The following is a 57,671-nucleotide window of genomic DNA, read 5'->3' on the forward strand; positions in this document are numbered from 1 at the left end:
ACATCCCTCTAGCAAGGGACGAGCGTGCTTATACCCGTGGTTCCACCCAATTTCCCGCAAAAACTTTGCGGCTTATTGTGCTTTAACGCAGCATTGACGGCATTGGATACTATATTTCCCCAACACAGCTCAAAGGTGGTAAGATGTTAAAATCTGTTAGGAAGATTCCAGCTTGCACTTCCCTCTCTGTCAACTTTTTTAAACAACTCATGTCCTTATCTTCGCTTTAATAATTATTTAACATATTACCGTATATTCCCAAACGTTGCAATATCTATTTTATTTTTTCCAGCCCATTTTTTTTAATGACCAATATTTATTTCCATTTCATTCACATACACTGCTGTTCCTGTAACTTCTATGCCAAGTCCGTTATCTCTCTCTGACACCGTTACTAACACTGTGCCTGCACGGTTCATTTCCAAACCTTGCTCTATTATTAAATGCAATGGCTTTTTAGCCTGCTCTTTAATATAAGAAGCATAATAAGCACCCATCACTCCAGAGGCGGTGCCTGTGACAGGATCTTCCACTGTTTTAGAAAATGGCGAAGAAAAATGGCGGGCATGCATATCAGCGCCTTCCTGTTCTGTTTCGAGGCAAAAAGGATGCAAGGATGCCTTTGGATTCTCTGTCAAAATTTTCGGGAACAATTGATTGTCCGGCTTCATCTTCTTAAACGCAGATAAGCTCCTGATAGGGATAAGCAGTGTCCATATTCCTGTACTGCCGTACATAATTGGCAGCTCTTCCGATAAATCATCTTCTTTTAAACCAATTGCCAAGGCTAGCTCTTTCTGGGAACCTCGAAATTCCATAAACTTTGGCTGTGCTTGCTTCATCGTTATGTACATTCTTCCTGAATTATCTACCTTTAGTTTAATCGGTAGTATGCCAGCTTTGGTTTCTATTGTTAACTCCTCTTTCGGAGGCAATAATCTCTGTTCGTAAAGGCCGTATAAACAGGCGATCGTCCCATGTCCGCATAAATCCATTTCATGGCCAGGTGTGAAGTAATTTATCTTCAGGTCTGCTTTGTCAGAGCTGGCAATAAATGCTGTTTCATTAAATCCAACCTTAAAGGCAATCTCTTGCATTTCCGACTTACTGCATAAATCTCCTGTGAAAACCACTCCAGCAGGATTGCCTTTGTCCGGCATGGTGCTGAATGCATCATAATGAAAAACTTTAACTGATTTCACGCTGCTCATCCCCTTTGCAATATATTTAATCCTCTTCAAATACCTTCACTGTTTCATACTGAAAACTGACATATTCATAATTTTGCTTTTTATACATTTCCCTTGGTGTATCCTCACCATCTGCAAGCAGTATAACCGTCTTTTCGGGAAAGGACTCCATCACAAATTGCTGGAGATGTGCCGCGATTTGTTTTCGTTGAAATTCCGGCAGCACAAACAAACCATCAATCTCGACTGTTTGTTCTTTCAGGATTGCTACTAATCCCCAGCAGGCACTCCATTATAATAAGCGATAACCTGCCCAAAAGCAGAATCCTTAAAGTGACTCCGATTATTTTCCTGCTTCATTGACGCAAACGCACTCCCGAAGACAAGGTCTTGCTGATAGTTTAATGTTAAAAAATCCTCAAGCTGATTTGCTCCGACATGAGCAATTTCTATTTCTTTTTGCATCTCATATCCTGGAAAATCTCGCGGATTTATTTTATACAACTCCGTAAATCCAGTGTCATAGCCTTCACTAGAAAGATTAGTTAATAATGAATCATCTAGCTTTTCATTCGGCGGAAACACAAACTTTACATGTTTTTGCCCTCTTGCAACATGATATTCCTGTAGATATTTTTCTGTATCGCTGAATTCCTTCTTATTTGGCATTTCCTTAAATGCAATAAAATTACTGTCATAACGACTGAGCATCTTCGGATCATGATAATGGCGAAACCTAGCAGTATCAAGAACTACTTCTCCTTCTTTATGTATGTCCATATATGTTATTTCCTTCAAACTTCTGCACCTACCTCTAATATTCGCGCGATAAAATTATACAAATTCTGTAAAAAAATTAATATTTAAAATGCTATGTGTAATAATAAGAAACAGCGGCATTATGACAAGTTACTGTTTTTTCTATATACCAATTACCAATATACAAATAGGAAGCAGGCTGATCCTAAATTGAATAAAGTAACATTGGAAAGATTGTTATGGTCGATTGCTTTTCCTGGCTTTGGCCAGCTGTTAAATCACAAAATCTTAAAATCACTGCTTTTTATTTTGATGGAAATGGTCATTAACCGCCAATCCAATTTTAATCTTGCGATCATTTCCAGCTTCAATGGTCATTTTGATAAAGCAACGGAATATATTCACTTTCAATGGCTTATGTTTTATCCATGTCTGTATTTTTTTGCCATGTGGGATGCTGTAAGAGATACATATAAGGAAGGTTCTACTCCACCTTACGCCTTTCTTCCCTACGTATCATGTACGATTTTTGTAACCATCGGGCTGATTTATTCACAGAGATGGACCTTATTCGGCATCTTGATTGGACCGATATTTATGCCGATTCTCTGTGTCATACCCGGTTTAGCAGTTGGACTTGCTGCAAAAGCATGGCTGCTAAAAAACAGAAGCAATCATTAGGAAGAATGCTGCTGTCCAAGCTAAGCTGCATTCTTTTTTATTGAAAACTCCTGTAAGTTATTTCCTTACTGCTTTAGTTTATCATAAAATTAGCAATTATTACTCTATTAAAACATAAGAATAACCCTGTTAAAAATATAACAGGGCACAAGCTCACTATTATTTTGTTACATGTTGCTCTGTACTCGCTCTAGTATGACCCCAATACTTTCCACTCCAGCTGTTGACCTGGTTGAATATGTGACAGTAGCTCGAGATCCTCCTCGATAACCTGACCAATGACATTAACCCGTTCATCTGCAGGAAGATTTCGTAAGGCAATTTGAACTTCCCCTCGGTAGCGCCCATATAAGTCATTGTCCATTGTAATCATTCCCCGAAGCCGCTCCCCTGTATATTCAGGAGCTGCAGATTCATCATTCCTTGTATCCATTAAGCGCAGCACATCGCGGGCAAAATCGGGACGGATGCGATAAATTCCCCCTTGGAGAACGGAGGAATATATACGAAGTGGGAGGATGCGATCTGAATGAAATTTCATCAGCTTCGCTAAAAGTTCCTTACCTGATGCTGGATCTCCTATATACACATCATCTATTCCCACCTTCAACAGCTCAACTGCTGCTATAAAGGGATCTATATCACGATGGCTTTCCAGCGTTGGAAGCCCTTCAAAGATGGGGCCTCTTTTTTCCCCTACTCCTGGTATGAAGGCACATACTGGAATATTATATTGTTTAAATAAAGCGGTTTGCTTCTTGAAGAAGTTTTCATCTAAGCCAGTTTCACGGCGAGGATAAAAATTATGCCAAGCAATCAGCCTTTCACTCTCTAGTCCATTTGCAAGCAAACTTTTAAGCTCTATCCTTGAAATTGTACTTGCATTAAGGGCAATGTGGAATTGCTTTGACAGCTTAATAATCCTATGCGAATCAAAGTCGTCAAGTCGAATTCCTGCTATGCCAAGATCCCTTAATTGTTCTAAATTTGCTATTCCTATATGGCTGGGGGTTTTCAGAGACACATCTGCATAAACCTCGACTCCATTAGCTTTGGCTGTTGCAAGCAGTTTTTTTACCTTGCTAGCAAGATGCCCCTGTTCCTCAGGAAGATGCAATGAGGTGAATGCCTTTTTAACTCCTTGCATACTTGCTTCTATTAATCGTTGTTCAGCGAGAGGATCATTTAAATAAAAGGAAATCCCAATCATTCGAATTCACTCGCCATTTCATCCTTAAATCCAAATAAAAATGTGAAAGCAAACCCTGCTGCATAAGCAATGATTAACCCGGCCAAGTATAGTAAAATCTGTTCGGCATGAACTAGAAAGGAAAGCGGTAATCCGGAAACGCCGACAGCAATGGTAGCAACTTTAAAATAAGCTTGAAATGCGCCGCCTATTCCTGCTCCAAGGCAAGCTGTCAAAAATGGCCTGCCAAGGGGAAGTGTCACCCCGAAAATCAACGGCTCCCCGATACCGAGCAAACCGGACGGCAAGGAACCGCCAATCGCTCGTTTTAAGCGTGTTTTTTTCGTTTTTAAATAGATGGCAAATGCTGCACCTACCTGGCCTGCTCCGCCCATTGCTAAAATCGGCAGCAGAGGATCATCCCCAATTGCATTTATTAGTTCAAGATGAACAGGAGTTAACCCTTGGTGCAAGCCTGTTACAACTAACGGCAAAAATGCAGCTCCTAACACAAAGCCGGCTACAACTCCGCCCATATCCAAAACAGCGAGCAAGCCTTTTGTAATTCCATCTGAGATAATGCCCCCGATTGGCATGAACACGAGATAGGTGATAATTCCTGTTATTAATAAAGCTACTGTTGGAGTTATGATAATATCAAGGGACTGCGGCACAAAGCGGCGGACATGTTTTTCGACAATGGCAATGAAGATGGCTGCAAACAAAACACCAATTAATCCGCCCCGTCCAGGCAGCAGTTCTTCTCCAAAAAGAGTTATTCCAGCGACAGACGGATTAATGATTAAAATGCCGGCAACTCCCCCTAATGCAGGTGAACCGCCAAATTCCTTCGCTGCATTTATGCCGACTAAAATGCCTAGATAGGTAAATAAGCCGCCTCCGATCACTGTTAATATCAGCGCAAATTGCGACTCTGCCGCAAGCCAGCCGCCTTGTACAACAGCTTTCGTAATTCCTGTAATTAATCCTGATGCTACAAGGGCGGGGATTAGCGGAATGAAAATATTGGCGATTTTTCGTAAGAACAGTTTGACAGGAGTAGCGTTTTTCGCTTTTAACTCTGACTTTTTCTGTGCTGCTAGCTCTTCTAGATTTACTTCGCCTGATGAGGATAGAAGCTTTCCAAATGCTTCAGTAACCTTATTAACTTTCCCAGGTCCTATAATGATTTGCAGTGTCTCATCCTCAACCAGCCCTAATACACCAGCGATTTTTTTTATTGCTTCTTTATCTACAACAGCAAAATTAACAGGCGTTACACGCAGGCGAGTCATACAGTGTGTATAAGCTGCTATATTAGCAGGACCGCCCAGCTGTTCTAAGATTTTTTGCGCTAAAACATGATTTTCCCCGGACATTTTAGTTCCCCCTCTTTATTCTCATTTGAAACAACTAAAAATGAAACCGCTTTAATTTTCTCGTATAAGAAGACAGCCTTGTTGCCGTCTCAATATTATTCACTCGGTAGCGTAGTTGTGCTATTCTTCCTTGCCACCTGCTAAGTTAACCGCTTTTCTTACATAACCGCCCGCTGTGCCGAGAAGTTCCTTCGCTTCTTTGTATTCTTTATTCGTTTTTAGCATCACAATTGCCGTTTTCACTTCGTTTTGGGCGTTTTCCAGTGCCTCTTTAGCATGATCATAGCTTGCCCCTGTAGTTTTACAGATGATGTTAATTGCTCTTTCTTTTAATTTATAATTGCTCACATGCACATCTACCATTAAGTTTTCATAGGCTTTCCCAAGCTGAATCATTGTAGCTGTTGAAATCATATTCAATATCATCTTTTGTGCGGTTGCTGCTTTTAGTCTTGTCGAACCAGTGAGCACTTCCGGCCCTACGACCACTTCTATACTGTGGTCAGCAGCCTCGCTGATAACGGACTGATTATTGCATGAGAGCGCGATTGCTTTCGCTCCAACACTTCGCGCAAACAAGAGCGCACCTGTTACATATGGAGTACGTCCGCTCGCAGCAATTCCAATCACTGTATCATAGGCTGTTAAGCTAATATCTTTTAAATCTTGTGCTCCAAGCTCCTCTTTGTCCTCTGCTCCTTCAACAGCAGTGACAAATGCCTTTTCCCCTCCGGCTATTATCCCTTGAACTAACCCTGGGGCAGTACTGAAAGTCGGCGGGCATTCGACTGCATCCAAAACACCAAGTCGACCACTTGTGCCGGCCCCAATATAAATAAGGCGGCCGCCATTCTTAATAGACTCACAGGCAAATTGAACAGCCTTTTCAACATCTGGAAGCACTTGCTGTACTGCGAGGGCAACCTTTTGATCCTCTTCGTTCATAAGCTTCAAGATATCTATCGTCTTTGCTGTGTCTATATGCATTGTTTGATCATTTCGAGATTCTGTAGTTAGTAACTTGAGCTTCTGATCCATACGTTAGTCCTCCATTCTTGGTTACCATTTTATTATAGGATTATTGAAACTTAATTTCAATAATTAATTTAATTTTATAAAACATTAGTTCAATTTATGTCATAAAAAAAAGAAACTAGCATAGATGGCTAGTTTCTTATGTTCATTTGGAAAGTACCGTACAGCTAAATGAAGCATATGTTCGATTTTTATCGCACTTAAACGAAGAGATGAAGATTCTAAATTTTCATACTATTATTATAAAATAAATCAAAATATAAGTCTATATTTAATTTTTTTATTATTTTAGGATAAATATACCGGCCGGAAACTAAATAAAAGGAAAAGGTAATGAAATGAACATAACTGTATGGAATGCCAATTTAAAAATACGGCTTTTTGGAGAAGCTCTTTTCAACTTATTGTACTGGATGTATTTTCCCTTTATCGCTGTTTACTTCAGCAGCGCACTTGGCAGTCAGTTAGCAGGGTTGCTTATGACAGTTCCTCCCCTTACAGCAATTGCATTCAGCATGATTGGCGGTGATTTAGCCGACCGTTTTGGGAGAAAGCCTGTAATGCTTACAGGGTGCTGCTTAAAAGCGCTCATGTTTGCTGTTTTTGCCTTATCCTCCTCCCACTGGCTAGACTATCTTTGTTTTATTGGCATCGGAATCGGCGGGGCAATTTATAGTCCTGCAAGTGATGCCATGGTAGCGGATTTGACTACACAGAAGAATAGGCGTCAAGTATTTGCTGTCTTTATCACAGCTAACAATATTGGAGCTGTATTAGGACCTGCAATCGGGGCAACCCTTTTTTTCCAGTACAGAACAGAATTACTATGGGCCTGTATGCTCATTATGGCCATCTACAGTGTTGCCATCTTTTATGCCATAAAAGAAACTGTGCCGGCAGCTGCAAATAGTCATCAAGGTTCTCGAGGTATTTGGAATACATTCCTTAACCAGTGGAAAGCATACAGGACCTTACTCTCTGACAAAGTATTTGTGCTTTATATTGCAGCAGGAGTTTTTGCGATTATAGCTATTATGCAGCTTGATCTTTATTTAGCAATTTATGTGACAGAGTTTGTGCACCTCCAAACGGTGTTGTCAGTCAATGACTGGTCCTTTACACTGTCTGGCACAGAAGCCTTCGGCTGGATGCTCGGCTTAAACGGGCTGATGTTTGTACTCTTTGTTCTTCCATCTGCCAAATGGCTTAAAGATTGGAAAGACCGCGATATTTTTATGCTTTCCTCTTTTTTAGCAGGCATTGGAATGTTCGCCGTCGGGCTGACAACAAATATTTGGCTTTTAATGCTGTTTACCGTTATCTTTACCTTCGGAGAAATTATTCGCTCTCCTGTGATGAATAATTTTGTGAGTGAATATGCACCCCAAGAATCGCGCGGCTTATATATGGGAGCCTCTAAATTGCAATTTACCATTGGCAGGTTCTTAGCTCCCTTTGCTGTAATTGTTGCAGACTGGATGATGCCTATCCTTGTGTTCGGTTTAATCTTTCTCTCAGCACTTGTTAGTGTGTTCCTTTACTTCTATGTATTCAAGCTCATATCGAAAAAGCTGCCCGCTTAAAGCAATAAAAAGGGAGGCATATCCATGCCTCCCTTAAAAATTACCTATTAAACTAGTTCAGGCAGCTCCATTTCCAGCACAGCTGCTGTGTGAACATGGCGGAAATATTTACTGTTTCCTCTGCTGTCTCCTTGCAAATATCCATAAAAGAATCCTGATACCCATGCTGCATAATTGAAGCTAAGCTGGTCTGCTCTGCTGAAATTCTTCACCAGCTTCCACCACTGCTCCATTAATTGCATCACGTCAGGAGAATGTGTTTTTCGAAGGATTACACTGCTTTCAATCAAGCCGTTATGTTTAGGGTAATACTCCTCTTTATATTTCGCCAGCTGATCCCTGATAATTTCTTCATTGTCGCACCCTTGCTTTATACACTCGTTCGCTTCCTCATAAATGCAGTCTCTTAGTGGATGCTTAAAGGTATACAGCGGTCTGTCGCCTAGCAGAAAGTACTGCTCAATCAGCTCATCGATATCTCCAGTTATCTCCATACTCCCATCTACCCAAATACTGAATTCATATTCAGGCAAAAAGAAATGCGGCATGATTTTAACCTGCCGGCACTGCCTTTCAATATCCAAGTCGCTTGGAGGAAGAGGCCTTATTTGCCATGTAGATGAAATAAGTGCTGGATCATCTGTAAAGCATATATAGTCACACTGATTAGATTTAATTGCCGGCTCCTTTAATTCGTCATCGCCTTTCGTTATCGCTGTATAGATTACCACCCTTTTTTTCATTTGCCTTCTCCTTCCCTTTCTACTAAAAACAACGAAAAATTTCTCAATATTCAATTAATCACTTATTATAGCATAATTGATTTTTTTGCACTATTATGTAGCCTTTTTATTCCAGAATCTTTTTTTCATACTGATTCTAGTAATTAACCGTTTATTCACAGAGCGAAACTTCTTTTTTATTTTTCAAATTCCTCCAGTTTTTCACCCCTTACAAGTATTTATTCAAGAAGAAGGAACTCCATGCATGGACAATTGCCTTAAGGAAAAAAGAGGAAAAATTACACCTCTATATTTTAATTTAACTCTGTCGATATATGTATTAGCTTCAGGAATTTATCTTACTTAAAAGGAGAATATACATTGAAACTGCTTAAGAACTTATCTATTACAAAGAAGCTGTTCATTATCATCTTAGTAAGTGCTCTTGCACTCGGATCAGTCGGCTTTTTAGGATTAAATTATATCCGTGTCATGGCAAAGGACACAGAGATTATGTACAAGGAGAATTTACTGCCAGTAACAGACATGCTGCAGATCAGGATAAATACAAGGGCGAGCAGCGCATATACATTAGAATTGCTGCTGACGACTGACGAAAGCAAAAATAAAGAATTGCACGAGGAAATTACTTCTGCTTGGGAAGAAATTGATGCACTTGTTGCGGAAATTGAGAGCGGAAACTTAATGTCTGATGAACAAAAACTGCTCGAGCAGTTTAAAGAACAAGTCACTGCATTATCTGCCGCAAGAGATAAGGTTGTCGAATTGGCCCTTGCCAACAAAAATGAAGAAGGCTATGACCTTTACTTAAAAGAAGTAGAACCAAACAGAGCGAAGGTTAATAATACGCTTAAAGAACTTGCAAACACAAAAACACAGTATGCAGAAAATATTTACAGCAAAAGCAAAGATAGCTTAAAAACGGTTACGATTTTTGTTGCTGCAGTCATCATTGTCGGCTTACTGCTGCTAATCGGATTAAGTATTCTGATTGGACGAATGATTATCAATCCTGTGAAGGAAGTAAAAGAGCTTCTTTCTCTTGCTGAAAACGGAGATTTCACAGTAAAAGGCAGTTATCAATCACGTGATGAGATTGGTCAGCTGTCAGAGTCCTTTAATCATATGACATCAAAGCTGCAATCTGTATTCAGCACTGTATATGATTCTTCTCAGCAGGTTGCAGCCGCTTCAGAGGAATTAAGTGCTAGCGCGGAGGAAAACAGCAAAGCAAGCGAGCATATAACTCTTACTGTACAAGAGCTTTCCGCTGGAACAGACAAACAAGTAGATAAGGTGGAAGACAGTGCACATATTATCAGTGACATAACAGCTTATACGAAAACAATTGCTGATAACACGGAAAAAATAACAAAAGATGTTCTGCACGCATCTCAAGTGTCTACTGAAGGAAACGAAGCAATTGCAGAAGTTAACACACAAATGAATTCTATTTATGCAAATGTTAACAGCTTATCAGAAGCTGTCAGAAGCTTGAAGGAACGTTCAAATGAAATTGGAGAAATCACAAATGTTATCACTGGCATTTCAGCGCAAACAAATCTGTTGGCATTAAACGCTGCCATTGAGGCGGCTAGAGCTGGTGAGCACGGCAAAGGCTTCGCTGTTGTCGCAGATGAAGTCAGAAAGCTTGCAGAGGAATCAACTAATTCAACAGAACAAATTTCAAAATTGATTCAATTAATTCAAAAGGATACTGAGCATACATTGGAAACAATGGAAAGAGCATCTCACGAGGTTCATTCAGGACTGAATGTTGTTCATTCTGCCGGCACCTCTTTCCAAAAAATCGAAACTGCCGTAAATAGTGTTGTATCCCAAATTGAAGATATATCAGAAGCCTTGAATAAGCTTGCAAAAGGAACCGAAACTGTCCATGCATCGATATTTGATGTAAGTGGTGTCGCGAAAGATTCAGCTGCCATCACCCAAAATATCTCTGCTGCTACACAGGAACAGCTTGCTTCTATGGAAGAAATCACTTCTTCGTCCCAGGCACTTGCTCTTTTAGCAGATGATCTGCAAACAATCATTAAGCAGTTTAAAATATAAAAAACATGTCCCGAGCTTATTGCTTCGGGACATGTTTTTTATTTTCATGGTCAAGCAGCCATTCCTTCCTCCATAACCCACCTGCATATCCGGTTAAACTTCCGTTGCTGCCGATAATCCGGTGACAAGGGATAACAATACATAGCTTATTTCTGCCATTTGCACTGCCGACAGCCCTGATTGCTTTTTCATTGCCGATACTGACGGCAATTTCTTTATAGGAACCCGTATTTCCGTAGGAAATGTCCATTAATGCTGTCCACACATTTTTTTGAAAATTAGTTCCCTCTATAATGTAGGGAAAACTAAATGTTTCAAGCTCGCCATTAAAATACTGATCAAGCTGCTCATAGCAGTCTGTTAATGGTTTCGGTATGTCCTCTGTCAGCGGATATTGCAAGCTGTCTCTTTCTGTAAACAAAACAGAATATACTCCAGCCTTTGTACCTGTTATTTCGATAAGGCCGATTGGCGATTGATAGTCGATAATAAACCTTTCATTCATATAATTGCCTCCCAACAACTATTCTAGGAATTATTTTTTAAATCATGAAGTAAGTTTGGGATCTCACCTAAATCCGTCACTGTATAATCAGCAATTCCCCCGCTCCACTGCGCATTTTCTTTCCATACACTCACCATGCCAACATGACTAGCTGCAGCAATATCATTTTGCGGATGATCACCGACGAATATACTTTGATTAGGAACTGTATCCATTCTTTGCAGTGCACGCAAAAAAATGGCAGGATCAGGTTTTCTTACACCTTCCCATTCTGATATCAATATAGCATCAAAATAGCCTCTTATACGTAATGCCTCTATATTTCCCATTTGGAACTTACCAAATCCGTTTGTAATTATTCCAAGTCTATACCCTGCTGCTGCCAGCTCTTCCAGCATTTCTTTTACATTAGGAAAAGGAACACAGCTGTAGGAAAACTCATCTAAATAGTCTTGCAGCAGTTCCTGTGAGGTAATGCCAGTCAGGCAAAATTCTTCAACAAGCTGCCTGTATACTTTATCTTTCCACACATACCCTTTCGCATCCAATACGATGAATCTATTAATATACGTATCTTTCGGTATATGTCCTGTCCACTTTTTCAATCTTTCATATTGCCGGTCAGCAAAGCGAAGGACTGATTCGTCTCTATTCAATAAAGTTCCGTCTAAATCAAACAAAACAGCTTTTATCATGAAGCATTTAGCTCCTTCCTTTTCTTCCATTATAGACTACTGCTTTATCCTATTGTAAAACAATAAAAAACTGGCTGAATTAATTTCAACCAGTTTTTTTGTATTAACTATTACTTCCACACGTCTTTAGAAATTTCCACAACATGGCGCAGTTTGTCCCATTGCTGCTCTTCTGTAAGCAGGTTGCCTTCCTCTGTTGAAGCAAAGCCGCACTGCGGGCTTAAAGCTAATTGATTTAAGTCAACATATTGAGACGCTTCCTCAATTCGGCGCTTAATGACATCCTTGCTTTCTAGTTCGCCAAATTTAGATGTAATCAATCCTAATACAATGTTTAAGTCAGGTCTGTTCACATAGCGAAGCGGTTCAAATCCTCCAGAACGGTCATTGTCGTATTCAAGGAAGAATCCATCGATATTCAGATGGCCGAACAATTTTTCTGCAACCGGCTCATAGCCTCCAGAAGAAATCCATGTGGAACGGAAATTCCCGCGGCAAATATGCATAGTCACTTTAAAATCATCTGGACGGTCAGAAACTGCTGCATTTAATGTTTCTAAATATTTTCTGCTTAAATAGTCAGGATCCAATCCTTTTGCGCGAAGCTGTTCCTTCTGTTCTTCTGAGCATAGATAAGCCCATGATGTATCATCAAGCTGTATGTAACGGCAGCCGGCATCATAAAATGCTTGCAGTCCTTTTTTATAAGTTTGCGCAAGATCTGCAAAAAACTCATCCTGGTCCGGATAGACAGCACTGTCCACCTCACCGCGGAAATGCAGCATGCTTGGACTAGGGATTGTCATTTTTGCTGTATGATCACCTGCTGCTTGCTGCAAGAATTTAAAATCCTCCAAAAATGGATGTTTGTCAAACCCAAGCTTGCTAGTAACTTTAATAGAACGTGATTTTGTTTGTTTCTGTTTAAATTGAATGCCTGATCCTGCTTGATAGCCTGTCACGCCTTGAAGGTCCTCAAGGAAATCGAAATGCCACCATGCTCTGCGGAATTCACCGTCTGTTACAGCTTGCAAGCCAACTTCCTTTTGCTTTTCCACAATTCTTGCAATCTCTGTATCTTCTATTTCTCTTAATTGCTCAGCTGTAATTTCATCAGCAGCTCTTTGGAGACGAGCCTGCTTGATTGCCTCCGATCTAAGTAAGCTTCCTACTTGATCTGCACGAAATGGTGCTTTTTTCTGTGTTGATTTATCAATCGTTTGCATGTACTTTCCCTCTTTTCCCTTTGTCCTCATTATTGTCTGTATATTAGCATAATTAAAAGGGTATAGAGTAACTGATAAAAGTAATCGTCCGTTATAACTAAAAGCTATATCACTTATTCGCATAAAAATCTACGAATGTTTTAAGCTCCTCTAAATAAAGATTAGCAATCCGGCTAAGTCTCGTTTTTTTATGAACAATCCATCCGACAGAAATTGTTTCCTCCTCAGCAAGGGGAACCGATACAATATCAGATCCATTTAAATCAGAGCTTAATATACCAGTAGAAATCGTATATCCGTTTAAGCCAATCAGCAAGTTAAACAATGTCGCTCTGTCACTCACCTGTATCGATTTCTTTCTTGGAATCGTGCTGAATATTTCCTCCGCATAATAAAAGGAATTGAACTCTCCCTGTTCAAAGGACAGACGAGGAAATGCTTCTAAATCCCCGAGCGTTACAGATGACTTTTTCGCAAGAGGATTTTGGGCACTCACAAAAATATGGGGCCCTGCCTCAAAAAGAGAATGGAAATCAAGCCCTTCCTGTTCTAGCATTTGCAGCATGACCTTTTCATTAAAGGAGCTTACATACAGAATGCCAATTTCACTGCGGAAGTTTTTAACATCCTCAATAATTTCATATGTCCGCGTTTCTCTCAACGTAAATTGATATTCATCTGCACCATGTTTTTTAATCATTTCGACAAATGCATTGACAGCAAATGCATAATGCTGTGTGGAAACAGAGAACAGCTGCTGAGAAGGTGCGCTGTTAAAATATCTGCGCTCTAACAGCTCCGACTGCTCCACTACTTGACGGGCATAACCGAGAAACTCAGCCCCGTTTTTTGATAAGGTTATTCCTTTTGAGGTCCGCAGAAAAATCTCAAAACCGAGCTCCTTTTCCAGCTCCTTAACTGCCTTTGACAAACTCGGCTGTGACATGTATAAACGTCTTGCCGCTTCATTTATTGAACCGCACAGTACAATTTCCACCACATATTTCAATTGCTGGAGTGTCATGAAAAGTTCCTCCCTTTATGTCTTATCTAGAATTCTTTTTATACCATAACCAAGGCAAAAAGCATGCCAACGTCAGGCTCCATTTCCCGCGGTCCCCTTAAGTCCTTAAGCACTCGATCCTCCCTTGACTAATTTCTTAGAAATTAATTTTATACATAATATCATATTTTTATTGCTAGTATAAGAGGATTAAGATACTATCATATAGGGATTGGAAGTATATTAGAAAATAATAACTATTTTTCCCAATAAATACGCTAATTCTAATGTACCATTCAAAGGAGAATCTTTATGAAGTCAATCATGAAAGCTGCTATAGCAGCAGGTCTGCTTTTTACCTTCACACTTAGTACGGTTAACGAGGCAGAAGCTGCCACAAAAGTAGTTACCTATAAAAACTGCACAGAGCTCAACAAAAAATACAAGGGCGGAGTGGCCCGTGCTGCCAATGTGAAAAATAAAGGCGGGAAAACAAAATACAAGCCATACGTTTCTAAAGCTCTTTATGATGCCAACAAAAAAAGCGACAGAGATAAAGATTTGATTGCTTGCGAACGTTAAATGATAAAAACCAGAACTCTTTCGAATTGTTCTGGTTTTTTCCTGTGATCGCTTAAAGAGACTGTAAAAATCACGTTTCTAATAACATAACCTTTTCATTCCTTAATTGGTAAAATCATCTTTCCGTTTATATCTTTGTATGAGGGGAAAAGGATGGACATAGATGTTTATTCGATTTTTCAAGGAGGGAATAAAAATGGCAAAAAGTATTGTAGCTGTTTACGAGACTCCAGAAGAGACCATTAACGCAATTGAAAGACTGACGAATAAAGGATATGTTGCAGAGGATTTTTCTGTCGTGACGAACAGAACAGATACTGATTATTTGGAAGCTAATACTGACGCAAGCATTGCATCTGGTGATACAAATGAATCCGCTGGTTTTTTTGAGAAATTGAAAAGCTATTTTACAATGGAAGACCTTGGTTTCGGAACAAATGAAAATACGAAAGCAGCAAACTTGGATATTCCGGCAGCAGAGCTTGATCAATTTTCCACTGAACTGGAACAAGGAAAATTCTTGCTGGCAGTTGAAAAAGAGGCAAAAGAGTTTAATGCTAATATCTCTACCGACTATCCAGAAATGCCCCCATTAAATGGGAAAGAACAGGGGATGAATATTTCCCTTGGACCTAATGAAGACTATGAACGTAGAAATCCCGTATTTCAAGATACACCAGATACACCGATTTTAGAAAGGCGCGGCGAAGGAACTACAAACAGGGATGCGGCGGATGAAGTTATTCTTGATAAACGTTCCTTCCCCCGCAATGAACACTTAACAAAAGAATAACGAAAGCGCCGGATTTGACAAAACAAATCCGGCGCTTTTTTAGATATTTTCTTGCTTTAATCCATCAATGATGTTTTCCTTTTTAACCTTACTAGTAGAGTACATCATGGCAGAAGCTACAATGACAAAAATAGCAACAATTGAATAGAGAATACTCAACCATGGCAAAGCAAAGCCGTACTCGAATGTCTGTCTGATAGACATATATAAAAGCACCATAACACCAATACTGATTGGCAGACCGTAAAGCAATGCTTTCATCCCATAAAACATGCTTTCATATTGCAACATTTTGTTAAAGCCTTTCGGTGTCATTCCGACAGACCGAAGCATGGCAAATTCCCGTTTTCTTAAATTTATGCTTGTGCTGATAGTATTAAAGATATTCGCTACTGAAATAAGCGAGATGAGGATGATAAAACCGTACGTGAAAACAGATATAAACAACAGCAACTGTTCGTTCTTCTCCTTGTTTTGGAAAACATTATAAACATACATATCTGCTTGTATAATGTCCTCTAGTTCTTTCTGTGTTGCAAGTGGATCAGAGCTGTTCAAATAAAGTGATGTCTCGATAAAATCCTTCATCTGCTCGTTCTTTGAGAGATCGGTTAACGTCTTGTCTGAGACGATAATATCAATGCCGCCTACTCCTGTTGTATGAATACCACGGGGGAGCTTATTCGTCATACCAGCAATCTGTACCTCACTAACTTTTGATTCTTCCTCCCCATCGTTATAGTACAACTCCAGATTTTCTCCTTCTTTTGCATGAACCGTTTTCGTTTCTACAAACTTTCCAGTATCAGGGTTTTGATAAGTAATTTGATTTACTAGAATTCCCGTATAGGAATCTTCTGCTTGAAGCTTTTCTAAGGAAACACCAGCTTCCTTTGCATAACTTTGGAAGCTTTTATCATCAAGACTGACAAGATGGACGGCATAAGCTAACTTTCCGTCTGTAAGAAGACTCTTGTCCTCTTTTACCATTTCCTTCAGTTCAGCTGCAATTTTGGATTCATCAATCATCGTGCTTAAAGCATACAGCTCTCTTGTAATTGTACTGTCTGTGACATACGCAAGCTTCGTTAAGGGCAGATAATCACTCGGTTCCTTTTGTAGCGAACTAAATACTTGGATGTCAAAATTAACATTTTCCTGTGACATCTGAACTGATTTTTTTATATTCGATGTAAAAAACGACACAGACAAAAACAGTACAATACTGATTATTAATGAAAAGACAGTGGCATGATATCTGCGTTTATGCCGCTTTAAATTCTTCAGGCCTATTTCTCCTTCTATTCCAAACAACCTTCTAATGAGCCTGGATGTTTTCACTGCTTTACCTGTTAGCTTCACATCCTGTGTTTGGCGAATCGCATCAATAGCAGAAATCTTAGAGGCCCTGCGAGCAGGCAAATAGACTGATATAAAAATAGTAAACGCAGACAGTGCTACAGCTGCTAATATAGAATAAGGTGTAACGACCAGCTTCAATTTCACTGTAACGTTTAAAGCCCCTTCAATGAACGAATTTAGGAATAGGAATGTTGCACCTATACCAGCAATTCCCGCCAGAACCCCAATTGGGATACTGATTGCTCCTATCACTGCACCTTCAAAAAACACAGCATTTCTTTTTTGTTTTTTTGTTGCTCCCACACTTGAAAGCATCCCTAAGTGCCTTGCCCGCTCTGACACGCTGATTGCGAATGCATTATAGATTAATGCAACAGAACCAATAATAATAACAGCAATGATGACGGCAGCTGTACCAAAAAATGTTGTTCGTAAGCTGTCATTATCTGTTATACCATAGTAGCGCAGCAATTCTTCATTATAGGTGATTTTGTCTATATTTAACCTTTTCGCAAGTGCCTCTGCATCATCGAAAAGAGAGCTTGTTACTTTATTTAAAACGATAACTGCATTTGCTTTATCATTTTTGGCAAGTGAAGTAAAATCGATATAACTTATCGCAGTATAGCCTGGCTCCCATGTATACGCCCAGGTCGGGTCTTCCATGATGCCAACAACCGTAAAGGACTTTTCAGTAGTATTTATTACACCTTCCGTCCGCTTTCCCTGCTCATCCATAAGAATGCTAAACTGCTGTGTCAACTCCTTGGCGCCTTGCTCATTCCCGATTTCAGCTCTTTGGCCAATGTCTGCTGTAAGTTTGTCTCCAATTTTATAGGATAATTCCGCCTTATCTGTCATACTCTTTGAAAGGATAATTTCATTAGGATTTTCAGGAAGGCGCCCTTCACTAAGTTTTATATGAAAAGCTTTAAAACCGGCTTCATTAAATGCCTTATAAAAAATATATGGCTTGTATGCGTTTGTGGGGTTTTTTATTTCCGAGTATCCTAAATCCTTTGAAAGGAAAAGCTTGTTCGTAGTGTCATCCTTTTCTATTTCCGTTATTTGGGTCTGATTAACATCCTCATATTTCAAATGCCATTCCCCGTCCTGAGAAATGGACTGGCGGATAATCAAGTCGAGAAAGGAAACACCAAGTGTTGCGACCGCCATTATCATTGCCGTGGAAATAATGACACCAATAAGAGTAACAATCGTACGCCGCTTATTCTCCTTTAAATGTCTTATTGTAAGCTTTTGAATAATATTCACGGACGAATCACCTCATCCTTGGCGACCTTTCCATCTTCAATCGCAATGACTCTGTCTGCCTGCAAGGCAATCCTTTCATCGTGAGTAATGACAATCAAGGTTTGATTAAACGTTTTATTGAACATCTTCAATAATTCCATTATTTCCTTGCTGTTTGTGCTGTCCAGATTTCCTGTAGGCTCATCTGCCAGTACAATAGCTGGATTACTGATAAGAGCACGACCGATGGAAACACGCTGCTGCTGACCTCCTGATAACTGGTTTGGCAGGTGCTTGAGGCGGTCCTTAAGGCCAAGAACCCGGATGATATCCTCCAATTTATTGTCGTCCACTTGATGCTCATCCAGCAATAAGGGCAATGTAATGTTTTCTTCAACAGTCAAAATCGGAATCAGATTATAGAATTGATAGATAAGACCAATTTGCCTTCTTCTGAAAATCGCCAAGTTCGTTTCGTTTAATCCATATATATCGGTTCCATCAACTAATACTCTTCCGCTTGTTGGTCTGTCTACGCCGCCAAGGAGATGAAGCAATGTTGATTTACCTGAACCAGATGGGCCAATTATTACAACGAATTCTCCCTTTTTTACAGTAAAAGACACATCATCAAGTGCCTTCACCTCCGTATCTCCTTTTCCGTACACTTTAGACAGATTTTCTATTTTTAAGATTTCCATATTCAGTACCCCTTTCATATGTTGATTTATTGCTAGTTTATCTGCCTAAAATGACATAGCGGTGACTAGGAAAGTGACAATTTAGTCACTTAACGCTTTTTGTGGATTGCTTATAAAATTTAATAGTAAATGTTGTGCCCTTGCCTTCTTTACTTGATACCTCTATATCTCCGTTTTGCGCCGAAATGATACTGTATGACATGGCAAGACCAATCCCAACACTATCTTCGCCGGCATTAGCTCCTCTATAAAAACGCTTAAATATGTAGGGAAGATCCTTTTTTGGTATGCCCTTCCCATTATCATAAATGGATATTTCAGTAAACAGAGCATTCTCCATAAAGGAAATAGCAATTTCCCCGCCTTCTGCCGTATGTTCAACCCCGTTTTTCAAGATATTTAGAAGTGCTTCTGCCGTCCAATTTAAATCTCCCTGAAAGCTCACATCCTTTTTGCCTGAAAGCTTTAATGTCTGCTGCTTAATATCCATAGGAATCAGAACAGCTTCAGCAGCTTTCTCAAGCATTTGTACAACAGATACCTTTTCTTGCTTAAAGGAAATAGAACCGGCATCTATTTTGGACAGCTTTAATAAAGAGGATACGAGCCAGTCAATCCGCTCAAGCTGAATACGAATATTTCTTGTAAACTCATTTCGTTTTTCCTCGTCTAAGTTTTTACTGCTTAATAAATCTGCCATAACCATCATCGAGGTTAATGGTGTCTTTAATTGATGGGAAATATCCGAAATGGCATCTGTCAATGTTGACTTATCTTTTTTTAAGGAAGAGCCTTGCTGGGAGAGCATTAATGTGACTTTATATATCTCACTTTTTAAAATGCTCAGCTCTCCTTCATGATTATCTCTTATGTCAAACTGGTAGTCTCCATTCGTTATTCTACGCAAATAGCTACTTAGACGGGCGATTTCCCGGTAGCGCCAATAGGTAAACACAGCCTGGACACTTATGAAAAGCAGACTAACTGCAAATACATAAATCGCGGCAGCTCGAGAAATAAACAAATAGAAAAATATAGTAGACATCAGAGCTATGGCAGAAAGGATCAGTAAGTTAATAAGCAATTCTCGGTTGCGAAGCATTTAATCACCAACCTTGTATCCTAAGCCTCGAACTGTTTTAATAAGTTCCGGCTTTTGTGGATCATCCTCTAGCTTTTCTCTCAGTCTTTTAATATAGACCGTCAATGTGTTGTCATTGACAAAGTCCCCGGCTACATCCCAAATCCTTTCAAGCAGCTGAGATCTTGTCAGCACTTGGCCGGCATGATTAGCCAATATTAGGAGTAACCGGTATTCTAACGCAGTCACTAATACTTCTTCCCCACTTTTGTATACCTTGCCTTCCAATGTATTAATAGAAATAGGATTAATATCAATAACAGGCTTTGTTTGTGCATGCTTGTTATATCTGCGTAACACCGATTTAATTCTAGAAAGTAATTCACGAACGCGAAAAGGCTTTGTTATGTAATCATCTGCTCCCATATCCAGTCCCATAACTACATTCACTTCATCATCTAATGCTGTTAAAAAAATAACAGGCTTGTCACAGCGCTGTTTTACGAATTCACATAGTTCATAGCCGCTGCCATCTGGCAATGACAAATCAAAGATACATAAATCTATTTGGTCCAGACCATCTTGCATTGTTTGTTTGGCCGTTTCTGCAGTATGACAAACAATTGTTTCGTAATTGTCTTGATTTAAACTGTATTCAAGGCCAACTGCGATTGTTCTATCATCTTCCACTAATAAAATTTTCAATTTATACACATCCCTTGCCAAAATACGCCATAACCTCCTATTATCTTAGTTGATGCTGACAGTTTTAGTCAAAGAAGACTATTAGGAGGAAATATTCACATAACTGGTTGCATTGACACATCCAGTACCCTACAATACTTTATAGAGGCAGTTTTTTTTGAAAACGCTGCACATACTACTAATAATGAACTGTTATAGGAGGAAACCGAGTTGCCAAATACATATAAAGGATCTAAGTTAAAAGTATTCTCCTTAAACGCCAATCCAGAGCTAGCACAAGAAATTGTCGAAAATTTGGGAACAGAGCTTGGAAAATGTTCTGTTAAAAAATTCAGTGATGGAGAAATTCAAATCAATATAGAAGAAAGCGTGCGCGGCTGTGATGTATTTGTTATTCAACCGACAAGCGACCCTGTAAACCAAAGTATTATGGAGCTGCTTATTATGATTGACGCCCTTAAACGGGCTTCTGTCAAATGCATCAATGTTGTTATGCCATATTATGCGTATGCACGCCAAGACAGAAAAGCTCAGCCGAGGGAACCAATCACTGCGAAGCTGATTGCAAACCTCATCCAGAAATCGGGAGCTGACCGCGTCATTACAATGGACCTCCATGCACCGCAAACACAAGGCTTCTTTAATATTCCAGTTGACCAGCTTGTCGCAATGCCGATATTAGCGCAATACTTACTAACAAAAGAGTTTGCTAATGATGTCGTTGTTGTTGCACCAGATCATGGAAGCACGACTAGAGCACGGGAATTGGCAGACCGCCTGAAAGCTCCAATTGCTATCATTGATAAACGGGGCCCTAGGGATTTTGGAGAATCTCGTGAAGTTAATATCGTTGGAAACATTGAAGGAAAAACAGCGATTATTGTCGATGACATTATCGACACAGCATACAGAATCACAACCGCTACAAAAGCACTCCTTGATAATGGTGCAAAGGAAGTCTACGCATGCTGCACACATCCTGTGCTGTCAGAGCGGGCAATCGAAAACATTACAGAGTCACATCTGAAAGAATTGATTGTTACAAACAGCATTCCGCTGTCAGAAGAGAAAAAAATCAGCAAAATCACACAGCTGACAATCGCTCCGTTATTAAGCGACGCTATTTCTCGGGTTTACGAGCAAAAGCCTGTCAGCGTGCTTTTTAAATAAGTTCAAAAAAAGAGATGTTTGGGAGTATTCCCCCTACATCTCTTTTTTATTTCCCGGCATAGCCTTTTTGCAGTACAATCAGCTCACTCGCTAAGCTCTTTATTCTAGCTGACACTTCGCTACTAGCCAATTCATTATCCTGATTGAAATCATCATTATGAACAAACACATTCGTTGTCGGGATAAGACCCTTTAAGTAGCTGAGAATGGGTTTTAGCTGATGTTCTGCCACTAAGAAATGCTTATCCGTACCGCCAGTCATAACAATACCTGTTACCTTTCCTTCAAAAGCATCAACAGGCAAATGATCAAACAGATTCTTTAAAGCACCTGGTATAGATGCCTGATAAATAGGGCTGCCAATAACTAAAGCATCTGCAGACAATACAGTCTTCACTACTTTTATCGTGTCGTCCTTGTAATAGCTAAGCGGAGTTCCCTTTACAAATTCAACCTCAAATTCCTTAAGGTCTATCAGCTCTGTTTCTATGCTTGGGTCAGCAGATTTTGCTGCTGCTAGCACTTCATAGACTGCTTTTGCTGTTTTGGTTCCGACAAGAGAACCGGAGATACCGACAAGCTTCATCTTGATTGCCTCCCTTTTATTTTTGAAAAAAGATGCCCTCACTAAAAAGGACATCTCACAATTCAAGCTTATTTTTTAAAGCTTGCGTATTTTTCTGCAACAGCATCCCAATTAATAATTTCAAAGAAGCTGGAAATATAATCAGGTCTTCTGTTTTGATAGTTCAAGTAGTAAGCATGCTCCCAAACATCCAAGCCTAGGATTGCATTGTTGCCTTCCATAATTGGGTTATCTTGGTTTGGAGTGCTAGTAACTGCAAGCTTTCCTTCTTCATTAACAACAAGCCATGCCCAGCCTGAACCAAAGCGAGTAGTCGCACTTTGAGCGAACGCTTTTTTGAACTCATCGAAGCTTCCAAACGCTTCTGTAATTGCTTCAGCCAATTCCCCTAAAGGCGCATTTCCTTCTTTTGCTGGTGCGATTACTTCCCAGAACAAAGTATGGTTAAGATGGCCGCCTCCGTTATTTCTTACAGCAGTTCTAATTTCCTCTGGCACTGAATCTAAATTACTTAACAATTCTTCTAGAGATTTTTCTTGTAAATCAGCTTTTCCTTCTAAAGCAGCATTTAAGTTATTCACATATGTTTGGTGATGCTTGCCGTGATGGATCTCCATTGTACTTTTGTCGATTTGAGGCTCTAATGCAGAAAAATCATAGTTTAATGCTGGCAGTTCATATTTTGACATTTTGTAATCCCCCTAAATATGTAGTATTTATACTTATTAGTATAAAAAGTATAGTTAAAGAATAACCTATCAACCACAAAATTGCAATTGATTTTTTCCACTTTTTTCACCTTATCTGCCCATTCTATGCTGTTAATCATAAAAATGTTAACATTTTATACTTTATGGTATAATTAATAAAATCGGCTGCTTTGCTTGTCGTTCACAAGGAAGGATTACTCCAACTGGTTAATGGAGGTTATATAGATGGACACAAAACAAAAAAATACGAAAGACAAAATACTTCATCTTCTAAAAAAAGAAGGCTCACTCACTGTTAGTGACTTAACTAAGCGCCTTGAAATTACCCATATGGCTGTTCGCAAGCATCTTACTATCATGGAAAAGGATGGTATGATTCAAACGAAGGAATTCAAGCAATCCATGGGAAGACCGATGCAGCTATACTCTCTAACAGAAAAGGCTGAAATGCATTTCCCGAAAAATTATGAAGGAATCAGCATTGGTTTTTTGCGGGATATCGAGGAGCTGTATGGCGATGGCTCCGTACAGCGCTTATTTGAGAAAAGAGAGGCTCGGCTTATTCACGAATATGCTGTCAGAATGGACAGTAAGGAACCACTTCAAAAGATGAAGGAAATCACAAAAATCCAAAATGAAAAAGGCTATATGGCAGAGTTAAACCAGCTCGAGGAAAACACATATGAGCTGATTGAATATAATTGCCCTATTCTTGAGGTTGCGAAGGAATTTAAAATTGCCTGCAAATGTGAAACAGAAATGTTTAAAGATGTCCTCAAAACAGAAAATATCAGCAGGTCTTGCTGCAGAACAGATGGCGACAGCCACTGCAGATTTCTTGTTAAGTTTTAAAAAAGACAACCTCTGTGACATACGGAGGTTGTCTCCTTTTTTAGTAAATATAAAGGAGCATAGCACTAGCTATGCTCCTTTCGCTCATTTAGCCGGCGGTCCGAACTCCCCGTGATGGAAATCGCGGAAGGCCTGTTTTATCTCCTCCATCGTATTCATAACAAATGGACCGTATGGTACAATTTCTTCGTTTATTGGTGCTCCTGAATAAATAAGCACCTTTGATCTTCGTTGATTTGCTTTAACGGTAAGTTCACTCAGCTTGTCTGCTGTTCCATGTTCTGCATAAGTCAATGTAGCTGTACCATGCTTTTGTAAATTCACACGATTAATACCAAAATCCATATCACCTGACAACACATATAAAAAAGCATTATGGTTTTCTGGCATGTGATGAACATAGCTTGCTCCCTCTTCTAAAGTTATTTCTGACAATGTAATAGGAACAAGAGAATGTAGGGGACCTTGAACGCCTGCGATATCTCCTGAAAACACCTTTATTTTTCCGCCATTGAAATCAACAGTAGGCGCATCCTCACTATATACATTTTGATAAAATGTCTCACTGTGCTTTAGATTCTTCGGCAGATTCAGCCATAACTGCAATGTATGAGCAATATCATCGCCCACCCCTTCTTCTGCATGTCTAGCCGCCCAGCCAGCATTCATATATTGCACATCCCCAGGTTCAAGAATATCTCGTCCTCCGCCATTATCAATATGCTCTAATCTTCCGTCTACAACATATGTGATGGTTTGGAAGCCGCGATGGGGATGGTCTGAGAATGTTCCCCTTTTAAACCAATCCTCTGCCATTAAAATAAATGGGTCAAAATCCTTCCATCTTTCTACAGGCAGCACCCACCCTTTCTGAATGGCTGGGAATTCTGCTTCCTCATATTGAACATACCAATGTTCCTTAACATCCCTTTGAAAAACCTCTTTTTGTTGATCTACTAACTCTTTTTCCATTTCTCCCACCCCTTTTTCACTATATGCCAGTACTTCTGATGTTAAGCATATAATGCTAACTCTGCTTCAATCTGGTTTTTAATTAATGCTACGCATTCTTCAGCAGTTTTCGCAAAAATTCTTTTACCGTTAACGATAGCGTAAGGTCTCTTTGCACACATGCCACAGAAAGAAAGACAGGTATTCTCAATCACTGCTACTTCTGGATATTCTGATTCGAGGATTTCCTCAAGCGGGACAGCAGTGATTAAGCTGCCATCACATATTTCCACAACTACAATCCCCATTGTTTGTTTCCCCCCTAATCACCTAATAAAATAAAAATCTATATAAATAAGATAAAATAAGTTCACTTTTTATACCAATTGGTATAATTAACGAACATAACCTTACTCCAATCCTACGTAAAAAGCAATCATTATGCTTATCAAGGCAAAAAAAGGAAGCTAATAATCATAGCTTCCTTTCGAACATTAAAATTCAACTTTTTCTAAATATAAGCCGGCTGCTTCTGCCATTAGGCCTGTTTGGACTCTTTCTTTTGATTCAATGATAGCAGGAATTTGATCAGGCTTTATTGTATTTAAACCGACCTCAATTAATGTGCCGACGATTTTCCTTACCATATTGTATAAAAAGCCATCGCCTCTTACTCTTATATGGAGAAACCCGTTTTCTTTTTCTATCGATATAGCGTATATTTCGCGGACCATTGATTTTTTTTTGCTTTTCGCATTAGAATAAGCAGTGAAATCATGACTTCCTAAAAAATGGCTGGCCGCTTCTTTCATATTCGAGATATCGAGCTTTTGGTCGACATGCATGCTGTATTTGCGCATGAAAGGGTTCGTATGCTCCTCGTTCCAAATTTTATATAAATATGTTTTATCCTTCGCATTATAGCGGGCATGAAAACGGTCAGGAACTGTTTCTAGATGAAGAACACTTATATCGTTCGGCAAATATTTGTTTAAATACGCCTTTATTTGTAACTCACTCATCGAAGTTTTTATTTTAAAATTCGCAATTTGCTCCATTGCATGGACGCCAGCATCTGTTCTGCTGCAGCCAATTATTTGCACCTCTTCACCAGCCATCTCAGTCAGAACGTTTTCGATTTTCCCTTGGATGGAGCTGTCTCCGTTGCCGAGGCGCTGCCATCCTCTGTATCTGCCGCCATCATATTGAATGATCATTTTATAATTGTTCATAGTATCTCCTTGCTTTTCATAATCTTTCTAAAGTGTAGCTTGTCTGAACAAGAAGCACAACTTTTTATGAAAAAAAAGCAATCCTATCCTTTAGGATTGCTTTTACTTTTTAAATTAGCGAGCCTGAACTCCTTAACTTCCTGATTGACTGACTTCAATAAGCTTATTGCCATTAACGCTATTATAATCGAGAATGGCAATGCTGCTATAATCATCGTATTTTGCAATGCTTGCAGGCCACCAGAATAAAGGAGCACAAGTGCCATTGCTGCTAATAAAACTCCCCAAATTACCTTTAGACGATTACTCGGGTTAAGAGAGCCATTAGTAGTCATCATCGCAAGAACAAAGGTTCCAGAATCAGCAGATGTGATGAAAAACACAGCAATTAATACAATCGCCAAGATAGAAAGGGTTCTGCTTAATGGATAATTCTCTAACACACCAAATAATGATTCTTCTGTTGCCAGCCCAGAAATTAATCCAGGTGTATCATGCTCCAACAGCATCGCAGTCCCTCCGAATACCGAGAACCAAAGAAAACCAATTACTGCTGGAATGAACAATACATATGCAACAAACTCTCTGATTGTTCTTCCTTTCGAGATTCTTGCGATAAAGACACCAACAAATGGCGACCATGCAATCCACCACGCCCAATAAAAAATCGTCCAACTGTTAATCCATGTTCTATTCTCCTGGTTCAAAGGAGCAATACGGAAGCTCATATTCACGAGATTTTGTAGATACGATCCTAAAGTATCTGTAAATAGATTTAATGTAAACAAGGTTGGCCCAACGAGAAATAACAGCAAAAACAAAATACCAGCTAAAATCATATTGGCATTGCTTAAGATTTTGATTCCTTTTCCAAGACCGCTCAATGCTGAATAAATAAACAAGGCTGTTACAATACATATAATAATGAATTGTGTCATTATACTTGAAGGTACACCATATACAAAGGAAAGTCCTCCATTGATTTGAACCGCTCCAAAACCAAGTGTTGTAGCAACTCCGAGTACGGTGGCAATAACAGCAATCGTGTCAACAGCTTTACCTGCAATCCCGTCTGACCTTTTACCAATAATAGGCTTTATAGTGGCACTAATTAATGAAACATTCCCTTTGCGAAAAGTAAAGTATGCTAAACAAAGGGCAACAAGCCCGTAAATCGCCCATGCATGAATGCCCCAATGGAAAAAGGTATATCTCATTGCGTCCTTCATGCCTTGATCTGTCCCTATCTCTCCAGTTGGTGAACTTATCGCATAATGGCTTATCGGTTCTGCTGTCCCATAAAACACTAGTCCAATCCCCATGCCTGCACTAAACAGCATGGCAAGCCAAGATATTCTCGAAAACTCAGGCTTATCATCCTGTTTTCCAAGCTTGATGCGTCCTGCTGGACTAACTAATAAATAGAGGCAGACAACTAGGAAAAACGATACAACAATTAAATAATACCAGCCAAAACTAGTTGTAATAAAGCTTTGTATCGAGTTTGTTAAATTCTCAAGCAGAGATGGTGCTGCAATCCCAACGAGAACAAGCAGCAGCAATAATGCTGTCGAAATATAAAATACTATTGAAACTTTTTTCATAAAAATAAATTACTCCCAACTTTTCCCTTTATGCCTTTTGAAAAGAAAATCAACCTTAGCCTTATACCCTTTATCTAGTAAGTTAAACCTTTTGCTAAGTAAGCTTTTCTCGTATAGGTAGTGTTAGTATGTTCTTATTATCAGTATTTCATTTCCCTTACACTAAAAAAAGAAACCATCAACAAGAATGGTTTCTTTCATATTTTATTTAAATCCTAATACAGGATGAGGAATATATGGTTCTTCAAGCTGGGCAATTTCTTCCTGTGATAATGTTACTGCGAGCGCTGCAACTGCATCCTCTAAATGAGACATTTTCGTTGATCCAATAATTGGAGATGCGACTGTCTCTTTTTGCAATACCCAAGCAAGTGCGATTTGGGCACGTGATACTCCATGTATTTCTGCAATCTGTGCTACCCGTTCAACAACTATTTTGTCAGCAGCCGCTGTTTGAGCATAAAGTGACTTGCCAAACTCATCCGTTTCAGAACGGGCTGTTGTCTCTTCCCAGTTGCGAGTTAATTTGCCTCTTGCTAAAGGACTCCACGGTATGACGCCGATTTTTTCTTCTTTGCATAACGGAAGCATCTCCCGTTCTTCTTCCCTGTACAATAGGTTAAGATGATTTTGCATGGTGATGAATTTTGTCCAGCCGTTTTTTTCGGCAACATGCTGTGCCTTTAAGAATTGCCAAGCATACATGGAGGATGCACCGATATAACGTGCCTTTCCTGCCTTAACAACATCATGAAGGGCTTCCATCGTTTCCTCAATAGGAGTGTCATAATCCCAACGGTGTATTTGATAAAGGTCCACATAATCTGTTCCTAGCCTTCTTAAACTATTGTCGATTTCACTCATAATTGCCTTGCGGGAGAGTCCTGCACCGTTAGGACCTTGGTGCATTCGGCCATGAACCTTCGTAGCAAGGACAACTTCATCACGGTTTGCAAAATCTTTTAATGCTCTTCCCACAATTTCTTCACTTGTTCCATCTGAATACACATTTGCTGTATCGAAGAAGTTAATGCCAAGCTCGAGGGCCTTCTGAATAATCGGACGGCTCCCCTCCTCATCTAATACCCAAGTGTGACTGCCTCTTTCTGGGACTCCAAAGCTCATACAGCCGAGACAAAGTCGAGATACATCCATGCCAGTATTGCCTAATTTAACATATTCCAAAGTATGTGCACCTTCTTTCTAAAGAATTATATATAAGTATATAACCGTTATGGGCATTTGGACAAAGATTATGGCTTTTTTATCCATTGATTATTTTTCCATTGACATATGGTTATTTCGTTTGACATTGTAAACGTTTTCATTTATACTGTTTTTAGGTTGGATGACATTCGTGGTCATCATCGGTACCTAGCGCAGGTGGAGCTGGTACTATTTTTATGCAATTTCTTGTAATCGATTTACACAAGATACTAGGCAAAAGACAACTAGGTCTTCTAGTTGTCTTTTTGCTTACCTTTAGTTATTATTAGCTATCGGTTTTCCGAATACAGGGAAACCGTTCTCATCCCAAGTAAACACTTGTGCTCTGGCATGACGATCTGGATTATCGAGCGGATCTCCATCCATTTCTGTATATGGACGGGCATGATAAATGAGGATATCTTCTTGACCGTCTTCACTTACAGTAAAGCTGTTATGGCCTGGACCAAATTGACCGTTTTCTGGCGCACTTTTGAAAACAGGTTCTTTCGATTTAGTCCACGAGTAGCCATCTAAAAGGTCTGCATCTGCATCTGCCCAAAGCATACCCATGCAATAGTTTCCATCTGTTGCACTTGCAGAATAAGTGATAAAAATTTTATTGTTGCGGATTATTACTGCTGGACCTTCATTCACTAGAAAACCGATTTTTTCCCAGCCAAATTCAGGGATTGTCAGCAAAAGCTGTTTGCCTTTTAATGTCCATGGGTTCTCCATTTCAGAAATATACAGATTAGAGTTTCCAGGGATAGCAGGCTCCTTCTGTGCCCAAACATAGTACAGTTTTTCATTATGTTCAAACACGGTAGCGTCAAGACAGAAGCTTTCCTGTTGTGTTTTCACTTGCCCTTTTTCCTCCCATTTACCTGTAAGAGGATTTTCATCACCACATTCAATTGCAAACATGCGATGCTGGAAAATATGGTTTTTCGGATGGCTGCTTGGTGCTGCCGCAAAATAAACATACCATTTGCCTTGCACGAAGTGAATCTCTGGTGCCCAGATTAACTGACTTTGCGGCCCTTCTTCATGTGCTCTCCAAACAGTCGCCTTCTCACTGTTTTCAAGATCATTCAAACTTTTTGCTCTTCTCACTTCAATTTCTTGATAACCAGGAACAGAGCCTGTGAAATAATAATAACCGTCTGTATGCTTATAAACCCAAGGATCTGCACGCTGTAAAACTATTGGATTATTATATTTAGATGTTGTCTCAATCATCGTCATTATCTCCCTTTAAATGTTCTCTTTGATTATTTCTCCTTTAATAGCTCCTTTTTTCACTAATTCACCTGATATGAACCTTTCAATGCAGATGATATAGATGCTAACGAAGCATAGTGGGAGAATAATGCTGAATTTATAAGCTGCTGCCAGCAGTACTAAGAAAAACAGCAGACTGAAAATACTTTGGAATGGCATAAGCAGCGGCAAAGCCAGCACCAATTTCGCTTTTTGCTTAAATGTCCCTTCCGTATGTATGGCAACTGGGAATGTATAAACGATGGCAGCCAAAACATAAATCATGATAAAGAGAAGCGGATAATAGAGCACTGCCAATCCAATAGCCATTTGTTTGACAAGCTGCATATCAATCCACAGCACATAAAGAATCGCTCCATAAATGAGGGCTAAGCCATTCATTTTCATAAAGCCTTTCTTATATGCAGTGAAAAAGCTTTTGGCAATTTGCAGATAGGACGGATAATCCGCTTTATATGCCTCATCTTTTTGCAGATGAAATAAGGCATATGTGGCAGGAAACACCCCAAAAAAGCCAAGTCCAAGCAACACGCCAGCAACCCAAAGCAGATTCAAGTAAATGATATTTACCGCTTTATCCAGATAAATCATGATTTTATTTGACCACGCCATATACTAAACCCTCTTTCCAAAAATTGTGTTTCCGTTTGGAGTTAATCCGGAGAACCCAATTCCTTCTTTATCTTCTTTCCAGTTTTTGCATGTAAAAACAATGAATATAGTACCACTTTTTTTATGAAGATATTGCTGTTCTCCCAATGGCTCGAACTCTGCCAGGTTGCTTTCGTTTATGTTAAAAAACTCGCTTTCCTTAATCGTAGTTGTATCATCAAAAGCGATAATCTCCCATTTTCCAAGCAAATCTTTATCTGACAACGAATGCGCATCCATTTTTTCATAATGCTCAGGAGAAACAACAGGCCAGCCATTGTTCAGCCAAAATATCTCCCGAATGAAAGCAAAGTGATACGGAGAACGCTCTTCAATCCGTACATGGTGAACCATGTAATTCTTCTTGCCCTCTGTAAAAATAGAGTTATGGCCAGGACCAATCCAGCTGATATCCTCCTTGAATTGATAGCTGCCAACAAGCTTTACACCAATAGAGTCCGGCCGGGTTTCTGTTTCTAACATACTGTTCCCATTTATATCTAAATAAGGTCCTGTTATTTCCCTTGACCTTGCCACCCTCACATTATAGCTGTCATTCAAACTATCATAGGAAGTAAACAAGTAATAATAATCCAATTCTTCATGATAATAGATGAAGGCACCTTCAATTGCTGTATCAACAGATTTAGGACGCTTTGCGAGCAGCGTGCCATAATCTTGTTCATTTTTTAGACGTCCTGTCTCCATATTAAGCTCGGTCATATAAATGCCGCCAAAGAAAGAGCCATAACACATCCAGTACCTTCCATCCTTATCTACAACAATATTAGCGTCAATCGCATTATGTTTGGCTAAGTCTGGATTTGTTTTAATAACAATTCCTTGATCGCTCCATGGCCCCAAAAGATGCTCAGCAGTTGCAAGACCAATGCATGACACTGTGCTGCCAAATGTTGAAGCAGAATAATACATATAATATTTGTCTTTATAACGAATAACCTCCGGCGCCCACAGGCCACGGGCATTCGACCAAGCATTCGCCTCTGTCGGAATTCCTGCCAATGCAGTACCTGCAAACTCCCAGTGGACAAGATCATTAGATTTCCTAATCGGCACCCCTTGTGTAGGCTTTTCCTCAAAAAAGGTGTCTGTTGCAAACATATAGTAAATGCCATCTTCCTTTACGATTGTAGGGTCATGTGCCCCAAGTGTACCCCATTGATAGGATTGAATAGTCTCCAACCATCTTTTTGTATTCTCCTTCAACTAATAAGCCCCCTTAACCTTTATCCTTTTACACCAGATAAAGCAACTGACTCGATAATTTGCTTTTGGAATATCAGGAATACAATCAGCACAGGCAGCAAGGAAACAACGGAGCCAGCCATGATTAACGGATAATCTGTCTGTATCGCATAGGTTGCTTTTAAATTCGCGATAACAACCTGTAATGTCTGCTTCTCTGGGCTGTTCAAATAAATTAATGGCGCCAAATAGTCATTCCAAACACCCATAAACCAAAGAATAAACTGTGCTGCGACCGCAGGGCGAATGACCGGGAATATCAGCTTAAAGAATATTTGCAAGTATCCGGCTCCATCCACCTTCGCGGCTTCAATAAGCGAGTATGGCACATTGGCCAAATATTGCCGCAGGAAGAAAATCATCGTGATATTACCGAACAATCCTGGCACGATAAGCGGAAGGAGTGTATCAACCCAACCGATTTTTGAGAACATAACGAACTGTGGAATCATGATAATTGGATATGGAATCATGATAGAAGCCAACAAAATTAGAAATATCCAATCCTTAAATGGCATTCTCAGCTTTGCAAAGGCAAACGCAGCCATACTTGATGTAATGGTTCCAACTATTGTTACAGACAATGAAACAATAATGGTATTTTTTATCCCATATCCTAAAGTGTCCAGCTGAAACAGCTTCGTGTAGGCATCAAACTGGAAAGGATCTGGTATCCATTGCGGCGGTAAGGCAAATACACCTGTTTTATCCTTTAACGAAGTAGAAATCATCCAAAGCAGAGGACCAATCATCAAGATTGAACCAAGCGACAGGATTACATAAACGATTATGTCTGTAATTCTCTTTTGCTTTTTCATTCACTAACACACCTCCTAGTCCAAGCTATAATCTGATTTTCTATTTAAGTAGAATTGAATGACTGTCACGATGAAAATGAAGATAAACAAGATCAATGACATGGCAGAACCGTAACCCATTTGATAATACTTAAAGGCTTTTTGCCATACATACCAAACGATGGATGCAGCACTGTATTCAGGGCCGCCAGTCGGTGTCATAATATTGATTTCCGTGAAGATTTGGAAACCGCCGATAATGTTTGTGATAACTAAGAAGAATGTAACTGGCTTAACCATCGGCCAGGTTATGTTCAAGAACTTCTGGAATGAGTTAGCTCCATCCAAGTCTGCTGCTTCATAAAATGACTTAGAAACACTTTGAATAGCAGCCAAATACAACAGCATAGAATATCCTAGACCTTTCCATACTGCCATTAAAATAATGGCCGGCTTAACTGTTGACTTATTCTCAAGCCAGTTCGGCCCTTGAATTCCGAAAATCTCCAACACTTGGTTAACTAAACCGAAATCCCCATTATATGCCCATGCCCACATGATGGAAATGGCTGCAAGGGAAGATATAACTGGTATGTAGTAAACCGTTCTGAAAAATGTAGTGCCGCGCAAGCCCCTGTTTAGCGCAATAGCCAACAGCAATGCCAAACCAAGGCCAATTGGAATACCAATCATATAAAAGACCGTATTATAGAGCGTTTGGTAAAAGTACGGATCTTGGAACAGTTTAACAAAGTTATCTAAGCCGACGAAATTCATGCGGTTTAACCCATTCCAATCGGTAAAAGAAGCGTATATGGAGTAGGCAAACGGATATACAGAGAATAATAGGAAACCTATAACAGGAGCGAGTACGAATAAAAAGGCAACTCGATGTTCCTGCTTATATAGTGCGCTGGATTTTTGCTTTTTTGGTTTTGTCGGCTTTACATCTTTAGTACCGACAACCGGATTAATGCCAGACATGCTTTTCACCCCTTTTAGCAATAGGCATCTGCGACTTGCCACAGATGCCTATTAATCTATTATTTTGACATTTTCGCTTGTTCGTTTGCTTCATCTAGAAGCTTTTGCATTTTCGGCTGAATTTCTTTCAAGTATTCTTCTGCCGTCTTTTTGCCTTGAACAACTGGTGTAATATTTGTCCAGAACTCATCTAACCATTGGGAATTGTATGTCGCAAATGTTGGATAAGGCACACCATAATCTTGGACAATATCAAGGAACTCTTGTTTGTTGTTTGGAACTGACTCTGTATCAGCAGCCCATTCTTCCGCCATATCGACAAGGTTTGGAATTTGAACTTGTGCATCAAGCAATGTTTGCTGTGCTTCTTCATCAGCTGATAAGTAGATAGCTAACTCTGTAGCCAATTCCGGATATTGAGTCATCTCAGAAACTACAAGTCCTAATGAACCAACATAAGCAACAGACTTGCCAGCATCACCTGACGGCCATGGCATTAAGTCATATTCAAAGTCAAGCTTAGCGTATGTGCTCATATCCCAAGGACCTACTGGGAAGAAAGCTAGCTCGCCATTCATCCATCTTTGGTAAGTATCCAGTGTTTCTGCTTGAGATGAATTTGGCGTTGTATTATATTTGTTTGACAAATCTGAGAAGAATTGCAGAGATTTTGCAAATTCAGGAGTATCCACTGTTACTTTATCTCCTGCTTCATTTAGGAAAGAAGCGCCATTGCTGTATGCAAATGACTGTAATGACCATGTTGCGTTAAATCCGCTCGCCCATTGATCTACTTCTCCGTCACCATCTGTATCTTGTGTCAATTCCTGGCTGACTTTCAGGAATTCATCCCATGTATACGCTTTATCTTTGTCTGGAATTGGAATGCCTGCTTTTTCGAACATATCTTTGTTATATCCTAAAGCAAAAGGTCCAACATCCTTCGGTAATCCGTAAAGTGCTCCTTTACCTGCTGTATCTCCATCATAGCGGTAAATGTCTACTCCAAACTGCCATAAGCTGTTCAAATCGAAATCTGCTTTTTCTACATCCTCGGTAATGTCTCTGATAATTCCATTATCTACATAGTTTGCAATGCTTCCTGAATCAAGATAGAACACATCAGGCACATTGCCGCCAGATACAGCTGCAGATAGTTTAGTAGAGTATTGGTCAGCATCTGTATTGATGATTTTTACTTTAACACCTTCATGCTGCTCTTCAAATTTTTTGATGGCTGCAGTATAAGCCGCTTTTTCATCTTCGCCGCCTCTAAACATAAAAGTAATTTCTTTTTCATCACTATTTCCGCTGCTTTTGCTTGAACATGCACCTAGAAACATACTTGCAACCAACAAAATAGCCAGCATTAAATTCAGTTTCTTCATAATCAGTACTCCCCCAATTATTTTTTGTACTGCCATGTATATACTCTTAGTAAAAATTAAAATCCAAGAAGATCCAGTGGATTATCCTGACACTTTCGTCAACCCACTCCCTCTTAACCATTTGGTGCAACAGATAAGAAAACAGCAGGAAAAATATATATTGTATTCTCCCTATAACCAAAACAAGTTTTATGCCGCATTTTATCGATTTGTTCATATAGCAATAAACGTGCAACTTTTCAAACAGTACCGATAAGGCACAGTAAATGTTTTGTGCTGTTTTAAGGAGAATGCTTGAAAATCATCATTCTTAGCACATCACTATATTGCCTTTCTCTTTCTGCTTATGTATTTGATATTAACTATATAAAAACGTAATCGATAAATTAATTGCTCTATTAAATTTTGATCAGAGCCTCCTTTTTATAAGAAAATACCTTACATGTTATTTATACAATAAGCTGAAAACGCTGTCAATAACTATTATATAAATTTAACAATATATTTTTATATCTTAATTAACAAAAACATTAACTAATATTTTATACTCCGTAAACTAAGGTTTAATTATTTATACTTTTGTTAATTTTGTGGTTTTCGAAACAACTTGATTAATTAAATTATTAAAATCAAGAGTTATTTTAGCTGTTTACTCTATTTTTTCATAACGAAAAGGATAAGTACCATTGATTTCCTTTCTGTAGTTGCTTTTTGTCTTAATAGCACGAATTTTAGCAAAAAAAAAGAGCGTCTAGCTTAGAATAGACTGTTGAATTCCGCTGCATGGTTTCACCTTCACACAGCTAGTGCCGAAATGCTCCGCCCTATCTCGTGTGAGCCCTCGGACTTATCTACAAATCCCGTATGACACTCACCACTCCGCACCTATTTTCATCCTATTAAATAAAGAAAGGGCAGCCAATCACGGCTGCCCTCTGTCGATTAATTTTCTTCGACTTGTTTGCGGTTTTTCTTAAACATTTTAGACAGAATTTCGTAGACGATTGGAACGATAAGAAGTGTTAACAATGTCGAACTTGTTAAACCGCCTATTACGGTAATTCCAAGGCCTTTAGAGATAATTCCGCTTCCGCCGTTACCGATTGCAAGTGGAATCAATGCACCGATTGTGGCAATTGCCGTCATCAGGATAGGACGAAGTCGGGTTGCGCCTGCCTCCAGAATCGCATCACGCAAGTTCATACCTTCTCTTTCCATATGGATGATTCGGTCTACTAATACGATCGCGTTTGTTACAACTATACCTATCAACATGAGCATACCCATCATTACGGAAACGGAGATTGTTTCACCTGCAATTAACAATCCTACGAACGAGCCAATCACTGCGAATGGCAACGAGAATAGAATGGAGAATGGTGCAGCACCTTCACCGAAGGTAACAACAAGGATGAAGTATACAATCGCAATTGCAGCAATCATCGCAACTCCAAGCTGTGTGAACGTTTCTGTCATGTCAGCAGACACACCAGCTACGCCCATCGTTACGCCGCTAGGCAAGTCAATATCATTGATTTTTTCATCTACTTCAGCTGTCACTTTAGAAATATCATCTGTTGTAATAGTTCCAGTAACTGTCGCATAATACTCACCCTTGCTTCGATCAAGTGTATTGAGTGTTGTTCCTTCTTCAATTTCCACAAGATCTTCAAGCTTCATTGTCGTTCCAGTTGCTGTTGCTATCTCTGTATCCAACAATTCATCAAGTGATTTCGGAGTAGCTTTCTCTTCTTGTTTTACAATAACATCAAGCTCTTTTCCGTCTTTCTCAACAGTTGTCAGAACTTCATCTGAACCTTGATTGCTTAATGCCATAACGATTTGACCTGTAGTCAATCCGTACTGCAGAAGGTTTTCCTGATCAACCTTTAATGTATGTTCTACATATGCTGCTTCTGCACTTGAAGATACATCTTTAAGACCGTCATTATCCTTCATAATATCTTCAGCTTCTTTTACTGACTCATTAAGCTTAGTTAAATCCTCACTATAGAACGTATAGCTGATTTCATTTGTAGATCCTGACATAGAAGTGAAGTTTTGGCTCTTCCATTCTCCTGTCTGGCCAATATCAGCAATATATGTTTCAATATCTTCTTTTACTTCAGAGAAGTTTTTCATGTCTGGATCAAAGATCAGGTACATAAGTCCGCCGCCAGCGCCGCCGCCCATCATCGCAGCGGTCATGTCTGCATTGCTGCTGTCGGTAATAGATGTTTGAACTGTATCAATATCATCACGCTTCAGCATTTCATCTTCAACAACTTGAATGTTATCTGCTGTTTGCTTCTCTGTTTCACCAGCTTCTGGTGTATACGTCAAGTACATGACTTTTTCTTCTTCGCTGCCCATGAAGCTGAATCCGATCAATGGCGTAAGTGCCAAGCTTCCTGCAAGAAGTATTACTGCAATGGCAGACGTAATGATTTTATGGTTTAATGCTTTTTCTAATAATCCTTTATACCATAAAGCGAGCTTTCCAACTTCTTTATGTCCGCTTTCTGTCTTCTCACTGTATAATTTCTTTTTAAATAAGAAGTGTGAAAGAGCTGGTACGATTGTAACGGCAACAATCAATGATGCACCAAGAGCGAATGTCATCGTCAATGCAAACGGCACAAACAGTTCACCAACCATACCGCCCACGAAAATAAGTGGCGCGAACACGGCAACAGTTACTAATGTAGACGAAAGAATCGGCTTGAACATCTCAATTGTTGCTTCACGCACTAACGCACGCCCTGTAAGCTTCTCTTCTTTAGAATGCAAACGTCTGTAAATATTTTCAACTACAACAATGGAGTCATCAATTACACGACCAATAGCTACTGTAATGGCTCCTAGCGTCATAATGTTCAGTGTGATATCCATCCAATGCAGAAGCAAAAATGCCATGAAAATGGATACCGGAATGGAAACAATCGATATAATGGTAGATTTAATGTCACGCAAGAACAGCAGGATGATTAGAACTGCGATCAATCCGCCGAATACTGCTTTTTCAATCATAGTATGGACAGAATCTTCAATTGGCTGTCCTTGGTCAAGTGTTACGTCAATGACTAAACCGTCAATTTTATCTTTTTCATCTTCAGCAAGATCCTTAACAGCGTTTACTACATCAACTGTATTAGCTTGCTGGCCTTTTACGATTTGGATAGCAATCGCGTTTTCCCCATTTGTACGGGAAATTGATTCTTCCTTGCCGACAGCCTCAATTGTAGCAATATCGCTAAGCTTCACAAATGGTGAAGGGTTCTCAGCAGTCGGTGTTACCGGAATCATCATATCTTTCAATTCATCTATTGATGTAAGCTTCCCGTCAACAGATACAGCCTCTTCACCTTCTTCAAATTCATAAAGACCTAAAGATGTAGCCATATCGCTTGCTTGAATAACTTGTTTTACGTCATCTTCTGTCAGGTTCAGCTCAGCCAATTTCTCTTTATTATAGGCGAAGTCAACTTCTTCTACATGCTGGCCGGAAATAGTTGCTGAAGCAACACCATCAAGCTTTTCAATATCAGGAAGGATTACATCCTCCACTGTTGATGTCAAATCAACAATATCCTCTTCTGTGCTGCTTATGGACAATGCAACAACCGGCATCATATTCATGCTGATTGCAGACACAGTCGGTGCATCTACATCTTCTGGAAGTGTTACATTATCTAATGCAGATTCAAGCTGTCTCTTTTTCTCATCCATGTCAATGCCATACTCATATTCTACTTGTATGCTTGACACACTTGAGCTGGAATTAGAATAGACGGCCTTAACATCCTCTAGTCCTTCCACTGCTTGTTCAATCGGCATCGATACATCATTCATTACTTGTTCAGGAGTTGCTCCTGGATATACACCCGTTACCATTAAGTACGGTATCGAAATATCCGGAATCGTCTCCGTTTTCATTTGTGTACCAGAATAAATACCTGAAGCTGTGATAATAATGGTCAATAACCAAACCGCCAGTTTATTCTTCAGTACGAAATTAACTATCCCTTTCACTTTTGCACCTACCCTTTATTGACTTTGTCGAACTAATTACATATAATACTGACTAGCCAGTCATTTGTCAAATCATTTATAGCTAGGAGCTAAAATAGAGTATGGTTAAAAAACAATTAATTATGGACACTGCATTAGAATTGTTCGCCAAGCAAGGAATCGCCACAACCTCCGTTCAGCAAATAACAGAAAGCTGCGGGATTTCCAAAGGGGCATTCTATCTATCATTTAAATCAAAGGATGAGTTGATTCTCGAACTGATTGACGACGCCATGAAGCAGTTAGTTTCTAATCTTGACTACCAAGTCAAACATACGCCTGTAGATGACAATTTCCTGTATAACTTTTATCACTCGGTTTTTTCCACTTTTAAAAAAGATTCTGATCGTGGAAAGATATTTATGAACGAGCATAATTTTTCTGTCAGCCCAGATCTTATTAAGAAATTACATCACTATGATAAGCTGATAAACAGCACGATTCTGCTCTTGATAGAAAAAGTTTTCGGAAAATCTGCTGACCAGGTGAAATATGATTTGCTGTATTGCATCAAAGGCTTTTTAAAAACTTACTCTGAACTATTTGTATTTACAAAGCTCCCTTTAGATGTCTGCCTTTTGTCAAAATCTTTAGCAGAGAAAACAAACCTGCTTGCCATTCATGAAACAATACCTTTTATAACGGAGGAATTATCTTATCTGATAGAGTTACCGCAAGACGCTTCATTAGATAAGGAAACAATCGTTAAGCTTCTAAACTCGAATACTGAAGCTTGTAATGGGGAATATGTGAAGGAGTCTCTTCATTTGTTGATCGAGCAGGCTAACAACCAGACAATGAGCCCTGCTGTTATTAATGGGCTTATTGAAAACATTCGCCATATCCATAACGGAAAATGGCTTGCGTATTTGCTGCGGCGTTTCTTCCAGCTAGAGACATAAAAAAACACGGAGCAAAGAAGGACTATTTGTTCTTCTTTGCTTCGTGTTTTTTATCAGCTTAATCCGTATTCTTTTATTTTATTATAAAGCGTTCCCCGGGAAATTCCTAACAGATTTGCCGCTGCACTTTTGTTGCCATATGTTTTCTTGAGTGCTTCTTCTATTTCTTGCGCTTCATCCATCTTTGCATGAGAAGATAGGAAGGAATTACCCACTTCGTTGTTCTCGATAAGATTATCAGGCAAGTGAGCTAGCGTAATTCTGTTCGTATCATGCAAAATGATAATTCGTTCAATTGTATTTCGCAGTTCCCGCACATTTCCTGGCCATTCATAGTTTACAAACAAAGCCATTGCTTCGTCATCAACAACAGGAACAGGCTTAGTATATTTGACACTGAATTCCTCTAAAAATCTTTCAACAAGTGCTGCAATATCCTCACGTCTCGTTCTTAACGGGGGAATATAAATATGAATGACTGACAGTTTATAAAATAACTTCTCATTCAGTTCTCCATCTTTGAGAAGACTTTCCACAGACCTTGACGCTGAGGCGATTATTCTTGTGGAAGAGGAAATCACTTCCTGCCCTCCCACTCGGTAAAAGGCATTCTCCACTAAGTACAGGAGCAGTTTTTCTTGCAGGGCCAACGGCATCTTGTCAATATTTTCAATAAAGATAGTGCCATTTGCAGCCTGTTCGATTTTTCCTGTGATAACATTTTGCTTTTCATCGGTAAACGATGCTTTTTCAATGCCAAAAAGCTCAATTTCTAACAGCCCTGGCGGAATAACGGAACAATTGATATTAACAAATGGACCAGTAGCCTTTGAACCGCCGTAATGAATCGCTTGGGCAAGCATTTCTTTGCCTGAGCCGGCCTCGCCGGTAATTAAAACAGGGATGTCTGCATGAGCCATTTTTTGCGCTACTTTCAGCGATTCCTGAAACTTCGGACTTCCGCTGTCGAAGGATAAAAACGGATTTATTTTCTGAACAAGCAATGTCGACGCAGAGTCCAGCTCTTCGTTAAGCCTGATCATTTTTGTAATATCATGCTCTGAGGCAATCCCGCCTATAATCTTATTATCCAAAATGACTGGTGTTGCATTTATCAGCACATGAGTATCCGCATTAGGTCTGTGATACTGCCCTCTCACTGGATAGCCTTCGTTTAGAATGCGCTTTAGTACAAGTGATTCATCACTAAAATGACTAGCGAGTTTTGCTCCGATAATATGCTCTTTTTTTATTTTATAGGTTTCCTCTGCTGTTGTATTCCAGCCAACAACAATTCCTTCCTCATCAACAGCAGTTACCGAATCGTTGATCGTTTCAGCCAATGTATGAAAATAAGCAGTAGTTTGCCGGCGCTCTGCTTCAAGCATATTTACCCAAGTACTTTCCGTTATAATCCCAGCGGGAATCCCATCCTCCAGCCACAGTGCAGGACGGCGCCAATCAGCTTTATACGGGAGCCTTTCTGCAAATGCTGCGAAGGACGGAATCCATTCAAGCCGCTTGAGCCACTCACCTATTGGAGCAGTCGGTGGAGCCAACGCGATTATTTCGTACTCATAATTGCCGATTATAAAGTATGTTCCGCCTGTCACAACGACAAAATTATACTCAAGAAGTTTCGATTTTATCTCAGCTATCGGCGTCTGTTTATCTGCAACCGCAAAAGAGCGGTCAAGCTGTATTTGTGCATGTTCGAACATACTATTACCCTTTCAAGCTTTTTTACTAACTTTACCATACCAAAGGCTTAACTTTCTACTGCTAGATATAAAGAAAATACATAGAAAAGAAAAAGCTGATTGTTGTGTGTTTACAAAATCAGCTTTTTCTTTAGTCACGGACTGTTATACAGATTGCTTATATTCGTTGAAATTCTCCACTTGTTTAGCGTTCGGTGCTTCTGTAAGCAGGCTGACAATCCAGATGCTTAGCAGACCGACAATAAACCCTGGGATTATTTCATAAAGATTCTCTTTCAGAACGTCTATGCTTGCCCAGATGATAACTGTCACCGCTCCGCCGATAATTCCAGCGAGGCCTCCCCATCTGTTCATTCTTTTCCAGGAAAGACTCAGCAGAATGACCGGGCCAAAGGATGCACCAAAGCCTGCCCACGCATATCCTACAAGGGAGAGAATCGTCCCGTTTTTATTAAAAGCAAGAAGTACAGAAACAATAGATACTATAAGCACGGCAAGTCTGCTGATTAACAACAGCTCCTTTTCACTTGCCTTGCGTCTGAAGAATGTTTTGTAAACATCTTCTGTCAGGGAGCTTGCTGTTACGAGCAGCTGTGAAGAAATCGTACTCATAACAGCTGCCAGTATTGCAGCAAGGAGGAAGCCGGTAATGAGCGGATGAAACAGTATTTCACTCAATTTAATAAAAATTGTTTCCGCATCCTTTATTTCTAATCCTTGCTGAGAGAAATAGGCAAGACCTAAAAAACCTGTAAACATGGCGCCGCCGACAGAAAAGATCATCCAGCCCATTCCAATACGTCTTGCCTTTTTAATTTCTTTCACCGAAGAAATCGCCATGAACCGTACGATAATATGCGGCTGACCAAAATAACCAAGTCCCCAAGCAACCAACGATATAATGCCCAGAACAGTCGTCCCTTTGAAAATATCAAACAGCTTTGGATCAATTTCTTTTATTGTGTCAAAGCCGGATCCTAGACCTCCAACCTCCATAATGGTCACGATTGGTACAAGTATTAATGCAACAACCATAATCAAGCCTTGCACAAAATCTGTCCAGCTTACTGCCAAAAATCCGCCAAACAATGTGTAGGCAATGACGACTGCAGCTACAATCCAAAGTCCTGTTTGATAATGCAAGCCGAATGTAGTTTCAAATAAAACCCCGCCTGACACCATTCCTGATGAAACATAAAACGTAAAAAAGATAATGATGACTAACCCTGATGTCAGACGCAATATATTGGACTTATCTTTAAATCTATTTTCCAAAAATGCTGGAATAGTCATAGAGTTATTGGCCACTTCTGTGTATGCCCGAAGGCGCGGAGCTACATATAGCCAGTTTAAATAAGCTCCTATCGTCAAGCCGATTGCAATCCATGAGGCACTTATCCCTTGGGTGTACATTGCTCCCGGAAGCCCCATAAGCAGCCAGCCGCTCATGTCAGCTGCTCCTGCACTCAATGCTGTAACAGCAGGACCAAGCGACCTTCCGCCAATCATATAATCTTCTAGATTGGATGTACGTTTATAGGCGAAGTAGCCAATAACAAGCATTCCAGCCATATAAATAGCAATCGAAATTAAAATTTGTGTATTCAAGTCTCCATCCTCCATTCTCTAATCTAAGAAGTCCTTTTATCCCCATTTTGATCCTTTGCCAAATTTTCGAATATTCATTCTTTTATAAGCAAAAATCAATAAATATTTAAGCGAATATGTATTTTTATATGTTTTTCGCTTAAACAGGAGATGCACAATGAAAAAGTACATCTCCTAGTCTATTATTTTTATATTATTTTTTTCTAGATGTCAACTTCGCTTGCGTAAATAATAGCAAATAATCATAGCCGCCAGCTTTTGAATCAGTCCCAGACATATTGAATCCGCCGAATGGATGGGCACCTACAAGTGCACCTGTACATTTTTTATTTATATAAAGATTTCCACAATGCATATTTTCAAGGGCATAATCTATTCTGCTGTCATCTTGCGAATGAAATGCACCTGTCAGTCCGTATTCCGTATTGTTATAAATGTCAATCGCTTCCTGCCAATCGGAAGCTTTTGCAATCGCAAGCACAGGTCCAAATATCTCCTCCTGCATGATACGTGCCTGTGGATCAACATCTGAAAAGATTGTCGGTTCCACATAGAACCCGTTTCCATCCGCTCTCTTTCCTCCAGCAAGCAATTTTCCTTCCTGTTTGCCAATTTCAATATAGCCCATTATTTTGTCAAATGATTTTTGATCGATAACAGGTCCTACCGGATGATTCTCTGCCGGCAAGCCGATTGAAAGATTTTTTGTCAATTGTACTACCTTGCTGACCACTTCGTCATAGACAGACTCTACGATAACTGCACGGGAGCCTGCAGAACATTTTTGGCCTTGATATCCGTAAGCAGAAGCAACAATTGCCGCTGCAGCAGCATCTAAATCAGCTGTTTCATCAACAACCACACCATCTTTTCCACCCATTTCAGCAATCACACGTTTTAACCAAAGCTGACCATCTTGAACTTTTGAAGCTTTATCATAAATTCTGCAGCCAACTGCTCTTGAACCTGTAAACGAGATAAAGCGTGTTTTCGGATGCTCAACTAAATACTCACCAACTTCAATACCATCACCAGGCAAATAATTTAATACTCCAGAAGGCAAGCCTACCTCTTCCATCAACTCGACAAACTTAGCAGCAATAACCGGTGTAGCATCAGCCGGCTTCAAAATAACCGTGTTGCCTGAGACGATAGCAGCAACAGTCGTTCCAGCCATAATTGCCAATGGAAAATTAAACGGTGAAATAACAATGCCGACACCTAGCGGAATATACGTAATCTTATTTTCTTCACCAGCAATCTGCGTAAGCGGCTGATGAATACTCGTCTCGCTCAAACGAATCATTTCTCTTCCATAAAACTCCAGAAAATCAATAGCTTCTGCCGTATCAGCATCTGCTTCTACCCAGTTTTTCCCTGACTCCAAAACAAGGTAGGCGGAAAATTCATGCTTACGCTCTCTCATCAATGCAGCAGCCTTGAACAAGTAGGCTGCACGTTCAGCCGGAGCTACCTTTTTCCACGTTTCAAATGCTGTTAATGCTGTTTGCATAGCTTTTTCTGCCAGCTTAGTAGATCCCTTGCTTACAGTGCCAACTACTTCGTCCACATTTCCTGGATTCACTGAGACTGTTTCTTCCTCAACAAAAAGTTTTTCCGAGCCGATCAAAATTGGATACTTCTTCCCAAGCCCCTCTTTGACCCTAGCTATTGCTGCATACATTGCCGTTTTATTTTCCTCTGCTGTAAAATCAGTTAATGCCTCGTTTTTGAAAGTTGTGTAAGGTGCAGTTGTCGTCATAATAATTCAGTCTCCTTTTTTGTATATTTTGGATAAAACTATTAAACTTTAAGCTTACTTAAAGAAATTCTTGACGATAAACCAAACATTAGCCGGCCTTTCTGCAAGCCTCCTCATAAAATAACCGAACCAATCGATACCGTAAGGAACATAAATCCGAACCTTGTAGCCTTCCTTCACAAGTCTGTCTTGCAGCTCTTCACAAATGCCGTACAGCATTTGAAACTCGAATTGGTCATTTGGAATACCATGCTGTTTTACAATGGATTTCGTATACTCGACCATCGCCTCATCATGTGTCGCTACAGCTGCATAGTTGCCGTTAAGCAAATGCTGTTCAATAATTTTTTTGAAGTTGTTATCAACATCCTTTTTTTCCGGAAAAGCGACATTCGGTGACTCTTTATACGCTCCCTTCACTAGCCGAAGATTAGCAGACAGATCATGCAGATCAGCAATATCTCCTTCTGTCCTGTATAGATAGGCCTGAAGAACAATCCCGACATTGTCATATTCCTGACGAAGCTCCTTGTAAATGTCGATTGATTCCTGACAATGACCATAATCCTCCATATCAATTCTCACGAAATTTCCGTACGACTTCGCCCGGTCGAGAATGTTACGCATATTTTTCATACATAACTCCCTGCTGATATCTAATCCGAGGGAAGTCATCTTCAGAGAAAGATTTGATTCTGCCTTCGCTTCAGCAATGGCGTCCAACGTTTGAATACACATCGCAGCAGATTCTACTGCCTCTGCCTCTGTTGAGATAAATTCACCTAAATGGTCGAGAGTTACGACCTTACCTTGTTTGTTTAATCTTTTTACCGCATCAATTGCCATTCCGATTGATTCTCCTGCAACAAACCTTGCTGCACCTAAACGAAGCCCATATTTTTTCGCAAGTCTGTTGGCTGGCTGATTTTTTGCTAATGACTGAAACATATTCCGCATAAGCGCTTCCATTTTACGTCAATCCTCCTTGTACTCAAGCCTCTTGCTCCATTTTATTCATATTGAATGTGGAAAATTCATCTTTTTGAACAAAAGTGTTCAATCACTTCGTTTGTTTGGACAATGTTGTTTATTTAAGTTGATTATATAATATAATTATTCAGAATTGTATAAAAAAGTAAGAAAATCTAACACATTTTTTTATTTTTTACAATGAATATATGTTTTACTAAATTCCTCCATTCTCGCCTATAAAAATAAAGAGAATGCAGACTAATCTGCATCCTCTTTTCCCCTAGTTTCTTCTATATAATATATTGCTACTTGTTAATCTACTGATTTAACGCCGCCAAACCATTTAGAAACGAGTTGATCCATTTCACCATTTTCTTTCATCTCTGCCAATTCTGTATTAAATTTCTCTGTCAGCTCACTGTCCTTTGGAAAGGCAATAGAAGCGCCGCCAGTTTCATTATTCGGGACAGAGATAACTTTCAGATTATCATTGTTTTTTATATATCCTTTGGAAACAACATCTTCCATTAAAACTCCTTCAAAACGGCCGCTTTTAATCTCTTCCACTAAGTCAGGCACTCTATCCCTTGTCTCCACAGTGAAATCAACTTCTTTTTGCAGTTCTTTTGCCTTTTCCGCTTGTATGGAACCAACTTGTACTCCCACTACTTTCCCTTTAATGTCTTCAAAAGTCTGAACAGCTCCATCACTGGCTACAACCATAGAAATATCACTTCGAAAATAAGGATTAGTAAAATCCACATTCTTGCTGCGCTCAGGAGTCGCTTCCATACCAGCCATAACAAAATCAACCTTACCTGATTGCAGTGATGTAATCAAACCACTGAAATCCATGTCCTGAATGACTATTTCATAGCCAAGCTTCTCACCAAGCGCTTTCGCAAGATCCACATCAAACCCAATAATCTCCTCACTCGTTGCCGTATCAATATACTCAAACGGAGCATAATCAGCTGAAGTTCCCATCACCAATTGCTTACTACCTTCCTCTCCACCAGCCGCACTCTTCCCGCATGCAGCTAAACCAAGCATACAAACAACCAGCATAACCATCCCCACAAATCTCCTCTTCAAAAAGAACCCCTCCATCTCAACAATCATATGTATTATTTAATACGTTTCATGACGTTTTATTTATTTATACTACTTTCCACCAGCATAGTCAATATATTATTAGAATTTACAGAAAAGTGCAGGGCGCCTGCTTATCGGCGACTTGCATAAGACGAGATGGCCTTAGAAGGTGGCGCTCTTCCACCTTCTTGGACAGCTTGGCTTATGACCTCGAGCCGATGGCGCCCGGAACTGGACAGAAAAGTGCAGGGCGCCTGCTTATCGGCGACTTATGACCTCGAGCGTGGGCAACCGTTTAGCAGCAAAATACAAAAAAGCAACCTCCTCTAAGAAGGTTGCAAGCTGGCTTTAAAACGAAAACTTATATCGTTCGCCGACAATATACTGTCTTCCTAAATAAACAGGGACAGCAGTATCAGAAACGACTGTTTCCAAATAGAAAAGCGGTTCTCCAATTGTAATATCAAGCAGCGGCGCTTCCTGGTCAGATGCTCTGACAATTTCCAAGGAAGTTTCTCCTGCATTGTTTAGGTTAATACCGTATTTCTCTTCTAACAGCTCATAAAGGGAGCCGTCGAGACTCTCTTCCAGCAAAAATTTATACCGCTTAAAGGAATAGAAATTATTTTCGAGCATGAGCGGACGATCGTCTGCATATCTGACCCTTTGAATATGAATCAGCTGGTCATCATCGTCTAGCATTAACCGTTCTTTTTCATTGTCATCTGGATCAATCAGTTCCTTTTTGATAACCTTACTTGTTACTTTCAGGCCATGTGCTTCACAAGAAGCGGTAAAACTCTTTAAATGAAGAATCTTTCTTTCAATCTTTTGTGTCTGAACAAATGTCCCTTTGCCTTGCTTTTTTACAAGATAGCCTTCTTCCACCAATTCGGTAATCGCTTTGCGGACAGTAACTCTGCTGATATTATACTTGTCACTGAGCTCCACCTCTGTCGGAATCTTGTCACCAGCTTTAAGGCGATTGGCAGTAATAGCTGTGCGCAGCGTTTCTTTCAGCTGTATATAGAGAGGGACACGATTCTCTTGCTTAATCATATTAGTTATCACCTATTCTATTCATTTACTCCAAGAATAACAAAGACTTAAAAATAAATAAATCTTTTCCACTTAATAAGCTTTGCCATGACCAAAAGCACCTTCTACAAGACAAGATGCTGCCGCAAATTCGGCAGCTTTAGCAAGTGCAGTTTCCAAACCATCTTGTTCTTGTTGTAAGTAGTGCAGCAAAAATGCTGTCAGGAAGGAATCTCCAGCTCCTAATGTATCAACAGCCTCGATTAGTTTCGGTATTTGCTTGTAAAAGCTTACTCCATCATACAGCAATGCTCCTTCTGCTCCCATTGTTGCTATAGAAAGTGTGCTTCCAAGTGATACCATTTTCTTTAGGACAGCCTTTGCTTCCTCTTCTGTTAAGTGGCTGCATGAAAGAAAGCTATAGTCAACAAATGGCCCAATTTCAAGCAAGTATTCCTCTGTGAAATCATCAGAAAAATCAAAGGAAACTGGTACACCTGCAGCTTTAATATTCGGCATCTCTTTTTCCAAATAGCTGTACTTGCTAGTATGCAGCAAATCAAAGGATTGGATATATTTTATATCCTCCTTATTTAGTTGGAGCTTATGATACTTCCTTATTCCGCCATCATTGCTCTCCAAAAACACCCGATCACCGTTTTCTAGTCCGACTAATGCATAGCCGCTCTCTCCTTCGACTTCCTGGCAGCGTTTTGTATCAATTGCTAATTCCTTCAGTACATTTCTAATATGCTGTGCCTCATCATCTGTGCCGAATATCCCTAAATAAGCAGCATCAGCGCCAAGCGTTTTCGCATAAACACTGAAATTCAGAGCATTTCCTCCTGGATACATTATTCTTTTATATGTATATTTATCGACAACATTATCGCCAATCCCTAATACTTTCACCGCAATCCTCTCCCCAATCACATCACCTGTATAAAACCCACGCCAATTATACAATAATGCTCAATTTTTAATCAATTGTGTAAAAACAGCTGAAGAAAACGACTTTAGTACGCAACCTTGCCCATATATCTTCTTGTTTCTAACGGATGCTGTCTGATTTTTGCCAATTCTGCTCGGTACACACTTAAAATACTGTAGAAAACAATCGGATTAAAAAACTCGACAACCTCATCATCAATTGTATTAATCCCTAATTCCTTGCAGTCAACCACTTCTAGCTTTTCTCCATATTGCTTCAAGAAGCTAAGCGCCCTTTCATCTAAAGCTCTCGTTCTGCCTTCATTCATAAGTAAAATATATGGTGTTTCTTTATCTGTTACTTCAAATGGACCGTGAAAATACTCCCCAGTATGTATGGCTGAAGCATGAATCCATTGCATTTCCATTAAAGAACAAATGGAAAACCCGTAGGCATGACCGTATGAAGCACCGCTGCTCAAAACATAGAACATATTCTCATGCTCATATTTTTTAGCAAAGACTCTTGCTCTTTCTGCTACTTGTATGCGTGCTTTTGCAATAACTGTATTGATTTGCTCTAACCCTTTTATTACTTTATGATAAGCATCATAACCTTCTATACTGTGTAAAGCTTCGACGGCAATGGCAAAAATAATTGCCATTGGGTTGTCTTTTACATCTGTTTCTTCTCCCCATTTATAAAGAATATTATAGTCTCCATATTCGACTAATGCACCTGTTTCATTATGTGTCAATGTAATAGTCGATGCACCTTTTTCTTTTGCCGTTTTTGCTGCTTCCACAGACTCTTTCGTATTGCCTCCATGGGAGCAGACAACAACAAGTGAATGACTTCCCAGCGCTTTAGGCACCGCATGCACAAACTCATTACTCGTGTATAGGGACACTCTCGTTCTTTTCGCTTCACTTTTGAGGAAATATTCAGATAAATACATATCGACTAAAGAACCTCCACAGGCGACTAAATAAATATCTTTCATTCCTTCTTCCTTTTTTGTGTGTATTTCATTAATGATTTCCTTAATATTCAATTTTATCTCTCCCCTATCCGCCCATTTTAAAATACGTATTAAAACGTATTATTAATACAAATAATAGCGACATATTGCTTTTTCGTCAACCTTTTCGTTTCTAATAAAAAACACGGTCCCTAAAGACCGTGTTTTTTAACTATTTTATTAATACCCCTTTATCCCCTGTCTGAATTCCTGCAGCATTTGCTTCATCTGTATCAATATGCATGTCCAAGGCATAAGTATCCTTAACTCTGATTAATACTTTATAGAAAATAAGCTCCCTTTCCCCGTCCGTTTTTACACTAACATATTGTCCATCACTTACACCAAAATTGTCAGCATCCTGTTGTGTCATATGAATATGCCGCTCTGCAATAATAACCCCTTTATCTATTGTGATTTCTCCATGAGGACCAATAATCGTAATGCCAGGTGTTCCTTCAATTTTGCCGGAAGGGCGGATGGGTGGATTAATGCCCAGCTGGCGGGCATCTGTTTTTGAAATTTCCACTTGTGTCAGCGTACGGATTGGACCAAGAATTCGCACCCTGTTAATTTCAGACTTATCCGTTTTGATAGTCACCGTTTCTTCTGCGGCAAACTCTCCAGGCTGTGATAATTCTTTTTTACTTGTCAGCTCATAATTTTCTCCAAACAGCTTTTCTACATCTTCTTTTGTTAAATGGATATGTCTATTTGATACACCGATCGGGATTTGCATTTTTTGCCAGCTCCTTTAAACGTTTTTTTTACCTTTCCCTAATAAAAGCAGTTTAATCAAGATTAATCATATCCTGTATCGCCCCAATATGTCTGCCATAAACCTATAATAAAAAAAACCTTTTCTCCTGTATGGATAAAAGGTAGGTTATCCTTATTTTACCGTAACTGCCGCACATCCTGACGGTATTTCTGCTAAATAATAATGGCTGATAGCAAGCATTGCTTTTCCGGCATAAAGCATTGCTTTTTCATCAAAATCAAACTTTGGATGGTGATGTGGATATATTGCTTGCAATTCCTCGTTTCCTGCTCCTGTAAAAAATATCATCCCCGGCTTCTTCTCTAGATATAATGCAAAATCCTCACTTACAAGGAGGGCAGGTACTTCTTTTATTACTAACTCAGGCAGGGAGGTCTTAACGGTGTTTGCAAAAATATCCGTTTCAGCAGGATGATTATATACACTTGGCATTCCATACTTATAGTTGAATTCATAATCTGCTTTCGAACTCATGCAGATGCCTTTAATCGCCTCTTCCATTGCTTCTTTTACAAGCTGTTGTACTTCCTTTTCGTATGTTCTCACCGTGCCCTTCATTACGGCAGAATCAGCAATGACGTTTGCAGCATTCCCTGCATGAATGGAACCAATTGTTAGTACAGCTGTTTTCTGTGGATTCACCTTGCGGCTGACGATATATTGAAGCTGGTTAATAAGCTGGCCTGCTACCGCAATAGAATCAACTGTATCATGAGGAGATGATCCATGACCGCCTTTGCCTTTAATCTTAATCGAGAAACCATCGCCAGCAGCGGTTGTATACCCCTTCGTATATGCTATTTCCCCTGTAGGATAAAGACTCCATAAATGATTGCCAAACACTGCATCTACTCCTTCAAGGCAATTGTCTGCTATCATTTTTCCGGCACCGCCTCCGCCTTCCTCTGCATGCTGAAACAGAAGAATGACGTTTCCTGCAAGATTTTTTCGATTTTCATTCAGCACCTTGCCAACTGCCAGCAAGGTAGCTGTGTGCCCGTCATGGCCGCATGCATGCATGACACCATCAACCTTCGACTTATATGGTACGTTCTTTTCATCCTGTATCGGCAATGCATCGAAATCGGCCCGCAGTGCAATTGTCTTACCAGGTTTCGCTCCGTAAATATACCCAAGAACTCCCATCCCACCGACATTTGTTCGGATTTTAATACCAAAATCAGTCAAGATGTCTGCAATCAGTTTAGATGTTTTGTATTCTTGGTTGGTTAGCTCTGGATACTGATGAAAATGCCGTCTCCATTCCACCATCTTGTTATACATTTCCTCCAATTGTTCGTTCCAGTTCTCCAGCATATCTATTCCTCCCTTTTATTATTCAGTAAATTCAGAAATTTAAATTTACACCTATGCTTATATAGTTAAGATACCAAGGCAGCAGGCTGCATGCCTTGGCACAGGAGTTCATTTTTATCGGCCACCGAAAAACTTTCTAAATTTCTCTAGTTCTTCTTTGCTATATTCCTTCGTTTTATCAAAATACGGATTGTCCTCTAAAGGGTCTTTTGGATCTAGATTTGTTTTCATTGAAAAAGCTGCTTGGTTCAAGCCATCTCCAATAAGACGATCATCAAGGCTGTTAAAATCAGGCATTTTGTCATTTCCCATCATTGCACCTCCCAACCTTTTTAGGGTGGGCGTTTCCTGCTATTTTATGTAGAAGGCCTGCTTGTTCCTCTAATATGATTCACGTTGACATTAAACAAACCTTAGAAAATAATGGTTTCATTATACTTTTTGAGATCTTTCTAGTCAAATAATTATAAGAAAATTAAAATTATTTAAACTATTAATTTTTATTATAATAAAAAAAGCTCCCACATCAAAGTGAGAGCTATTATCTTAAATTATACGAGTAGTTACAATTCCTTCAATTTCACGGATTTTTGCTTCTAATGAAGGGATGATATCGCCAGCCACCTCATTGTCAATATCAATCATCGTGTATGCATATTCACCACGGCTTCTGTTAACCATGTCAGCGATATTCAAACTGTATCCAGAGATTGCCATCGTGATTTGTCCAACCATATTCGGCACGTTTTTATGGAATGCTGCGACTCTCTGCTTGCCTGTATAAGGAAGATATACATTTGGGAAGTTAACGGAATTCTTAATATTCCCTGTTTCCAAGTAATCCTTCACTTGGCGTGCAGCCATAATCGCACAGTTTTCTTCTGATTCCTGTGTTGAAGCACCTAGATGAGGCACAGGAATTGTATTTTTCATTTTCAATACATTTTCATTTGGAAAATCAGTGATATATCTGCCGACTTCGCCATTTTCAAGAGCAACCGCCATATCGATTTCATTTACCAGCTCTCCGCGGGAGAAGTTCAGAATTTGAACACCTTCCTTCATGATGCTGAATGCTTCTTTGTTAAACATCCCTTTTGTATCATTAGTTAATGGTACATGAACAGTAATATAGTCGCTTTCTGTAAACAGCTGCTCAATTGTCATCGCACGCTGTACATTTCGAGAAAGATTCCATGCTGTATCAACAGAGATGAATGGGTCAAAGCCGATTACATCCATATCCAAATCAAGAGCATCGTTGGCAACAAGTGCTCCAATCGCTCCTAAACCGATAACACCAAGTGTTTTTCCTTTAATTTCTTTACCGACAAACTGCTTTTTACCTGCTTCAACAAGCTTTGGAATTTGGTCGCCTTCTTCTTTCAGGTTTTTCGCCCAAGCAACACCATCAAACAGATTACGAGAAGAAGCCATTAAGGAAGTCAGAACCATTTCCTTTACTGCATTTGCATTTGCTCCAGGTGTATTGAAAACGACAATTCCTTTTTCTGTGCAATTTTCAACAGGAATATTGTTAACACCTGCACCTGCACGAGCAATCGCCTTTAATTTGTTCCCAAATTCCATAGAATGCATATTATAACTGCGAGCTACAATCGCATCAGGATTTTCACTGTCATTATCAATGATAAAATTCTCTTTCTTAAATACGTTCAATCCGCTGCCTGCGATATTATTCAAGGTTTTGATTGTTTTTACTTTGTCTAAAAGGGTTGTGCTCATGTAAGTTGCTCCTCTTCCCATAAAATAGTTTGCAAAATTCTTTGCTATTTGACCAAAAACAGCCCAAAATCTCTTCCAATAAAGAGAAAGAGGCAAAGGAAAAAGAGAAAGCTTTATTCCCTTACCTCTGCCCAGGCGAACGGCATCGACACTATGTGCTCCCCTACGGTTAATCCCGCGTTTCGCCAGTCACACACAGCCTTTTGATTTCTTCTAATTTAACAAATTCTCCAATAAGATTCAATGATTATTTAAAAATTCACCAAGTTTATTATTTTCCAAATCCCAAGCCATTTTACTGGAATAACTTTATATTTCTATTAATCGGGATTCTAAAGAATAAGCTCACTAACAGATTATTTTGTATAAATCAGTCTACGCCTCTATTCTACAGAGAGAGCTATGTCTATTTTTAATCTAATTAGTCGAAGATATCTTCTTTGAGGATTTCTATCGCGGAAAAACAGTGTAAAGGCATCTCTTCATTAAAGTATGCTGTTCCTTTAATTTTGGACCAGCCTTTATGCTGCCATTTTAACTGCCAAATGCTTTTTAGATGAAGCATGCTCTTACTCGAAAAAAATGCTATTATGGTACCATTCGAGTTACAGGAGGATACTCATATTGAAAAAGGTAGTTCATGTAGTTGCAGCAATTATAGAAAACGAACGAAACGAAATATTATGTGCCCTTCGTTCACCTGTTATGTCTCTTCCGAACAGTTGGGAGTTTCCTGGAGGAAAAATAGAAGCTGGTGAAAATGCATTTCAAGCATTAGAAAGAGAAATCATGGAGGAACTTGGCTGCCAAATAAAAGCGACCGATTTATTTCACGAAAATACGCATGAATATGAGAGCTTTATTATTACCCTAACTTGCATAAAGGCAACTATTATTTCTGACAGCCCAAATGCAAAGGAACATTCTAAATTAATTTGGCTAAAGAGAGAGAATCTTGAATCATTAAAATGGGCTCCAGCTGATATTCCAGCAGTACATAAATTGATAAATGAATACATCTGACAATATTAATTAAGGCTTTATTCTGGAAATTAGGTCTTAAGCGACTTGATTGATAGAAAGCTGGCAATAGGACCATCATTTTTAAGATATCACTTTGTTTATACACAGAAACAAAAAACAGATGAACCAATTGTTCATCTGTTACGGAATTTTATGATTTTGCCGCAGGTAAAACTCCCGCTTCTGCTAAAATCTCCTTAACTTGTGAAATCTTCTTTTCATTAAGTGGTGCTGACGGTGGCAGAACATATGTAGAAATGTCGAGGCCGCATTGCTTTATTGCCTCCTTTATAACATTTACAAATGGGCTGTCAAGCTTGTAAAGCTGCGGAAGTATAGCTAGCTGCTTATAAAGGATGGAGGCCTTAACAAGGTCGCCGTTTAAAAAGGCACGGTAAATGCCGATGGAAATTTGCGGTGCGAAGTTGCCGCTTGCAGATATCGTTCCATCTCCGCCAAGCTGAAGCGTATTTAAGAGATGGTCATCATAACCGCATAAAACAGAGAAGTGAGGATGTTTACGCTTTACTTGCATTATCATATCACGGATATGCCCGATAGAATCAACGGTTTCTTTAATGCCAGAAATATTGGGATGATCGTCGACAAGGCGGGCCACAAACTCAGGGCTTAAATCCTGGCCGGTAAGGTTAGGAAAGTTATAGAGGAGAACAGGAATGTCAACAGACTGGGCAATTTTGCTGAAGTAACCATATAGATTGTCATCAGTCAGCTTCCAGTAAAAAGGATTGATGACCATAACGCCATCTGCCCCTATTTTTTGGGCATGTACACTTAATTCTACCGCTTCCCTTGTATTGGTGCTGCCAGTGCCAATTAACACAGGCACTCTCCTTTTTACATGCCTCACCGCAAACTCAGCTGTCTGTAATCTTTCCTCCCTAGACATCTGACTGAATTCCCCGCCAGTCCCCAGAAACAACAAGCCGTCAACACCTGCTTCAATCAGCCTGTCAATCAACTGTCCCATTTCCACTTCACTCAGCTTGCCTTCTTCGTCAAAAATCGTGGACACAGGTGGAATAATTCCCTTGAATTTGTTCAATTTGCTTCCTCCTTTACCTAATAATGTAATCTGATTATACCAGCAGATTTTGCCAATTGTAAACCCTTACATATAACTAAAAATAAGCATGAAAAAAGTCTTCATGCTTACTTTGTTATTACCCTTTTATATCTTTCAAAAACTGAATGACAGCTTCTTCTTTCGTCGCCCAAGACGTTACTAAGCGGATTGCTGATTTATCTGCATCCGTTTTTTCCCACACTAAGAAAGCATACTTGTCTTGCAGCTTTTTGATCTGATCATTGTGCAGAATCGGAAACAGTTGATTGGTTGGAGAATCAATAAGGAAATCAATATTCTCCTTATGCAGACCTGTTCGTAAAAGACTTGCCATGTTGTTAGCATGTTCAGCAAGCTCAAAGAAAAGATTATCACGGAATAACTCTAAAAACTGAATTCCTAAAAGTCTGCCTTTAGCAAGCAGTGCTCCTTTTTGCTTAATATGATAACGAAAATCCTCTTTCAAGGAATCACGAATAATCACAAGCGCCTCACCAAGCAAGGCACCGTTTTTCGTGCCTCCGATATAGAATGCGTCCACTAAGTGGGGCAGGTCGCTTAATTGAAGATCGTTGCCGTCTGCACATAATGCAGAACCAAGTCTGGCTCCATCTAAAAATAGCAAAAGATTATGGCTGTCACAGAAGCTTTTCAGCGCTTCTAGCTCACTCTTTAAATAAATAGAGCCAATTTCTGTTGAATTGGATATGTAAACAAGCTTTGGTTTAACCATATGTTCATCAGTATGTTCGTCCAACACTTGCTGAATATGTGCTGGTGTCAGCTTGCCGTCCTCTGTATCAATGGCAACAACTTTATGCCCTGTGGCCTCAATTGCTCCAGTTTCATGAACGAAAATATGACCGCTAGTTGCAGCAATTGCCGCTTCATGTGGTCTTAAAAAGGCAGAAATCGCTGTCAAATTTGTTTGTGTGCCGCCAGAGAGCAAATGAATAGCTGCATCTGCATGGCCCATTTTTTCCTTTAAAAGTTTCACCGCTTGTATTGTGTAGCTGTCTTCTCCGTAACCAGCTTCTTGTACAAGATTTGTTTCTATTAGTGCTTGCAATATATTTGGATGGGCACCTTCACTATAATCATTTTTAAAGCTGTACATCTTTTGCCTCCAGTCTGGCAATACAATAAACATATTGCCTAGTTAAAAATAGATATCTACACTAATTATATTCGTTTTCCTAAATAAAAAAAATCCCATTGTTTAAAATGGGATTTCTTTCAATTAAACTGCAACTTCATCTTCCCGTTTCTTTCCTGTTCTCTTTTTGGAAGATAGCTTATTTGCAGTTAGTGTAATCAGAAAAGCAACGACAAGGGGAACAACCATTGCGATAATAAAACCTGCAATGTTATTGGAA

At 39.5% G+C, this 57,671-nt stretch carries 53 protein-coding genes, 1 pseudogene, 1 riboswitch and 1 other annotated feature (1 of these 56 running past the window's edge); of the genes and pseudogenes, 10 read left to right on the forward strand and 44 right to left on the reverse strand.

Annotation, left to right across the window (positions count from 1 at the left end; genetic code table 11):
• Positions 1 to 11: 11 nt before the first annotated feature.
• Positions 12 to 231 (reverse strand) — a binding site (T-box leader).
• 71 nt (positions 232 to 302) lie between these two features.
• From LXM54_RS20420 to LXM54_RS20430, 3 genes are read right to left on the reverse strand one after another with little or no spacing between them, the layout of a single operon-like run.
• Complete coding sequence (locus LXM54_RS20420; RefSeq protein WP_233317083.1) at positions 303 to 1,202, reverse strand: PhzF family phenazine biosynthesis isomerase; 900 nt, start codon at positions 1,200 to 1,202, stop codon at positions 303 to 305.
• 25 nt (positions 1,203 to 1,227) lie between these two features.
• Positions 1,228 to 1,416 (reverse strand): hypothetical protein, encoded by a 189-nt coding sequence (locus tag LXM54_RS20425; protein ID WP_233317084.1) that lies wholly within the window; start codon positions 1,414 to 1,416, stop codon positions 1,228 to 1,230.
• A gap of 44 nt (positions 1,417 to 1,460) precedes the next feature.
• Positions 1,461 to 1,988 carry a DUF5613 domain-containing protein gene (locus LXM54_RS20430; protein ID WP_233317085.1) on the reverse strand — a complete coding sequence of 176 codons (528 nt, stop codon included), beginning with the start codon at positions 1,986 to 1,988 and terminating at the stop codon, positions 1,461 to 1,463.
• A gap of 171 nt (positions 1,989 to 2,159) precedes the next feature.
• On the opposite strand from LXM54_RS20430, the gene LXM54_RS20435 reads away from it, so the two are divergent.
• A complete protein-coding gene (locus tag LXM54_RS20435) occupies positions 2,160 to 2,630 on the forward strand; it encodes a hypothetical protein (RefSeq protein WP_233317086.1) in 471 nt (156 codons plus the stop codon).
• Positions 2,631 to 2,820: 190 nt separating this feature from the next.
• On the opposite strand, the gene LXM54_RS20440 is transcribed toward LXM54_RS20435, so the two are convergent.
• The 3 genes from LXM54_RS20440 to murQ all read right to left on the reverse strand — a co-directional run bounded on the left by LXM54_RS20440 (position 2,821) and on the right by murQ (position 6,236).
• Positions 2,821 to 3,840: a MupG family TIM beta-alpha barrel fold protein gene (locus LXM54_RS20440; RefSeq protein WP_233317087.1), complete on the reverse strand. Its 1,020-nt coding sequence runs from the start codon at positions 3,838 to 3,840 to the stop codon at positions 2,821 to 2,823.
• Positions 3,837 to 5,198, reverse strand: a complete 1,362-nt coding sequence (locus tag LXM54_RS20445; protein WP_233317088.1) for a PTS transporter subunit EIIC — start codon at positions 5,196 to 5,198, stop codon at positions 3,837 to 3,839. The genes LXM54_RS20440 and LXM54_RS20445 overlap by 4 nt, the downstream gene beginning before the upstream one ends.
• 120 nt (positions 5,199 to 5,318) lie before the next feature.
• A complete protein-coding gene (gene murQ, locus LXM54_RS20450; protein WP_233317089.1) occupies positions 5,319 to 6,236 on the reverse strand; it encodes an N-acetylmuramic acid 6-phosphate etherase in 918 nt (305 codons plus the stop codon).
• 335 nt (positions 6,237 to 6,571) lie between these two features.
• Here murQ and LXM54_RS20455 point away from each other — a divergent pair, with 335 nt between their 5' ends.
• A complete protein-coding gene (locus tag LXM54_RS20455; protein ID WP_233317090.1) occupies positions 6,572 to 7,816 on the forward strand; it encodes an MDR family MFS transporter in 1,245 nt (414 codons plus the stop codon).
• A gap of 47 nt (positions 7,817 to 7,863) precedes the next feature.
• Here the strand turns inward: LXM54_RS20455 and LXM54_RS20460 are convergent, their stop codons facing one another.
• Positions 7,864 to 8,559, reverse strand: a complete 696-nt coding sequence (locus LXM54_RS20460; protein ID WP_233317091.1) for a glycosyltransferase domain-containing protein — start codon at positions 8,557 to 8,559, stop codon at positions 7,864 to 7,866.
• A 360-nt stretch (positions 8,560 to 8,919) separates the two neighbouring features.
• Between LXM54_RS20460 and LXM54_RS28560 the strand changes: the two are divergent.
• Together LXM54_RS28560 and LXM54_RS28565 are read left to right on the forward strand one after the other, a co-directional pair.
• Positions 8,920 to 9,690, forward strand: a pseudogene (locus LXM54_RS28560) (MCP four helix bundle domain-containing protein); the annotation flags it as partial.
• Positions 9,685 to 10,632, forward strand: a complete 948-nt coding sequence (locus LXM54_RS28565; RefSeq protein ID WP_442780516.1) for a methyl-accepting chemotaxis protein — start codon at positions 9,685 to 9,687, stop codon at positions 10,630 to 10,632. The pseudogene LXM54_RS28560 and the gene LXM54_RS28565, both read left to right, overlap by 6 nt.
• A gap of 16 nt (positions 10,633 to 10,648) precedes the next feature.
• On the opposite strand, the gene LXM54_RS20470 is transcribed toward LXM54_RS28565, so the two are convergent.
• The 4 genes from LXM54_RS20470 to LXM54_RS20485 form a co-directional block, all read right to left on the reverse strand.
• A complete protein-coding gene (locus LXM54_RS20470) occupies positions 10,649 to 11,137 on the reverse strand; it encodes a methylated-DNA--[protein]-cysteine S-methyltransferase (protein ID WP_233317093.1) in 489 nt (162 codons plus the stop codon).
• A 23-nt stretch (positions 11,138 to 11,160) separates the two neighbouring features.
• Entirely contained in the window at positions 11,161 to 11,832 is a 672-nt protein-coding gene (locus tag LXM54_RS20475; protein ID WP_233317094.1) for an HAD family hydrolase, read from the reverse strand.
• A gap of 110 nt (positions 11,833 to 11,942) precedes the next feature.
• Positions 11,943 to 13,058, reverse strand: coding sequence for a 5-methyltetrahydropteroyltriglutamate--homocysteine S-methyltransferase (locus LXM54_RS20480; RefSeq protein ID WP_233317095.1), 1,116 nt, complete (start codon positions 13,056 to 13,058; stop codon positions 11,943 to 11,945).
• A 109-nt stretch (positions 13,059 to 13,167) separates the two neighbouring features.
• Positions 13,168 to 14,082 (reverse strand): LysR family transcriptional regulator, encoded by a 915-nt coding sequence (locus tag LXM54_RS20485; protein WP_233317096.1) that lies wholly within the window; start codon positions 14,080 to 14,082, stop codon positions 13,168 to 13,170.
• A 303-nt stretch (positions 14,083 to 14,385) separates the two neighbouring features.
• Here LXM54_RS20485 and LXM54_RS20490 point away from each other — a divergent pair, with 303 nt between their 5' ends.
• Both LXM54_RS20490 and LXM54_RS20495 read left to right on the forward strand, forming a co-directional pair.
• Positions 14,386 to 14,643: an excalibur calcium-binding domain-containing protein gene (locus LXM54_RS20490; RefSeq protein WP_233317184.1), complete on the forward strand. Its 258-nt coding sequence runs from the start codon at positions 14,386 to 14,388 to the stop codon at positions 14,641 to 14,643.
• A 196-nt stretch (positions 14,644 to 14,839) separates the two neighbouring features.
• Positions 14,840 to 15,436: a general stress protein gene (locus tag LXM54_RS20495; RefSeq protein WP_233317097.1), complete on the forward strand. Its 597-nt coding sequence runs from the start codon at positions 14,840 to 14,842 to the stop codon at positions 15,434 to 15,436.
• 39 nt (positions 15,437 to 15,475) lie between these two features.
• Here LXM54_RS20495 and LXM54_RS20500 read toward each other — a convergent pair whose 3' ends face one another.
• From LXM54_RS20500 to LXM54_RS20515, 4 genes are all read right to left on the reverse strand, one after another.
• Positions 15,476 to 18,073 (reverse strand): ABC transporter permease, encoded by a 2,598-nt coding sequence (locus tag LXM54_RS20500; RefSeq protein WP_233317098.1) that lies wholly within the window; start codon positions 18,071 to 18,073, stop codon positions 15,476 to 15,478.
• Positions 18,070 to 18,753 carry an ABC transporter ATP-binding protein gene (locus tag LXM54_RS20505; protein ID WP_233317099.1) on the reverse strand — a complete coding sequence of 228 codons (684 nt, stop codon included), beginning with the start codon at positions 18,751 to 18,753 and terminating at the stop codon, positions 18,070 to 18,072. Before LXM54_RS20505 ends, LXM54_RS20500 begins: the two co-directional genes overlap by 4 nt.
• Positions 18,754 to 18,838: 85 nt before the next feature.
• A complete protein-coding gene (locus LXM54_RS20510; protein WP_233317100.1) occupies positions 18,839 to 19,855 on the reverse strand; it encodes a sensor histidine kinase in 1,017 nt (338 codons plus the stop codon).
• A complete protein-coding gene (locus LXM54_RS20515) occupies positions 19,856 to 20,539 on the reverse strand; it encodes a response regulator transcription factor (RefSeq protein ID WP_233317101.1) in 684 nt (227 codons plus the stop codon).
• A 210-nt stretch (positions 20,540 to 20,749) separates the two neighbouring features.
• Between LXM54_RS20515 and LXM54_RS20520 the strand changes: the two genes are divergently transcribed.
• On the forward strand, positions 20,750 to 21,709 hold the full coding sequence (locus tag LXM54_RS20520; protein ID WP_233317102.1) for a ribose-phosphate diphosphokinase: 960 nt from the start codon (positions 20,750 to 20,752) through the stop codon (positions 21,707 to 21,709).
• Positions 21,710 to 21,755: 46 nt separating this feature from the next.
• Here LXM54_RS20520 and LXM54_RS20525 read toward each other — a convergent pair whose 3' ends face one another.
• Together LXM54_RS20525 and LXM54_RS20530 are read right to left on the reverse strand one after the other, a co-directional pair.
• Positions 21,756 to 22,295 carry an NADPH-dependent FMN reductase gene (locus LXM54_RS20525; RefSeq protein WP_233317103.1) on the reverse strand — a complete coding sequence of 180 codons (540 nt, stop codon included), beginning with the start codon at positions 22,293 to 22,295 and terminating at the stop codon, positions 21,756 to 21,758.
• 68 nt (positions 22,296 to 22,363) lie between these two features.
• Positions 22,364 to 22,984 carry a superoxide dismutase gene (locus tag LXM54_RS20530; RefSeq protein WP_233317104.1) on the reverse strand — a complete coding sequence of 207 codons (621 nt, stop codon included), beginning with the start codon at positions 22,982 to 22,984 and terminating at the stop codon, positions 22,364 to 22,366.
• 246 nt (positions 22,985 to 23,230) lie between these two features.
• Here LXM54_RS20530 and LXM54_RS20535 point away from each other — a divergent pair, with 246 nt between their 5' ends.
• Complete coding sequence (locus LXM54_RS20535; protein WP_233317105.1) at positions 23,231 to 23,857, forward strand: helix-turn-helix transcriptional regulator; 627 nt, start codon at positions 23,231 to 23,233, stop codon at positions 23,855 to 23,857.
• Positions 23,858 to 23,941: 84 nt separating this feature from the next.
• Here the strand turns inward: LXM54_RS20535 and LXM54_RS20540 are convergent, their stop codons facing one another.
• From LXM54_RS20540 to LXM54_RS20595, 12 genes are all read right to left on the reverse strand, one after another.
• Positions 23,942 to 24,829, reverse strand: coding sequence for a pirin family protein (locus LXM54_RS20540; protein ID WP_233317106.1), 888 nt, complete (start codon positions 24,827 to 24,829; stop codon positions 23,942 to 23,944).
• A gap of 41 nt (positions 24,830 to 24,870) precedes the next feature.
• Positions 24,871 to 25,116, reverse strand: coding sequence for a DUF1450 domain-containing protein (locus tag LXM54_RS20545; protein WP_233317107.1), 246 nt, complete (start codon positions 25,114 to 25,116; stop codon positions 24,871 to 24,873).
• A gap of 186 nt (positions 25,117 to 25,302) precedes the next feature.
• Complete coding sequence (gene truA / locus LXM54_RS20550) at positions 25,303 to 26,040, reverse strand: tRNA pseudouridine(38-40) synthase TruA (protein WP_233317108.1); 738 nt, start codon at positions 26,038 to 26,040, stop codon at positions 25,303 to 25,305.
• An 83-nt stretch (positions 26,041 to 26,123) separates the two neighbouring features.
• The gene (locus LXM54_RS20555; RefSeq protein ID WP_233317109.1) at positions 26,124 to 27,644 is read right to left on the reverse strand and encodes a glycine betaine uptake BCCT transporter; all 1,521 of its coding nucleotides are present in this window, start codon (positions 27,642 to 27,644) and stop codon (positions 26,124 to 26,126) included.
• Positions 27,645 to 27,848: 204 nt separating this feature from the next.
• Entirely contained in the window at positions 27,849 to 28,829 is a 981-nt protein-coding gene (locus LXM54_RS20560) for an aldo/keto reductase (protein WP_233317110.1), read from the reverse strand.
• Between the two features lie 297 nt (positions 28,830 to 29,126).
• Positions 29,127 to 30,098, reverse strand: a complete 972-nt coding sequence (locus LXM54_RS20565) for a glycoside hydrolase family 43 protein (protein ID WP_396953773.1) — start codon at positions 30,096 to 30,098, stop codon at positions 29,127 to 29,129.
• 9 nt (positions 30,099 to 30,107) lie between these two features.
• Complete coding sequence (locus LXM54_RS20570) at positions 30,108 to 30,746, reverse strand: YesL family protein (RefSeq protein WP_233317112.1); 639 nt, start codon at positions 30,744 to 30,746, stop codon at positions 30,108 to 30,110.
• Between the two features lie 3 nt (positions 30,747 to 30,749).
• Entirely contained in the window at positions 30,750 to 32,012 is a 1,263-nt protein-coding gene (locus tag LXM54_RS20575; protein ID WP_233317113.1) for an arabinan endo-1,5-alpha-L-arabinosidase, read from the reverse strand.
• Between the two features lie 20 nt (positions 32,013 to 32,032).
• Complete coding sequence (locus LXM54_RS20580) at positions 32,033 to 32,869, reverse strand: carbohydrate ABC transporter permease (RefSeq protein WP_127735451.1); 837 nt, start codon at positions 32,867 to 32,869, stop codon at positions 32,033 to 32,035.
• 15 nt (positions 32,870 to 32,884) lie between these two features.
• Positions 32,885 to 33,832 (reverse strand): carbohydrate ABC transporter permease, encoded by a 948-nt coding sequence (locus LXM54_RS20585; RefSeq protein ID WP_233317114.1) that lies wholly within the window; start codon positions 33,830 to 33,832, stop codon positions 32,885 to 32,887.
• Positions 33,833 to 33,891: 59 nt separating this feature from the next.
• Positions 33,892 to 35,220, reverse strand: coding sequence for an ABC transporter substrate-binding protein (locus LXM54_RS20590; RefSeq protein ID WP_233317115.1), 1,329 nt, complete (start codon positions 35,218 to 35,220; stop codon positions 33,892 to 33,894).
• Positions 35,221 to 36,162: 942 nt separating this feature from the next.
• Positions 36,163 to 39,252 (reverse strand): efflux RND transporter permease subunit, encoded by a 3,090-nt coding sequence (locus LXM54_RS20595; protein WP_233317116.1) that lies wholly within the window; start codon positions 39,250 to 39,252, stop codon positions 36,163 to 36,165.
• A 101-nt stretch (positions 39,253 to 39,353) separates the two neighbouring features.
• Between LXM54_RS20595 and LXM54_RS20600 the strand changes: the two genes are divergently transcribed.
• The gene (locus tag LXM54_RS20600; protein ID WP_233317117.1) at positions 39,354 to 40,193 is read left to right on the forward strand and encodes a TetR/AcrR family transcriptional regulator; all 840 of its coding nucleotides are present in this window, start codon (positions 39,354 to 39,356) and stop codon (positions 40,191 to 40,193) included.
• A 53-nt stretch (positions 40,194 to 40,246) separates the two neighbouring features.
• Here LXM54_RS20600 and LXM54_RS20605 read toward each other — a convergent pair whose 3' ends face one another.
• The 12 genes from LXM54_RS20605 to LXM54_RS20660 all read right to left on the reverse strand — a co-directional run bounded on the left by LXM54_RS20605 (position 40,247) and on the right by LXM54_RS20660 (position 54,185).
• Positions 40,247 to 41,914 (reverse strand): sigma-54 interaction domain-containing protein, encoded by a 1,668-nt coding sequence (locus LXM54_RS20605; RefSeq protein ID WP_233317118.1) that lies wholly within the window; start codon positions 41,912 to 41,914, stop codon positions 40,247 to 40,249.
• A 144-nt stretch (positions 41,915 to 42,058) separates the two neighbouring features.
• Positions 42,059 to 43,522: a sodium/proline symporter PutP gene (gene putP, locus LXM54_RS20610; protein WP_233317119.1), complete on the reverse strand. Its 1,464-nt coding sequence runs from the start codon at positions 43,520 to 43,522 to the stop codon at positions 42,059 to 42,061.
• Positions 43,523 to 43,715: 193 nt separating this feature from the next.
• Positions 43,716 to 45,284: an L-glutamate gamma-semialdehyde dehydrogenase gene (gene pruA / locus LXM54_RS20615; RefSeq protein WP_233317120.1), complete on the reverse strand. Its 1,569-nt coding sequence runs from the start codon at positions 45,282 to 45,284 to the stop codon at positions 43,716 to 43,718.
• 54 nt (positions 45,285 to 45,338) lie between these two features.
• On the reverse strand, positions 45,339 to 46,253 hold the full coding sequence (locus LXM54_RS20620; RefSeq protein WP_233317121.1) for a proline dehydrogenase family protein: 915 nt from the start codon (positions 46,251 to 46,253) through the stop codon (positions 45,339 to 45,341).
• 315 nt (positions 46,254 to 46,568) lie between these two features.
• Positions 46,569 to 47,351, reverse strand: a complete 783-nt coding sequence (locus LXM54_RS20625; RefSeq protein WP_282581424.1) for a transporter substrate-binding domain-containing protein — start codon at positions 47,349 to 47,351, stop codon at positions 46,569 to 46,571.
• Between the two features lie 348 nt (positions 47,352 to 47,699).
• A complete protein-coding gene (locus LXM54_RS20630; protein WP_233317122.1) occupies positions 47,700 to 48,410 on the reverse strand; it encodes a GntR family transcriptional regulator in 711 nt (236 codons plus the stop codon).
• Positions 48,411 to 48,482: 72 nt separating this feature from the next.
• Entirely contained in the window at positions 48,483 to 49,301 is an 819-nt protein-coding gene (locus LXM54_RS20635; RefSeq protein ID WP_233317123.1) for a PfkB family carbohydrate kinase, read from the reverse strand.
• Between the two features lie 104 nt (positions 49,302 to 49,405).
• A complete protein-coding gene (locus tag LXM54_RS20640; protein ID WP_233317124.1) occupies positions 49,406 to 50,374 on the reverse strand; it encodes an SIS domain-containing protein in 969 nt (322 codons plus the stop codon).
• A 139-nt stretch (positions 50,375 to 50,513) separates the two neighbouring features.
• A complete protein-coding gene (gene pduL, locus LXM54_RS20645; RefSeq protein ID WP_233317125.1) occupies positions 50,514 to 51,080 on the reverse strand; it encodes a phosphate propanoyltransferase in 567 nt (188 codons plus the stop codon).
• A 153-nt stretch (positions 51,081 to 51,233) separates the two neighbouring features.
• A complete protein-coding gene (locus LXM54_RS20650; protein ID WP_233317126.1) occupies positions 51,234 to 52,439 on the reverse strand; it encodes an amidohydrolase in 1,206 nt (401 codons plus the stop codon).
• A 114-nt stretch (positions 52,440 to 52,553) separates the two neighbouring features.
• Positions 52,554 to 52,754, reverse strand: a complete 201-nt coding sequence (locus LXM54_RS20655) for a hypothetical protein (RefSeq protein ID WP_233317127.1) — start codon at positions 52,752 to 52,754, stop codon at positions 52,554 to 52,556.
• 231 nt (positions 52,755 to 52,985) lie between these two features.
• A complete protein-coding gene (locus tag LXM54_RS20660; protein ID WP_233317128.1) occupies positions 52,986 to 54,185 on the reverse strand; it encodes a phosphoglycerate dehydrogenase in 1,200 nt (399 codons plus the stop codon).
• A 122-nt stretch (positions 54,186 to 54,307) separates the two neighbouring features.
• Positions 54,308 to 54,388: riboswitch (ZMP/ZTP riboswitch) on the reverse strand.
• Positions 54,389 to 54,809: 421 nt separating this feature from the next.
• Here LXM54_RS20660 and LXM54_RS20665 point away from each other — a divergent pair.
• Entirely contained in the window at positions 54,810 to 55,208 is a 399-nt protein-coding gene (locus LXM54_RS20665) for a (deoxy)nucleoside triphosphate pyrophosphohydrolase (protein WP_233317129.1), read from the forward strand.
• Positions 55,209 to 55,359: 151 nt separating this feature from the next.
• Here LXM54_RS20665 and LXM54_RS20670 read toward each other — a convergent pair whose 3' ends face one another.
• From LXM54_RS20670 to LXM54_RS20680, 3 genes are all read right to left on the reverse strand, one after another.
• Positions 55,360 to 56,274 (reverse strand): dihydrodipicolinate synthase family protein, encoded by a 915-nt coding sequence (locus LXM54_RS20670; protein WP_233317130.1) that lies wholly within the window; start codon positions 56,272 to 56,274, stop codon positions 55,360 to 55,362.
• A 118-nt stretch (positions 56,275 to 56,392) separates the two neighbouring features.
• Positions 56,393 to 57,412, reverse strand: coding sequence for a threonine aldolase family protein (locus LXM54_RS20675; RefSeq protein ID WP_233317131.1), 1,020 nt, complete (start codon positions 57,410 to 57,412; stop codon positions 56,393 to 56,395).
• A 123-nt stretch (positions 57,413 to 57,535) separates the two neighbouring features.
• Positions 57,536 to 57,671, reverse strand: partial view of a PTS sugar transporter gene (locus tag LXM54_RS20680; protein WP_233317132.1) — the end only. It continues 1,448 nt past the right edge of the window; only the last 136 of its 1,584 coding nucleotides appear in the window; its start codon lies off the right edge, out of view; the stop codon is at positions 57,536 to 57,538.

This window comes from Bacillus sp. Au-Bac7 (assembly GCF_021341655.1).
In the GTDB taxonomy this organism is placed as follows: domain Bacteria; phylum Bacillota; class Bacilli; order Bacillales; family Cytobacillaceae; genus Niallia.

Bases quoted from the DNA above. Each gene is read 5' to 3' on its own strand.
- LXM54_RS20440 (WP_233317087.1), bottom strand. From the start codon at position 3,840: ATGATTGGGATTTCCTTTTATTTAAATGATCCTCTCGCTGAACAACGA.
- LXM54_RS20445 (WP_233317088.1), bottom strand. From the start codon at position 5,198: ATGTCCGGGGAAAATCATGTTTTAGCGCAAAAAATCTTAGAACAGCTG.
- murQ (WP_233317089.1), bottom strand. From the start codon at position 6,236: ATGGATCAGAAGCTCAAGTTACTAACTACAGAATCTCGAAATGATCAA.
- LXM54_RS20455 (WP_233317090.1), top strand. From the start codon at position 6,572: ATGAACATAACTGTATGGAATGCCAATTTAAAAATACGGCTTTTTGGA.
- LXM54_RS20460 (WP_233317091.1), bottom strand. From the start codon at position 8,559: ATGAAAAAAAGGGTGGTAATCTATACAGCGATAACGAAAGGCGATGAC.
- LXM54_RS28565 (WP_442780516.1), top strand. From the start codon at position 9,685: ATGACATCAAAGCTGCAATCTGTATTCAGCACTGTATATGATTCTTCT.
- LXM54_RS20470 (WP_233317093.1), bottom strand. From the start codon at position 11,137: ATGAATGAAAGGTTTATTATCGACTATCAATCGCCAATCGGCCTTATC.
- LXM54_RS20475 (WP_233317094.1), bottom strand. From the start codon at position 11,832: ATGATAAAAGCTGTTTTGTTTGATTTAGACGGAACTTTATTGAATAGA.
- LXM54_RS20480 (WP_233317095.1), bottom strand. From the start codon at position 13,058: ATGCAAACGATTGATAAATCAACACAGAAAAAAGCACCATTTCGTGCA.
- LXM54_RS20485 (WP_233317096.1), bottom strand. From the start codon at position 14,082: ATGACACTCCAGCAATTGAAATATGTGGTGGAAATTGTACTGTGCGGT.
- LXM54_RS20490 (WP_233317184.1), top strand. From the start codon at position 14,386: ATGAAAGCTGCTATAGCAGCAGGTCTGCTTTTTACCTTCACACTTAGT.
- LXM54_RS20495 (WP_233317097.1), top strand. From the start codon at position 14,840: ATGGCAAAAAGTATTGTAGCTGTTTACGAGACTCCAGAAGAGACCATT.
- LXM54_RS20505 (WP_233317099.1), bottom strand. From the start codon at position 18,753: ATGGAAATCTTAAAAATAGAAAATCTGTCTAAAGTGTACGGAAAAGGA.
- LXM54_RS20510 (WP_233317100.1), bottom strand. From the start codon at position 19,855: ATGCTTCGCAACCGAGAATTGCTTATTAACTTACTGATCCTTTCTGCC.
- LXM54_RS20525 (WP_233317103.1), bottom strand. From the start codon at position 22,295: ATGAAGCTTGTCGGTATCTCCGGTTCTCTTGTCGGAACCAAAACAGCA.
- LXM54_RS20530 (WP_233317104.1), bottom strand. From the start codon at position 22,984: ATGTCAAAATATGAACTGCCAGCATTAAACTATGATTTTTCTGCATTA.
- LXM54_RS20535 (WP_233317105.1), top strand. From the start codon at position 23,231: ATGGACACAAAACAAAAAAATACGAAAGACAAAATACTTCATCTTCTA.
- LXM54_RS20540 (WP_233317106.1), bottom strand. From the start codon at position 24,829: ATGGAAAAAGAGTTAGTAGATCAACAAAAAGAGGTTTTTCAAAGGGAT.
- LXM54_RS20545 (WP_233317107.1), bottom strand. From the start codon at position 25,116: ATGGGGATTGTAGTTGTGGAAATATGTGATGGCAGCTTAATCACTGCT.
- truA (WP_233317108.1), bottom strand. From the start codon at position 26,040: ATGAACAATTATAAAATGATCATTCAATATGATGGCGGCAGATACAGA.
- LXM54_RS20555 (WP_233317109.1), bottom strand. From the start codon at position 27,644: ATGAAAAAAGTTTCAATAGTATTTTATATTTCGACAGCATTATTGCTG.
- LXM54_RS20565 (WP_396953773.1), bottom strand. From the start codon at position 30,098: ATGACGATGATTGAGACAACATCTAAATATAATAATCCAATAGTTTTA.
- LXM54_RS20570 (WP_233317112.1), bottom strand. From the start codon at position 30,746: ATGGCGTGGTCAAATAAAATCATGATTTATCTGGATAAAGCGGTAAAT.
- LXM54_RS20580 (WP_127735451.1), bottom strand. From the start codon at position 32,869: ATGAAAAAGCAAAAGAGAATTACAGACATAATCGTTTATGTAATCCTG.
- LXM54_RS20585 (WP_233317114.1), bottom strand. From the start codon at position 33,832: ATGTCTGGCATTAATCCGGTTGTCGGTACTAAAGATGTAAAGCCGACA.
- LXM54_RS20590 (WP_233317115.1), bottom strand. From the start codon at position 35,220: ATGAAGAAACTGAATTTAATGCTGGCTATTTTGTTGGTTGCAAGTATG.
- LXM54_RS20600 (WP_233317117.1), top strand. From the start codon at position 39,354: ATGGTTAAAAAACAATTAATTATGGACACTGCATTAGAATTGTTCGCC.
- LXM54_RS20605 (WP_233317118.1), bottom strand. From the start codon at position 41,914: ATGTTCGAACATGCACAAATACAGCTTGACCGCTCTTTTGCGGTTGCA.
- pruA (WP_233317120.1), bottom strand. From the start codon at position 45,284: ATGACGACAACTGCACCTTACACAACTTTCAAAAACGAGGCATTAACT.
- LXM54_RS20620 (WP_233317121.1), bottom strand. From the start codon at position 46,253: ATGGAAGCGCTTATGCGGAATATGTTTCAGTCATTAGCAAAAAATCAG.
- LXM54_RS20630 (WP_233317122.1), bottom strand. From the start codon at position 48,410: ATGATTAAGCAAGAGAATCGTGTCCCTCTCTATATACAGCTGAAAGAA.
- pduL (WP_233317125.1), bottom strand. From the start codon at position 51,080: ATGCAAATCCCGATCGGTGTATCAAATAGACATATCCATTTAACAAAA.
- LXM54_RS20650 (WP_233317126.1), bottom strand. From the start codon at position 52,439: ATGCTGGAGAACTGGAACGAACAATTGGAGGAAATGTATAACAAGATG.
- LXM54_RS20655 (WP_233317127.1), bottom strand. From the start codon at position 52,754: ATGATGGGAAATGACAAAATGCCTGATTTTAACAGCCTTGATGATCGT.
- LXM54_RS20660 (WP_233317128.1), bottom strand. From the start codon at position 54,185: ATGAGCACAACCCTTTTAGACAAAGTAAAAACAATCAAAACCTTGAAT.
- LXM54_RS20675 (WP_233317131.1), bottom strand. From the start codon at position 57,412: ATGTACAGCTTTAAAAATGATTATAGTGAAGGTGCCCATCCAAATATA.